56 protein-coding genes (1 of these 56 running past the window's edge) are annotated in these 57,671 nt (G+C 37.3%); 47 read left to right on the top strand and 9 right to left on the bottom strand.

The annotated features are described in order from the left end of the window. The 4 genes from BM398_RS17265 to BM398_RS15265 all read left to right on the top strand — a co-directional run. Window positions 1-968: part of a hypothetical protein coding region (locus BM398_RS17265; RefSeq protein ID WP_175531981.1), annotated on the top strand (this coding region is incomplete at its 5' end). The annotated region extends 40 nt beyond the left edge of the window; the window shows 968 of its 1,008 annotated nt. A gap of 475 nt (window positions 969-1,443) precedes the next feature. Then, the gene (locus BM398_RS15270) at window positions 1,444-2,085 is read left to right on the top strand and encodes a hypothetical protein (protein WP_092338917.1); all 642 of its coding nucleotides are present in this window, start codon (window positions 1,444-1,446) and stop codon (window positions 2,083-2,085) included. Between the two features lie 73 nt (window positions 2,086-2,158). Beyond that, the gene (locus BM398_RS17260; protein WP_175531980.1) at window positions 2,159-2,452 is read left to right on the top strand and encodes a hypothetical protein; all 294 of its coding nucleotides are present in this window, start codon (window positions 2,159-2,161) and stop codon (window positions 2,450-2,452) included. Further along, a complete protein-coding gene (locus BM398_RS15265) occupies window positions 2,445-3,461 on the top strand; it encodes a tyrosine-type recombinase/integrase (RefSeq protein ID WP_175531979.1) in 1,017 nt (338 codons plus the stop codon). The genes BM398_RS17260 and BM398_RS15265 overlap by 8 nt, the downstream gene beginning before the upstream one ends. Here the strand turns inward: BM398_RS15265 and BM398_RS15260 are convergent. Continuing rightward, on the bottom strand, window positions 3,445-4,149 hold the full coding sequence (locus tag BM398_RS15260; RefSeq protein ID WP_092338913.1) for a DUF6100 family protein: 705 nt from the start codon (window positions 4,147-4,149) through the stop codon (window positions 3,445-3,447). The two genes, BM398_RS15265 and BM398_RS15260, sit on opposite strands and share 17 nt — an antisense overlap. Before the next feature lie 231 nt (window positions 4,150-4,380). Here BM398_RS15260 and BM398_RS15255 point away from each other — a divergent pair, with 231 nt between their 5' ends. From BM398_RS15255 to BM398_RS15195, 12 genes are all read left to right on the top strand, one after another. After that, on the top strand, window positions 4,381-4,725 hold the full coding sequence (locus tag BM398_RS15255; protein WP_092338911.1) for a hypothetical protein: 345 nt from the start codon (window positions 4,381-4,383) through the stop codon (window positions 4,723-4,725). Window positions 4,726-5,160: 435 nt separating this feature from the next. After that, window positions 5,161-5,505, top strand: coding sequence for a hypothetical protein (locus BM398_RS15250; protein WP_092338909.1), 345 nt, complete (start codon window positions 5,161-5,163; stop codon window positions 5,503-5,505). 12 nt (window positions 5,506-5,517) lie between these two features. After that, window positions 5,518-6,117 carry a hypothetical protein gene (locus tag BM398_RS15245; protein WP_092338907.1) on the top strand — a complete coding sequence of 200 codons (600 nt, stop codon included), beginning with the start codon at window positions 5,518-5,520 and terminating at the stop codon, window positions 6,115-6,117. A 387-nt stretch (window positions 6,118-6,504) separates the two neighbouring features. After that, entirely contained in the window at window positions 6,505-7,359 is an 855-nt protein-coding gene (locus BM398_RS15235) for a phosphoadenosine phosphosulfate reductase domain-containing protein (protein WP_175531978.1), read from the top strand. 43 nt (window positions 7,360-7,402) lie between these two features. Then, the gene (locus BM398_RS15230) at window positions 7,403-7,645 is read left to right on the top strand and encodes a DUF3850 domain-containing protein (protein WP_092338900.1); all 243 of its coding nucleotides are present in this window, start codon (window positions 7,403-7,405) and stop codon (window positions 7,643-7,645) included. Between the two features lie 141 nt (window positions 7,646-7,786). Next, entirely contained in the window at window positions 7,787-8,158 is a 372-nt protein-coding gene (locus BM398_RS15225; RefSeq protein WP_139233837.1) for a hypothetical protein, read from the top strand. A 20-nt stretch (window positions 8,159-8,178) separates the two neighbouring features. Beyond that, window positions 8,179-8,616, top strand: a complete 438-nt coding sequence (locus tag BM398_RS15220; RefSeq protein ID WP_092338896.1) for a hypothetical protein — start codon at window positions 8,179-8,181, stop codon at window positions 8,614-8,616. Window positions 8,617-8,676: 60 nt separating this feature from the next. Next, a complete protein-coding gene (locus BM398_RS15215) occupies window positions 8,677-9,132 on the top strand; it encodes a single-stranded DNA-binding protein (RefSeq protein WP_092338894.1) in 456 nt (151 codons plus the stop codon). A 91-nt stretch (window positions 9,133-9,223) separates the two neighbouring features. Continuing rightward, on the top strand, window positions 9,224-10,126 hold the full coding sequence (locus BM398_RS15210) for a hypothetical protein (protein ID WP_092338892.1): 903 nt from the start codon (window positions 9,224-9,226) through the stop codon (window positions 10,124-10,126). Between the two features lie 255 nt (window positions 10,127-10,381). After that, a complete protein-coding gene (locus BM398_RS15205) occupies window positions 10,382-11,644 on the top strand; it encodes a YqaJ viral recombinase family protein (protein ID WP_092338890.1) in 1,263 nt (420 codons plus the stop codon). A 17-nt stretch (window positions 11,645-11,661) separates the two neighbouring features. Then, the gene (locus tag BM398_RS15200; RefSeq protein ID WP_092338888.1) at window positions 11,662-13,185 is read left to right on the top strand and encodes an ATP-dependent DNA helicase; all 1,524 of its coding nucleotides are present in this window, start codon (window positions 11,662-11,664) and stop codon (window positions 13,183-13,185) included. A 1-nt stretch (window position 13,186) separates the two neighbouring features. Continuing rightward, complete coding sequence (locus BM398_RS15195) at window positions 13,187-14,077, top strand: hypothetical protein (protein ID WP_092338886.1); 891 nt, start codon at window positions 13,187-13,189, stop codon at window positions 14,075-14,077. Between the two features lie 44 nt (window positions 14,078-14,121). Here BM398_RS15195 and lepB read toward each other — a convergent pair whose 3' ends face one another. Beyond that, window positions 14,122-15,993 (bottom strand): signal peptidase I, encoded by a 1,872-nt coding sequence (lepB, locus tag BM398_RS15190; RefSeq protein ID WP_092338884.1) that lies wholly within the window; start codon window positions 15,991-15,993, stop codon window positions 14,122-14,124. Window positions 15,994-16,203: 210 nt separating this feature from the next. Here lepB and BM398_RS15185 point away from each other — a divergent pair, with 210 nt between their 5' ends. The 3 genes from BM398_RS15185 (at window position 16,204) to BM398_RS15175 (ending at window position 18,303) form a co-directional block, all read left to right on the top strand. After that, window positions 16,204-16,713 (top strand): helix-turn-helix domain-containing protein, encoded by a 510-nt coding sequence (locus tag BM398_RS15185; RefSeq protein ID WP_092338882.1) that lies wholly within the window; start codon window positions 16,204-16,206, stop codon window positions 16,711-16,713. Between the two features lie 317 nt (window positions 16,714-17,030). Continuing rightward, window positions 17,031-17,810 carry a zinc ribbon domain-containing protein gene (locus tag BM398_RS15180; RefSeq protein ID WP_092338880.1) on the top strand — a complete coding sequence of 260 codons (780 nt, stop codon included), beginning with the start codon at window positions 17,031-17,033 and terminating at the stop codon, window positions 17,808-17,810. 10 nt (window positions 17,811-17,820) lie between these two features. Then, on the top strand, window positions 17,821-18,303 hold the full coding sequence (locus tag BM398_RS15175) for a hypothetical protein (protein ID WP_092338878.1): 483 nt from the start codon (window positions 17,821-17,823) through the stop codon (window positions 18,301-18,303). A gap of 54 nt (window positions 18,304-18,357) precedes the next feature. Here the strand turns inward: BM398_RS15175 and BM398_RS15170 are convergent, their stop codons facing one another. Beyond that, window positions 18,358-19,485 carry a ParB/RepB/Spo0J family partition protein gene (locus BM398_RS15170; protein ID WP_092338876.1) on the bottom strand — a complete coding sequence of 376 codons (1,128 nt, stop codon included), beginning with the start codon at window positions 19,483-19,485 and terminating at the stop codon, window positions 18,358-18,360. After that, complete coding sequence (locus BM398_RS15165) at window positions 19,485-20,306, bottom strand: ParA family protein (RefSeq protein ID WP_092338874.1); 822 nt, start codon at window positions 20,304-20,306, stop codon at window positions 19,485-19,487. Before BM398_RS15165 ends, BM398_RS15170 begins: the two co-directional genes overlap by 1 nt. 236 nt (window positions 20,307-20,542) lie before the next feature. On the opposite strand from BM398_RS15165, the gene BM398_RS15160 reads away from it, so the two are divergent. The 28 genes from BM398_RS15160 to BM398_RS15030 all read left to right on the top strand — a co-directional run bounded on the left by BM398_RS15160 (window position 20,543) and on the right by BM398_RS15030 (window position 52,078). Then, on the top strand, window positions 20,543-21,529 hold the full coding sequence (locus BM398_RS15160; protein ID WP_092338872.1) for a ParM/StbA family protein: 987 nt from the start codon (window positions 20,543-20,545) through the stop codon (window positions 21,527-21,529). 6 nt (window positions 21,530-21,535) lie between these two features. Beyond that, window positions 21,536-22,042, top strand: a complete 507-nt coding sequence (locus BM398_RS15155; protein ID WP_092338870.1) for a hypothetical protein — start codon at window positions 21,536-21,538, stop codon at window positions 22,040-22,042. A gap of 85 nt (window positions 22,043-22,127) precedes the next feature. Then, window positions 22,128-22,505 (top strand): hypothetical protein, encoded by a 378-nt coding sequence (locus tag BM398_RS15150; RefSeq protein ID WP_092338868.1) that lies wholly within the window; start codon window positions 22,128-22,130, stop codon window positions 22,503-22,505. 57 nt (window positions 22,506-22,562) lie between these two features. Continuing rightward, window positions 22,563-23,075: a hypothetical protein gene (locus BM398_RS15145; protein ID WP_092338866.1), complete on the top strand. Its 513-nt coding sequence runs from the start codon at window positions 22,563-22,565 to the stop codon at window positions 23,073-23,075. Between the two features lie 9 nt (window positions 23,076-23,084). Further along, window positions 23,085-25,460, top strand: coding sequence for a hypothetical protein (locus BM398_RS15140; protein WP_092338864.1), 2,376 nt, complete (start codon window positions 23,085-23,087; stop codon window positions 25,458-25,460). A gap of 9 nt (window positions 25,461-25,469) precedes the next feature. Continuing rightward, window positions 25,470-27,407 (top strand): NlpC/P60 family protein, encoded by a 1,938-nt coding sequence (locus BM398_RS15135; RefSeq protein ID WP_242949829.1) that lies wholly within the window; start codon window positions 25,470-25,472, stop codon window positions 27,405-27,407. Between the two features lie 11 nt (window positions 27,408-27,418). After that, the gene (locus BM398_RS15130) at window positions 27,419-28,042 is read left to right on the top strand and encodes a hypothetical protein (protein WP_092338862.1); all 624 of its coding nucleotides are present in this window, start codon (window positions 27,419-27,421) and stop codon (window positions 28,040-28,042) included. Window positions 28,043-28,143: 101 nt separating this feature from the next. After that, a complete protein-coding gene (locus BM398_RS15125; protein WP_092338860.1) occupies window positions 28,144-28,932 on the top strand; it encodes a hypothetical protein in 789 nt (262 codons plus the stop codon). Window positions 28,933-28,947: 15 nt separating this feature from the next. After that, window positions 28,948-29,424 (top strand): hypothetical protein, encoded by a 477-nt coding sequence (locus BM398_RS17255; protein WP_092338858.1) that lies wholly within the window; start codon window positions 28,948-28,950, stop codon window positions 29,422-29,424. Between the two features lie 43 nt (window positions 29,425-29,467). Next, a complete protein-coding gene (locus tag BM398_RS15115) occupies window positions 29,468-32,161 on the top strand; it encodes a VirB4 family type IV secretion system protein (RefSeq protein ID WP_175531977.1) in 2,694 nt (897 codons plus the stop codon). 173 nt (window positions 32,162-32,334) lie between these two features. Further along, window positions 32,335-32,898 (top strand): DUF5697 family protein, encoded by a 564-nt coding sequence (locus BM398_RS15110; protein ID WP_092338853.1) that lies wholly within the window; start codon window positions 32,335-32,337, stop codon window positions 32,896-32,898. Between the two features lie 482 nt (window positions 32,899-33,380). Next, window positions 33,381-34,541 (top strand): hypothetical protein, encoded by a 1,161-nt coding sequence (locus BM398_RS15105; RefSeq protein ID WP_092338851.1) that lies wholly within the window; start codon window positions 33,381-33,383, stop codon window positions 34,539-34,541. Then, the gene (locus tag BM398_RS15100) at window positions 34,538-36,622 is read left to right on the top strand and encodes a VirD4-like conjugal transfer protein, CD1115 family (protein WP_092338849.1); all 2,085 of its coding nucleotides are present in this window, start codon (window positions 34,538-34,540) and stop codon (window positions 36,620-36,622) included. Before BM398_RS15105 ends, BM398_RS15100 begins: the two co-directional genes overlap by 4 nt. After that, window positions 36,582-38,375 (top strand): NlpC/P60 family protein, encoded by a 1,794-nt coding sequence (locus BM398_RS15095; RefSeq protein WP_092338847.1) that lies wholly within the window; start codon window positions 36,582-36,584, stop codon window positions 38,373-38,375. Before BM398_RS15100 ends, BM398_RS15095 begins: the two co-directional genes overlap by 41 nt. A gap of 37 nt (window positions 38,376-38,412) precedes the next feature. After that, window positions 38,413-39,621 carry a S1 RNA-binding domain-containing protein gene (locus BM398_RS15090; protein WP_092338845.1) on the top strand — a complete coding sequence of 403 codons (1,209 nt, stop codon included), beginning with the start codon at window positions 38,413-38,415 and terminating at the stop codon, window positions 39,619-39,621. 67 nt (window positions 39,622-39,688) lie between these two features. Continuing rightward, complete coding sequence (locus BM398_RS15085; protein WP_092338843.1) at window positions 39,689-40,780, top strand: hypothetical protein; 1,092 nt, start codon at window positions 39,689-39,691, stop codon at window positions 40,778-40,780. Window positions 40,781-40,795: 15 nt separating this feature from the next. Then, the gene (locus tag BM398_RS15080; protein ID WP_092338840.1) at window positions 40,796-41,482 is read left to right on the top strand and encodes a hypothetical protein; all 687 of its coding nucleotides are present in this window, start codon (window positions 40,796-40,798) and stop codon (window positions 41,480-41,482) included. Window positions 41,483-41,496: 14 nt separating this feature from the next. Then, complete coding sequence (locus BM398_RS15075) at window positions 41,497-43,071, top strand: zinc ribbon domain-containing protein (protein ID WP_092338838.1); 1,575 nt, start codon at window positions 41,497-41,499, stop codon at window positions 43,069-43,071. Beyond that, window positions 43,064-44,158 carry a hypothetical protein gene (locus BM398_RS15070; protein ID WP_092338836.1) on the top strand — a complete coding sequence of 365 codons (1,095 nt, stop codon included), beginning with the start codon at window positions 43,064-43,066 and terminating at the stop codon, window positions 44,156-44,158. The genes BM398_RS15075 and BM398_RS15070 overlap by 8 nt, the downstream gene beginning before the upstream one ends. A gap of 6 nt (window positions 44,159-44,164) precedes the next feature. Next, window positions 44,165-45,136 (top strand): P-loop NTPase family protein, encoded by a 972-nt coding sequence (locus BM398_RS15065; protein WP_092338834.1) that lies wholly within the window; start codon window positions 44,165-44,167, stop codon window positions 45,134-45,136. Further along, on the top strand, window positions 45,133-47,157 hold the full coding sequence (locus BM398_RS15060) for a hypothetical protein (protein WP_092338833.1): 2,025 nt from the start codon (window positions 45,133-45,135) through the stop codon (window positions 47,155-47,157). Before BM398_RS15065 ends, BM398_RS15060 begins: the two co-directional genes overlap by 4 nt. Before the next feature lie 37 nt (window positions 47,158-47,194). Continuing rightward, the gene (locus tag BM398_RS15055) at window positions 47,195-47,683 is read left to right on the top strand and encodes a hypothetical protein (RefSeq protein ID WP_092338831.1); all 489 of its coding nucleotides are present in this window, start codon (window positions 47,195-47,197) and stop codon (window positions 47,681-47,683) included. Between the two features lie 57 nt (window positions 47,684-47,740). Then, window positions 47,741-48,172, top strand: a complete 432-nt coding sequence (locus BM398_RS15050; RefSeq protein ID WP_092338829.1) for a hypothetical protein — start codon at window positions 47,741-47,743, stop codon at window positions 48,170-48,172. A 12-nt stretch (window positions 48,173-48,184) separates the two neighbouring features. Next, complete coding sequence (locus BM398_RS15045; protein ID WP_092338827.1) at window positions 48,185-48,733, top strand: hypothetical protein; 549 nt, start codon at window positions 48,185-48,187, stop codon at window positions 48,731-48,733. A gap of 4 nt (window positions 48,734-48,737) precedes the next feature. Next, window positions 48,738-49,772, top strand: coding sequence for a hypothetical protein (locus BM398_RS15040; protein WP_092338825.1), 1,035 nt, complete (start codon window positions 48,738-48,740; stop codon window positions 49,770-49,772). Window positions 49,773-50,105: 333 nt separating this feature from the next. After that, window positions 50,106-51,122 (top strand): hypothetical protein, encoded by a 1,017-nt coding sequence (locus BM398_RS15035; RefSeq protein ID WP_092338823.1) that lies wholly within the window; start codon window positions 50,106-50,108, stop codon window positions 51,120-51,122. 365 nt (window positions 51,123-51,487) lie between these two features. Beyond that, window positions 51,488-51,631, top strand: a complete 144-nt coding sequence (locus tag BM398_RS17250) for a hypothetical protein (RefSeq protein ID WP_175531976.1) — start codon at window positions 51,488-51,490, stop codon at window positions 51,629-51,631. 129 nt (window positions 51,632-51,760) lie between these two features. After that, a complete protein-coding gene (locus BM398_RS15030) occupies window positions 51,761-52,078 on the top strand; it encodes an HAD family hydrolase (protein WP_092338821.1) in 318 nt (105 codons plus the stop codon). 38 nt (window positions 52,079-52,116) lie between these two features. On the opposite strand, the gene BM398_RS15025 is transcribed toward BM398_RS15030, so the two are convergent. The 5 genes from BM398_RS15025 to BM398_RS15005 form a co-directional block, all read right to left on the bottom strand. Further along, window positions 52,117-52,917: an ATP-binding protein gene (locus tag BM398_RS15025; RefSeq protein WP_207648083.1), complete on the bottom strand. Its 801-nt coding sequence runs from the start codon at window positions 52,915-52,917 to the stop codon at window positions 52,117-52,119. Next, the gene (gene istA, locus BM398_RS15020; protein WP_092338819.1) at window positions 52,910-54,235 is read right to left on the bottom strand and encodes an IS21 family transposase; all 1,326 of its coding nucleotides are present in this window, start codon (window positions 54,233-54,235) and stop codon (window positions 52,910-52,912) included. Before istA ends, BM398_RS15025 begins: the two co-directional genes overlap by 8 nt. A 118-nt stretch (window positions 54,236-54,353) precedes the next feature. Next, a complete protein-coding gene (locus BM398_RS15015; RefSeq protein WP_092338817.1) occupies window positions 54,354-55,079 on the bottom strand; it encodes a hypothetical protein in 726 nt (241 codons plus the stop codon). An 83-nt stretch (window positions 55,080-55,162) separates the two neighbouring features. After that, on the bottom strand, window positions 55,163-55,906 hold the full coding sequence (locus BM398_RS15010; protein WP_092338815.1) for a hypothetical protein: 744 nt from the start codon (window positions 55,904-55,906) through the stop codon (window positions 55,163-55,165). 11 nt (window positions 55,907-55,917) lie between these two features. Continuing rightward, on the bottom strand, window positions 55,918-57,504 hold the full coding sequence (locus BM398_RS15005) for an LXG domain-containing protein (protein ID WP_092338813.1): 1,587 nt from the start codon (window positions 57,502-57,504) through the stop codon (window positions 55,918-55,920). Window positions 57,505-57,671 lie beyond the last annotated feature (167 nt).

Below are 57,671 nucleotides of genomic sequence, written 5' to 3'. Positions count from 1 at the left end.
CAGGTAATGCACTTGGTGCAAGTACGACTATGTTAAACTATGCGCTTCCAAAACTTGGTGATGCGGTGGCAGCAAACGTTCTTGTTGGAAAATTCTTTACTTCTTCAGCGGGAATCCGCACAGAAGGCAGCATGGCAAATCACTCTGAAGATGTAACAAACAAAAATTCCAAAACTGGCTATCTACCTAAGAATGGTGCTAATTACCTATCGGTTACAGTTCCATATACAGGCTATTATACTGATGCAACTAAACTGATTACCGGGGTTAAATATAATCCAACGGGAAGAGTTTCACAGATGCCTAATAAGCAGACAATCGATCAGAATATTGGTAATGCAAATCCCAATCTGGCTTCATCCGTCTTAAAGCTGGGTATGAATCAGTCTCTTACGATACCGGCAGGATATTACAGCAATGATATTGTTATAGATAATGGTGTCAAGGATAAAGGAGTGCTTGTAAATGAAGTGGCGCATGCATTTTATTGCAACAATATGTTCTCCCAAGGTGGGAGGTCAAATATAAATATTAATGCATCGAAAGGAAATAACGAGGGAATATGGGCAAGAGATGAAAAAAACAGCTCAATAAGTGATGTGATTCCACTTACCCTGAAAGATGGAAATGGCGTTCCTTATGCAATTTTGAATAATATCATTGTAACAGTAGGAATTTCATCAGCTGCATATTATGGTGGATATAATAAACCTAAATCAGAAGCATCGCTTAACTATTCAGTTACTACAAATCGCGGTAATACAGTTATTTCGAGGTCTTTCTCAGGTTCTTCTACAGATACATACAATCTGTTTGGAATTACAGGATTAGATGGAGCTGATTCGATTACTTTTAATTCAAATGCACATGTTTCTGTTAATATGGATGGTTGCAGTTATGGAGATCGCTATGTTACTGCAACTACGACTCTTTCGTATGTCTTACAGTATATAAATTTAAAATTTTGAACCAGCAGCAGATCGTGAAGGATAAAGATCGCATTATTCTATTGATGTCAATGTTCCGTCAGGTATGAGAGTGCTTAGAAACAGCAATGGTTATACTGTAGTCGCAACAAATGGGATAGCATCCACAATTAATTTTTATTGTCGTGGACAAGGGTATCGTAAAGGCCATTTTTGTGTAGAAGTATTTGAAATTGGATAATCTTGAGAAAATGCTATAGGCAGTAGTAATAGCATATTGTTAAAACAGTTTAACTCCAGAGATGATCACTGCGAGGAAGTGTGTTATATAGATAGTTAATCTTAAAAAAGTGATACAAAGGTATTGCTTTTTTTCTTAAAAAAATATCTGTCATTAAAGTGATGTGTTGATATTGCAATGATAAGCTTTGTAAAACGGCAGAGAAGGCCAATAACGGCATAAATGGATTTCAAAATACACAATAAGCGTATAATGGTTATACAGGAGGAAGTATTTATGGATTTTATCTATTTTTTTCAGATATTTATCAGTGTTATCCTATTTATAGCTGTATTTGAATACCTTGCAGCTAGATTTGCAACCTTTGTTCATGAAATAAACCACTATAAAGAGGCTTATAAACGAGACAAGTGTGATGCAATCATTTTATTAAGTACACTATTTATTAGTGGAAAACGCGAGTTTTACTGGAAAGATAATAAAGTGATTATAAGGTTGATTCCTATAAAATTATGGAAAAAATTTGAAATGAAAGGTGCACTTGGTCGAGTATATTTCTCCAATGAATACGCTCCATATACCAACGCGGATCTTGTTTCTATATCAAAGGCAGGGATTTATGGAAGTCTTAAAGGATATGTTTTATCATCAGCATTACTTGGAGCCGTATACGTGTTTTTTTGCATTGTATTTATGAAGTATTCTACGATATATGCGATCGTATGTTCATTAATGGCAGCTATTACCGGATATCTTGCTTTTTCAGTGGTAAAAATCTCATCATATTTTGCAGCGGGAAAGAAACCTGGATGGTCAGATCGTGCAATTGAACTAAATCCTGATGGTTACAGAGAATATCTTAATAATTTAGAGCCAAACAATATACACACATATCAGGGGATTTCAAAAATTATATAACAATTATGCGAAAAACATATATTTTCCGCATAATTGTTTGGACAGTCAAACGGTGCCCTGCTATAATAGTTTCATGGATGATAAATATTTAAACAAAAATAATTCAACAATTAAATATATAGGTCTTAATAATTCTGAGTGTATTAACCCGGTTTATTATTGCCAATCAAAGAAAGTGTTTTTATCAGCAGATGATGTTGAAAAAAAGAAATGTTTATGCAAACCAACATCTGACATGATATCTACAAAGATATGCCAGTGGCTTATGACGGTAGACGAATTTATCAAGTACGAGGAAAACCGCAGAAAAACAACATCTGCATATGATAGGGAATACAGAGCAAGGAAACGAGGTAAAAATGGATAAGAATACCTATGCAGAAAAGACAAATAAGATTCTGGAGACTCTACCTGAGTATTGCCAGGATTTTATTTATGGAAAAGGCACTGAAACAGCATATTCTACCATGTATGAGTATTCCAAGGATATTAGCTACTTTCTCGATTGGATTATTTTAAACCACAAGGATTTTGATGAGCTTAAGAAGGAAAATATTTCCATCAGTGATTTAGATAACATAACATCCGATGATATAAACAACTTTCTTGTTACTCTTGGAAAAAATTTAGAGAAAAAGACACTGGCCCGTAAAAAAGCAACTCTCTCAGTACTCTTCTCCTATCTATGTGAAAAAAAAGGTCTTAAAAAGAATCCAATCGCAGGATCTTCAAAGGTAAAATTAGAAGAAAAGGAACTTGTATATCTTACAGATGATGAACAGAAAGCATTTCTTGATTGCGTATATCACGGAACAGGCATGACAAATAGACAGCTTAAGCATCACGAACATTATAAGCTCAGAGATTATGTCTTATACTCTCTTCTGTTAGATACAGGACTTAGAGTTTCAGAGCTTACCGGAATAAGTATCAAGGATGTAGATATAGAAGAATTTAGTGTATGCGTGCTTAGAAAAGGTGGAAAGGTAGAAACGGTCTATTACAGCGATCTTGTTGCGGAGCTACTTGATATGCTGGTATCTAAAAGGAAAGCTGAAGGGGCTTTAGAAAAAGATCCTTTATTTGTATCAAGTAGCGGCGAACGTATATCGGTAAGGATGGTAGAAGTCATGACAAAAAAATATGCTATGCTCTCCGTACCCAAAAAGGCAGATAAGATATCGCCACATAAGATGCGTTCAAGTTTTGCCATGACTTTATATAGAAAATCAGATAATAATCTTTTATTAGTGCAAAAAAGGTTGTCGCATAAAAATATCACGACAACCAATATCTACGCTAAAGCAGCCAAAGATGAGATTAAAAATAGCAGAAATCTCAATGCAGAAGGAAAAGATATCAATCCTTTTGCCTAAAGATATCTTTGGAGTAGAAATCAAACTTTGATAAGGGGATTATATGTACTTCAGAGTGTTCCTCCTCTCCTATATCATAGTCTGATACTGCTATCATGCGGCTTGGATTATCGTCTATCAGGCAATAAGTTGAGATAAAGTCTGTTATCTGCTTAAGATCAAAATTATCATAATCAAGAACATCATTTATAGATTTATAAATGCTCTTATAAAGTACCACTACCCTATCTTTATATCTTTTAAAGGAGTTTTTTGTAAAGAATTCATCAAACGCGGCTACATATCTGCTTCTGACATTATCATACTGCTCCGTCATTACTCCGCCCCTGAAGCGCACCGGGAACAGCTCAGGGAGGGTTATGCGGAGAACATCATCATCCAATATATCGAATGATATATTGGCAGCTTTTGCTAATTCGTTTTTTATCTCATTTAAAGCTTCGGGAAACCCAAAAAACTTTGGAAATGATCTAAGATGTTGTTCAAGTTTTTGACAGCTAAAAATTGCCTTGCTGGATTCGTTTCGGGCTGTTTTCATGTCGTTATCTTCTATAGCAAGAACTACTCTGCTGACTTTTTTATCAATCTTATTTTTTTCTTTGATCATCTCATTGACAAATATCACGTCAGGAGCTTCGTACTTTAACTGTTCATTTATAGCTGGAACTATAGTCTTTATTTTTATCATAGCCACCTCTTGTATTATAAATACACTTATAGTATACTATTTTTAAAGTAAAAAAAACAGAGTTAAAAGAAGCCCGTATTTTCAGTGTATTTTGCCGAAAATATGGGCTTTTTTCGATTGGATAAGTCTCATCTAAACGTATCTCAATGAGTTTGGCTCTTGTAAAAAAATAAATATGAGTCGATAGGTAACAGCTCTCTATATAGGAGCAGTTTTGAGAAAGGAGGATCAATGAAGAGAAACATCATTGTTTCTACTTCTTACGGCAATTCATGTATGTATGAAGCAAGAATGAAGCGCAAAAGAGAGTTTAGGACATCAACTCCCGGTCTATACAGAAAATTTTATGTCGAGGAAATTGAGACCGGAAGAAGAACTACAGCAATCACACTATCAAGGGGAAGAATTGCAGTTGGTGATGATGTATGGCGAATGTCAAATAGAAACGATATGTGTGAATACCCTTATAAGATTGTAGAAGGTGAGATTTTTAAGCTCTTTTACAAAGAAGTTGCAGGGAAAATAGAGATTCCTATAATTGTCGAAGAAGTTGATGATAAAAGGGATATTGTCTAAAAAAGAGAAATAATAAATTATGAATATTATTAAGAGGCTGAATTTGCAAAGGAAGTGCAACACCCCCGTCGCAAGCCTATTACCTTTAGGTGATGGGTAGTTGACATCTCTGTTCCAAGATTACAAAAGCAGTATGAAACATCAATACTACTACTCTCCTACCCTTTCACGGAACAATAGGCGGGTTTTTGCTGTAAAATGAAGTTGAAACGATATTACGCTTATGGTAGAATATCTATAACGTCAAATACTATACGTAAAAAATCTATAAGAGTCATGGCTTTATAGCCGTGGCTCTTTTTTTTGACGTTTCGAATAGATTTTTCTAAAGTTTCGCCTGTTTCAAGGCGTTTAAATATATCACTATCAAAAATTTCATACTAGGAGGTAAGAAAAAATGAAGAAGATAAGGCAATGTAAAGGAGGATGAAGACCATGACCGGACTAAAATTTATAAATCTCAACGATTCTTTAAACCGTTGGAGCCTTGAAAAGGTATGTGAGATTACTGGTCTTATAAAGGAATATGCAGATAAACACGATTATCACGATGTCAGGCTTCTTTCCGTAGAAGACAACACATGGAGCGATGAAGCTAATCAAAGATATGACATCGAGATTGTTTATGTAAGCGATGGAGGCCGTTGTTGGCAAAAGCTTCTTATAATGAAGGGCGAAGTTATAGACGGCTTACAGTTTCACAAAAGATACGTGGAGTTCTATCCCAATCTTGCAGATCGTGTAGGAAGAAGTAAACAGATTAACCGCAAAGCGGTATAAGGAGACATAAATATGAAATATTACTATACAGATTTCTTTTGCTGGGAGCAGGTACTTATCGATGCGCTCAGAAAAAAAGGCTATTTTGTTTACGGAGTAAGGGACTGTGAAGATTTATTCAGTATCGAGGATAGAGTCATTGTCAATAATGTTGGCTTTCTTGTTACTGATACAAAACTTAACACTCCTATCTTAGACATAGAGCTTGGGACTATTGGCGAAGAGGATATAACAATATATGACAGGATCAAGGCCGTTGCTTCTTCAATCAAAGAGGATCTTGATCTTGCAAAAGCAAAATACGACCTTGAAGAAAAAGAAAGAGAAAAAAAGTGGGAAGAAGTCTTTAAGATTCAGAAAAACCGCATGGAAAGAGACAGGCACTACAATCTTTCATGCAGAGAGGATAATCCCGTTAAGTTACCAAATGGTTATGGGATAACATTTCAGTCTATCTACAACAACGGTGATGGAACTCAGAATGTATTGTTTTTTATCACAGACGCCCGTGGAAAGATTGTTGTTCGTTCCAAGGAGGAGACATTCAATCTTAATGCAAGGTACAGCAGAATGGTTAAAGTGATAGCTACTAAACACTGCATTGCAGTATAAAGGAGCTGTATATGAAGAAACTATCAATAAATTCAACAAGAAAGGAATAAACGAAGCCTCGGTAGACCGAGGTTCCCTTGAGACTAGCATGGTGAAGAGAGGGAATTGTCAGGAGGTATCAAGTCCTCAGGAAAAAAACTTTAGGCTGGCAATTTTAAATAAAAAGCTACGGAGTGTCGGTTGTAACGGACAAGTTAAATCGGCACTCATGCCGTAAGAACTTGTTGCGAGCGTTACTAACTAATAACAAGAATATGACCACGGCGGTTGTAGCTTTATCCACGAAACGAGAAATCGTTAGTGGTGTTTATGAACTTTATAAGATGTGATGCAGATAATGAATTTCTTACATTTGACCGCATCATAAAAATAAAGAGTATTATAGAAATGTATGGAGAAGATAAGTGCTATATATCTTTTTCTGGAGGAAAAGATTCTTCTGTCCTCTCCTATCTTGTAGATCTTGCTATTCCTGGAAATAAAATCCCAAGGATATATGCTAATACCGGAATAGAACTTAACGCAGTAAGAGACTTTGTTCTTGAGCTGCAAAAGAATGATCCAAGGATAGAGATAATAAAGCCTTCTGTAAATGTTAAAGCAGCTTTAGAAAGAGATGGTTATCCCTTTAAGTCAAAGGAACATTCTATGTACGTTGATATCTATCAGCGAAATGGTATGTGTAAGACCGTTGATAGATATCTAAATCCCGAAGAAAACCGCAAGACTTTTGGATGTCCTGATATTTTAAAGTATCAGTTTACTCCTGAATTTAAGCTCAAATGTAGCAAGAAATGCTGTTATAACATGAAAGAAAAACCCATGGAAGACTATGCAAGAAGAAGTGACAGACCAATATGTTTTATTGGGATTCTTGGGGATGAAAAAGGTGGAAGAAATAATGCCAAGTGTTTTGTAGATGCTGCTTTTGGAAAACATTTTCAGCCTCTTACAGCATGTGATTCTCAATGGGAAGAATACTTCATAAAGCATGAAAACATTAAGCTTTGTAAGCTATATTATCCGCCTTATAACTTTAAAAGGACTGGATGTAAGGGATGTCCTTACAATATAGACTTACAGCAGACGCTTGATACTTTAGGACAATTTTTTCCTAATGAGAGAAAGCAATGCGAACTAATTTGGGAGCCTGTATATAAAGAGTATAGAAGGCTTGGCTATCGTCTTAAAAGAAAAGGACAGATAAAAGGGCAAATAAACTTATTTGATTGTGCCATTTGAAAGGAAGGAAAGTATGTGGAACAAGAATGAGTGAGGTGAAAAAATGACAAAGCATGTGCTCAAAATAAGTCCAAAATATTTTGATGATGTCAAAAATAATCTAAAAAGATTTGAGATACGCAAAGATGATCGTGAATTTCAGGTGGGTGACTTGGTAACGCTAAAAGAATTTGATAAAGGCAGATATACCGGAAAAATCATAGAGAATATACCCATTACATACATCTTAAGAAATGCTTCGGAATATGGTCTTAAAGATGGTTATTGTATTTTAGGTCTTTGGTAAGGTGAAGGCAAAGATTATATTTCACTTTACATTAAGTGTATTAAGTGCTAAACTATTTATAACGTTAAAGAATATAGTCAAAATAATTAAGAGTCATAGCGGATAGCTGTGGCTCTTTTTTTGCGTAAGGAAGGAGGTAGCGTGAATACCATAATGATTGCTCCTGCAAAGGTCGAACCGGCATCTAAAGGTAGTCTGGCGGCGTTTGCAGAAGGCAAAAACAAAAAGGGTGAATTCATACGTCTCAGAGTCCAAGAATACTGCGAGGGAGCAAAACCTATATATCGACTTGTAATAGCCGAGGGAAGAATCGCAAATGAGATCAAGGATAGTATCAAGATAAATGACTATCTGATGATAATTGGTGAAGAGCACGGATATACCAACAAGGAAGGTCATGATGAAATCTTTATCAAAATGACAAGCTTTCAGGTAATGAAAAGCCCCGAAAAAAAAGAAATATCTACTACTACTGCCCTTCCTGAAAGCGCGGTTTTGGACAGTATTACATAGTAGATGAAAGGAGTGCAAGGATGATTCTATCATTAGCTGTATTTATTGCATTTATGCCAATCATCCTGGTGATTGCAATGTTATCAAAGGCAAAGGCCGCAGCAAGAAAAAGAAAATGGCATGCGGAACATATTAATGTTTCATATCGCAAACCATCGCCCAGTGAAAACCGAAACACTGAATTTATCAGGGCGGTAAACAAATATGTTATTAACAACATTGAGGATGTCACTGACATTAAAGTGTTAGGCAATTATCTCAGGAATGTTGTTATAGTGTATGTCGAAACAAAAAAAGGCCGGCAAAGGCTTACATTATTTAAAAGACATACAGATAAAGGATGGGAGTTTACTGAAAAAACTTCCACCGATGAAAAATCTTCCCCGAAGGATGACGGGCCTAAAGGGGAAGACTTTAACGAAGATGATGATGAAATGGTTAGGGTATTGTTATCATGATTCATCATCGTATAATTTTTGGCGGAAAACGGCACACGGGCACCGCAGAAAGGTAAAAATATGAATAAAGTAGAAATTACAGGAAGACTTACAAGAGATGTCGATGTTAAAACAACTAATCAGAGTTCAGTTGCTAGAGTCACTGTTGCTGTAGATAGAAAACTTTCTAGAGAACAGAGACAGAACGACGGAGTGCAGACAGCAGACTTTATTCCGGTAGTAGCTTTTGGCAAGAGTGCAGAATTTCTTGGAAAGTACTTCAAGAAAGGATCTGCTATTGAGTTAACAGGTCGTATCCAGACAGGTTCTTACACAAATAAGGATGGCGTTAAGATCTACACAACCGACGTTGTAGCTGAAGATATCGGTTTTGGAGTTGGCTCTAAGGGAAATTCCAATAGTGAAAATAATGAAAACAGTGGAAATAGTGCTGCTACACAGGCATCAGCCACTGGTGATGAGGATGGATTCTTTAATATTCCTGACGGACTTGATGAGGAACTTCCTTTTAACTAATTGGAGCTCTGTCCTGTAACTGAATATTAAACGTAAAGAGCCTTGAGGGAATCACGCCTTGAGGTTCTTTGATTTTAGGAGGAAAAAGCATATGAATGTGTTGCAAAGTTATTATGCGGGAGTTCTCGCAGATTTAATCAATGGAAAAAAAGTAGGCACTGCAAAGGCAGATGATATTGCCACTGTACTTAAGGGTATGTCATTTCTTGCAGAATCTTCAGAGATAGTTGATGGAAGTGGTGCTGTTGAAACAATCGCATGGATTCCTCTTAAGTATAAAAGGATGCTCTTTTATGCTCTGTATGGATCGGCAAGAAATACAAGGACGGTCGTTGAATTTAGAAAAGGTGAGTGGGCCAAAGCAGTATGTACTCTTTCGGGTACGCTTGACGGTGTAAATTATGAATACAAGGCAGAAGCTACTCAGGCTTTTACTTCAACAGAACCTTTTGGTGGACTTTCTGATGATGTTAGGAACAGCCGCATGATCGACTATGCACTTGCAAAGGCAGAGAAGATTGCTCTGTACAACGCAGGAATATGTATGGATTTCACAGGAGACATCGAAGAGCCCTCTCCTACTCCCGGAAACGACAAGCTTCCTGAAGAGACTGTTTCCGAGGATGTTGCAAAAGCTTTAAATGCTGCACTTGAGGCTGAAAAAGCTGGTAAAACAAATCTCAAGGATGATGGTGGCGTAACAGACCTATCAGATGTGCCAACTGAATTAAAGAATGCCATTCTTGAGAATGATAGGAAACTCAATGAAAATGTAGATGAGGATGAAGAGGATCTTACAATTGTAAATTTTGGGCCTCAGAAAGAAAAGCCTCTTGCAAAGATGACACCAAAGTATCTTGCATGGATGCTTAATCAGCTTGATTGCGGGAAACAGTCAGCTTCAGAAGCTTATTACGAGACTGTAAAACAGCTTGTAATGGCAAATGAGTTAGCCAGAACAATCTATGAGAAAAATTCTAAGAAAGCATCCTGATAGTCTTATCTTCTTTCGGATTAGATCTTAGGAATATTATTTCAAACATGGCTTTCTCTTCGGAGAAAGCTATGTTTGAACTTTACTTTTATTTACACTCATAGTATAATATTTGTAACGTTAAATAATATATCGTTAAATCCATGAAAGTCGCTTATTCTAAGCGGCTTTTTTTGACGTTTTCAAATATATTTTCCCAAAATAACGTCCTAACGGGCGATCAAATAAATATTATTAACGAAAGGAGGCATACATATGCCGAGAGAAAACTCGCAGCCTGTCGCTCTTTGTGATACATCCAACATGACAAATGAACAGTGGCTACTAATGAGAACCGGCAAGCTTCACAACATACCATGTACTATCGGAGGGAGTGAAGTTGCTGCAAGCAAGGATGAATCTCCCTGGGTATGCTCTAAAGAACTTGCAGATAGGAAAAGAGGTATCAAACCTATTATTCAAAAAGAATTCAATGAGGAAAACAAGCTGATGGGGCATATCTTTGAGCCTTATGTACAGGAGATGTTTATCTTATGGTTCAAAAAAAACTACGGCATAGAGCTCGCTGTATGTAAAACAATTGCAGAGTTCAATGCCTGTCAAAATGGTATTTATAATGACAGACGCTGGTATCAATGCGGAATCAAGAATGAAGATGGCACGCTTAAGTATCCCCAAGCTGTAGCAGATGTTGACGGGCTTGTCAAAGTCAATGGAAGGATTGGCATTTTGGAATACAAGACGACTAATCCTGATGGTGAAACTGGCAGAAAGACAGTGGCTAAATGGTTAAACGGGATTATACCAGAATATTATTTTTATCAGCCTAATCACTATATGGCGGTTTTAAATCTGGATTATGCGTTTATCTGCTGTGCATGGGGGTTTGGTCTTCAGAAATTTGCATGTATTCCTCTTGAAAGAAATCTTGAGTTTGAGGACAAGATGCTTGAAGCAGAGAAGAAATTTGCGAAGGATGTTGTAGATGGAAAGGAATGGGATACATCAAATTGCGATCCTGCTCTTCTTGCCAATTACTACACAAGACTTTACGGGACTTCTGCTACTGGGAATAAGGATGCAATTTTACCTTCTGCTTATTTTTCGCTCCTAAAAGGACTTTACGACAGGAAAGAAAAAAGAGCACAGCTTCAGAAACAGATCGAAGAAATGGATGAAAAGGATGAAGAACTTATTTCTATCCTTTCACCTGTTGTTGGAGATGCGGACTATATTGTTTGTCGCAGAGATAAGGAAACAATCAAAATTAAGGTTAAGACGCCACGAGAAAAGGTCGAGTGCATAAATATAGCCTCGCTTGTAGAAAAAGCTCATATCGACCTTAATTTACTTGAAAAAGACTATCCTGGTCTCAAAGACAAGTATATGGCAAAGGTATTCGATGTAAGACAGTTTAAGATAGAAAATCCTACGGTCTATGCAAGAGTTCGCACTGAGGCAAAGCCCACAGGGAACACAAAAACATATGAGGCGACGTACAGAAACCTTAATGAATAAGGGGAAAGGTGGTATTAATGCCTAAAATTAAAAGCAATACTGCCTTTATCAATGAACTTTTATCTCAGTCAGGTAACACGTGGCTAAGTGAAGACTATTTGCATCAAGTAGCAGAAAAGCTTAAAGGCAATGCTTCTTTAAGCTTTTTAAATACGGACATTAATAGCGGAAATATCATGGCAAGAAAAGTTGGTGGAAAGGTATACATTACTCTTCCACTCTACGCGTCCGCGGAAGCAAAAATAGCTCTGGGCATTTTAAGGGTTATGGATGCTCCACACAGAATTTATCCTGATAAGTTACTTGATGAAAAAATTGATGAGGCGGAAAAGGCACTGGGACTTAAACTTCACATAGGACAAAGAAATGCTGTTAAAATGGCATGCAACAACCTTTTTCTTGTCATTACAGGAGGCCCTGGAACCGGAAAAACTTGCGTGCTCAACGTAATAAATTATGTTCTTCTCGCGCTTGGAGACAAGAATATTTCATACTGTGCTCCAACTGGTAATGCTGCAAGAAGAATAACAGATAGTACTGGATTTGATGCTAAAACGATTTGCAAACTTCTTGAAACTACTCCTGATAAGATGGAACCAAAACCATTTAGTAAGAGTATAGACACTATCATCTGTGATGAAGTATCAATGGTTGATGTTTTTCTTGCAGAAGCGCTTTTTAAGGCGGTACAGACAGGACAGCGTGTTATATGGGTTGGAGATGTTGATCAACTTCCTTCTGTTGGGCCGGGTGCAGTACTAAGAGACGTTATCTCTTCTGAGACTGTTCCTGTAGCAAGGCTTACTAAGACTTTTAGACAAAAGGGAGAATCAGTTCTTGCCGATAATATACAGCTTATCAAGAATGGTGACTGGCATCTTCATGCTGGGGAAGATTTTCATCTTTCAAAGCCGGTTGAGGGATGCAATGCATTGGATCAGATCCTGCTATTCTACAAACAGGAAATTGAAAAGTATGGAGTGCAAAATGTAATGATTTTAACTCCATACAGACAACACGGAGACACTTGTTCTATAGAAGTAAACAAAAAAATCCAGCAGATTGTAAATTCTCACCCAAAGGCTCAGATAAAAGTCGGGAGAGAATTTTATAGGACAGGTGATATGGTAATGTTTTTACAGAACGATGATATTGTTTCAAACGGTGAGATAGGTGTTATTAAAGACATTATAGATAACATGTTTGTTTCTATCTTGGTTAATGGGAAAAGTATTATGCTTGATAAGTACGCTCTTGCAGAAAAGATCACGCTGGCTTATGCGATGAGCATACACAAGAGCCAAGGATCTGAGGCAAAGATTGTTATAACACTGATGCTCAACGAACATGAGACCATGCTTCAAAGGAATCTTTTATATACAGCAATCACAAGAGCTAAAAAGGAATGTTTTCTTATATGTGAACCGGATGCTGTAAAAAAAGCAATAGAAACAGAGGCATCATGCCTTAGAACAACAATGCTCTCAGAATACTTAAAGATATATTCAGAAAAAAAGCATTCAAACGAGGAGGTGGCATAACATGGCAAAGGCCAATAAGGATATTAGTCGTATAGAGGAACAGATGAAGGATAATGCGATACTTGATGTTTGGACTAATATATGGGGGCTCAAAGTCTACACCGTTTATCCCATTGATAAGCTGAGATTCAGTTTTATCGAAAAAGGTGCGAATGGAAAAGGAAAGAGCTTTGATATATACATGGATTGTCTTAGGGATGGAACGCAGTGCTTTGATAACTGGGCTTATGATATTCTTCATGGAAGAATGCAGAGAATCCTTGCAGATGAGAAGCAGAACGGCGAGGAATATCCTAAAGCATTTAAGTATACAACCGGAGAAAATGCTGAAAAATCAATTGGCATAATGAATTCTAGAAATGGTGGTTACTGCATCAATGGTTCTGTTCCGGGTGATGGCAATAAAAAGCTCTTCTGCAACATTCCTATATCAGAACATGACCTTCGTCGTATCGCAGAAAGATATACTATATCATATCAGAAGCGTAAGGATGAGCTTGAGCAGATGAGAGAAAAGGCAGCAAAAGAGCAGTCAAACTGGAGAAATAACCATAACAATAATGAAGCTAATACTTCTATAGAGCAAAAGAATGCGCAATCCACTCAGGCTGAGACAAAGCAGCCCTCAAACGTAGTCGGGATCAATAAAGTCAAGGCAAAGTTCAAAGTAAAAGCTGAAGCTCCTCTCACAGATGATAAGGGCGGATGGAAGACCTTAAAGGTGTTGGATGCAAGCGGCAGAGAAAGGACCGTGGCATTCGGGCCCAAGGCTATAGAGAAGACAGGTAGCACTTGGAATCAGTTTCTTAATCACCTAAATTCTCATCCATTCGCAGAGTTCACCATCTCAGCGGAGGAAGAAAATCAATATTTGAAATTTATTGCATTTTAAGTAAAATTTACCCCTTTAGCAGTTATAAGCTAAAGGGGTGTTTTTTAGTTAAAGCTAAAGTGATAAAAGACTCTACCCATGATGTCATCCTCTAGTATGTAAGGTAATTCGAAAAACCTTGAGTCTGTACTATGCTCTCTGTTATCACCCATGACAAAGTATGAGTTGTTTGGAACAGTAAAGCATTTATCGCAGTTTGTCTCAATGTCTTTATCAAGATATGCTGACTCATCACAGATGATACCGTTTATATAAACATACCCATCATGAAACTCAATCTCATCACCAGGAATACCTACGATCCTCTTTAAAAGAAATCTATTGTATTCTTCTGACTTAAACGCAATTACATCACCTCTTTGAGGTGTTTTATTTAAGTAAGAGAGCTTGTTTACTATAGTAAACTCGCCGGTCATGATGGTAGGTTCCATTGATCCGCTTTTAACATAGGTAACCTGTACTACAAATAGGCTCAAAAACAGACAGCCAGTCAGAATTATTATTGAACAGAAAAGAATTCCTTTGTCGATTAATGGTTCAGGTTGCATGGCATCACTCTTCTCTTCTGTTTCTGTAGTTCCATTTTTTTCAAAACGTGGCATTTTATCATTTTTCTTTGAACTGACTTTGTGGTTTCTTTTTTTGATAATATAAGCAACTAAAAAAATTGATACGATAACAAAAATTATAATTCCTGTTATCTGTAAAGGATTGAATTTTTTGGGGGACTTTACGAGCATTTCAATGTATGCTGTGTATGTAGTCTCATTACCTGCTTTATCAGTAGCTACAAGAGTTATCTCGTTATTACCTGCTCTCAAGGTGGCTGTTGCATCAAAGAAACCTCTTTCATCTACTTCTACTTCCTGTGTCCCATTATACAAAGTCTCAAAATCTGATACATTGCCGCTAATAGAGATTGAATTATTATAGGTACTTGTGCCCGTCATATCATCTTCTATCTTAAGTACAGGAGGTACAGTATCAACGATAACAGAGTTTGTAAATGACTTCATGTTGCCATTTTTATCAACTACATAAACAATAAGATCGTTATCGCCTTCTGTAACAGGAACTTCAAAATCATTATCTCCTATTTCTAGCTTGCCGGAGGCACCAACGATATTACCATTATCAACATACTTTAATGCGTACTGCTCTCCTACTGATGCAACACCATGTCTTGTAACTGTATTTATATATTCTGATGAATCAAATACAATGCTTGCATTGGGGTTATAGTCATTCTTTATGACATATGTTACTTCTGCGCCGGATATACCTGATGATGTTGCAGGGACAACACTTAGAATGATCTCATCTACACTATCTGGTACATAACACTCATAGTACATCTGCTTTACTTTTTCATTGCCAAGAATCTTTAATGTCTTAGAATCCGTGACGGTAATATCCACGTTGCCAACACTCTCATCGGTCCATGTTACTACGATATTGTCATCCTTCCAGTAATATGTAAGTCCTGATATTTCTTTTGATAAAGAGATTTCTCCTGTCACATCCTTAGCAGCTGAGTTCGATGATTTGACATTTACTGTGATTTTGCAGATTTCTTTAGTTTCCGCACTTTCAGAAAACATTTTTGTGGCTTTTACCATCCACTCTCCTGCTACTACATTCTGAACTGTACAGCTTATATCTCCTGATACAGGATCAGTCGTGAAAGTATATGAGGTTCTATTTGGAGAAAGCAGCTCTACATTATCTGGAGCATATTTATCATTCTCGTACTGTAATGTAAATGTGCATTCAGTGTAATTGTCGGGGATTTTAACAGAAACATCCTTGATTATCTGCTCTCCATTCTTCTCGGTTATTTTTTCTTCAGCCTTTGATGCAACAGGGAAAGATAAAAACATAGCAAATAATATTAGTGATAATAATTTTTTACTCATGGTAGTTTCCTTTCTATGCACTAAGTGTGATAATGTCTTTTTAGTGTATCACATTTAATACGCTATTAGTATACGTCAGAAGGTGTAATATTACAATAGCGAGTTTTGCAAAGATTTTTTCGTTATGGTATATTAAAAACATAAAACACCTGTTGAGGTGTTTTAGGTAAATTGTGATGTATTTGATCACAAAATGAAAGGGGAATAATAATGGCAACTAAACCAAGGAGTAATTTGTTCGCAAACAGGTTAAAGTCCATTAGAATAAGCAGGAAATTAAAGCAGTCAGAGTTCTGCGAAAGTTTCTCTATTTTTTGTGGAATGGATAAAATACTTCCAGTTTCCACACTCTCATCGTGGGAAATAGGGGCAAAGAGACCAAACTATGAGACATTGATACAATTGGCTGATTATTTTGGAATAACCGTAGATTTTCTTATAGGAAGAAGCTCGGCTGAAAATGAGAATGTCGGATCTAATGGATTCCTATTCCTTGATGATTTCCTTGTAGAGATTGAAGAAAAAGATTTGATACTCTATGATAACAAGCCGGTATTTATCACTTATAATGATGGCCAGAAAAATTATGGAGAATGGGGAATATATAATAAACGTAAAGATGTTTTTAGATGCTCTGAACAGTCCGTAAGACACGCACCGTTCTTTAAGTATTACGCTTGTACTCCAGATTCATTTCCACAACCCAAACGTATTAAATAAAAAAGATTTGTAATATGTCAGTTTCGGCTGACATATTTTTTTGTGAGTTTTAAAAATCTCTTGTAAATGATACGCTAATAGTGTAAACTACAATTAATCCAATTCCTTATTTTTCCTGTTGTTGGTTGTAGTAAAACAAGGTTTTGCTATGCCAGTTAACCCGAATTAAGGGCCTCCCCACAAGTGAATGTGGGTAAAATTATCATTCTCTCTTTTTAGAGTGGGTGATTTTTTTATTGAATTTTTATGTTGTAAAAAGTACACTAATGGTGTAATATCACTGTATAAAGATTATTGTAACCCAAAGGAGGATGTCCATGGCGCAGCTTATCAGATGCCCACATTGCAACAAATTTATTGATAAAAATTCAAAAATATGCCCCAAATGTTCACAGCCTCTTATAGATAATAAAACCATGCAGGAGCAGCCTATAGTTCAAAATGCCGCGCTAAAGCATGAGTCTGTGCAGAAAATAAAAGAGTCTGAGTTTGTAGGTAAAGATATTGAAAGCAAAGGGGCTGTATATAAGCCCTATGACTTGGAACCTCAGTCTGAAATAGATCAGCTTGATGATATAGAAGTTGATAAGCCTAAAGAGGCTACCTGCTTAGAACCTAAAATAGAACACGAGCTAGAAGAAAATGAGACTCCTGAAGAACAGATTTCCACGGATAAAGAAATGGAAGCTTTTTATGCTTCAATGAGACAGGATAAAACAGACAAAAAGAAAAATGAAAAGGTTTCTGATGATGTGTCTAGTGGTAAGAGAATCTCTGAATTTGTAGGAAATTTCGCGTCTAACATTGTGAATAATTCAAAATCCATCATTGGCAAAGGCAAGGATGTTGATGAGGAAGCATTTGAAGAACCTGAGAATAATCCGCTAATAACTTCCTTTACAAGAGAGCGCACTAAGAACATAAATAATGATCCTCAGAAAAAAACATATAATGCAAATGCAGATGGTTATTATGATTATGTAACAGCTGAGATAGATGCCAGGACAGAGCATGTGACTACAGAAATGGTCATCAAGACTGTTTCATTTACCGCCATTGTTACCGTAATTGTTGTAGGCATGATTAACTTTATCTAAAGAGGTTTGTATGAAAAAAAAAGATTTTTTGACGTATAAAGAACTTCCTGTATGTATCAGAGGTCAGCTGGTTTCTTTTGTAATATTAGGGATAGGATTGATGATTTTTGGACTGTCCGTTGCAATAGGAATGCAGTCGTTAGACATGCTGCTCATATTGCTCATGATCCTTATAGCTTTTGCAATATTTTGTATATCATGGAGCCTGCCTTTTTTCTCCAATAAAATTCGGATAATAGAAGGAAGAATTAAAGAAATTGAGAGCAATGAAAAGACTGAAAAAGGTTTGTCAGGTATATTTGCAAGAGAGCTTGTAAGATATACTTTTACACTTGATGTTGAAGGTCAAGAAGTGAGTGTTATAAAGACCGGCACTAAGATTAAGAAAAAAGATGTAAATGTGGTATTGTATGTACCGGAAGATGCAATTATTCAAAAATCTGACGGTTCAATCTTTATAAGCCGAATTTTGTATGTAGAAAATGTAAAGTGAAATATACGCCGATTATCAAAAGCCCCGCTATCGAAAAATAGCGAGGCTTTAATTTTACATACTTTCAAGTATCTTGATGAGTTTGTTCAATTTCTTTATAAGAGCTTCTTTCGTAGCCTTATTTATTTTGATTCTTTTAATCTCCTCTTCCATCCTATCAGTATACGCATAAAGCTGAGATTCAGATTCTTTTGGATTACTCATAGCAATAGGTATATCTTGAACCTCTCCATAACTATCTTCTTCTACTGCAACATCTGATGGAAGTCGATCATGTCCTTCAAACTTAGGAAGGCTATCTACTATGCTGGGCGAATCTAAGAGATCCACATTTTCAAGCTCAAGTTCCTTTTTGTCCTCTTCTGCCTGCTTTAATTTCTCAGCAAGCTTTTCTTCTATCATTTCCTGGTGTTCCTGAACAGCTTGTTCGAGTTTTTCTCTTTCTTTGCGATCTTTTTCAATTTGAAGTTCATTCTTAATTTCGCCAACATACATATTTACTACAGGAGTATCAATCTCTGCGGTAGGATTTTTTTCAAGATGTTTTCTAAGTCTATCCGCTAACTGTTTCTGCTTTTCAGCAGGGAAATTCACAGCATCTTCAAAAGCCTCATATGGGAAATTTTTAGCTTTTGCAAGTTCCTGAATATCATCAGCAAGCTTTAACAGCGATTTAAGTTTTGATACTTTTGTTCTTGATATGCTGAATATTTCACCAAGGCGGGTATTGATATCGCCCTTAAAGTTCTCTTCTCTCAGTATTGTTTCATAATATTGGATTGATCTTGCAAGTTCTATTGGAGAAAGAACACGGGTATTGATATTACTTTCAACGAGCTTTTTTCTTACAAGGATATCATCTTCAGGTTCCATGATTATACATGGGATAGTTCTCCAGCCAAGTCTTTTTACAGCAGCATATCTTCTGTGACCAGATGATATCTGATACTTGCCACCAGGAAGACGATATACGTCTATTGCACCGTTAAAGCCGATGCTCTTAATACTTTCCACCAAGCCTTCAACATTTTCCATAGTAAAGAGCTTTATGTTATCAGGGTTTGGCACTATCTCGTCAAGAGGAATATCCTTAACAAGTTTTGAATTAGATTCCTCTACGCTTTTTTTTGTAATTCTTCCAAGTTTTTGTAAAGATTCCGTTCTTGATATATTTATAGCCATTATTTCTTTCCTTTCTTTGCGGCTTTGATTTTGTCTAAAAATTCATTTGTAAGGTCTATGTAGTCAAGAGATAATGTGTCTTTTGGTTTATAATAGGAAATTGGCTTTCCTACTATCCTGGCATCCAAAGCTATAGTTTTTCTTCTGATTGTTGATTTAAAGATAGTCTCAACACCCATCTGGTCTTTACAATAGGCAATAATCTGTCTGTTGACTGAGCCTTGTACAGAAGTAAATACAACGCCTAATAGCTCAAGACCAGTATTATCTGTCTCTGTTCTTATCCTGTTTTTTGTATCAATAAGATCACTATATCCTACAAGAGAGTCCATATCAGCAAATGCCGGTACTATAATATAGTCGCAAACTCTCAAGGCACTTTCTGTGAGACTACTGATATATCCAGGACAATCAAAGATACAATAATCAAATTGTTCTTCAAGATCAGGAGTAAAGAACCTCTTAAAGAAGTCATAATCATTCCATTCTTTTCTGAATACTTCTGCATTGAATCTTTTATCCGACGGAACAAGACTGATATTTGTTTCCTGAGGAATATAACCGTGAGCTCTGTGAGACCACTTTTTAAAAGAAATATTATAGATTACGTCTTCTTTGGCGGCTTCTTCGATTATGTAATCAAATAAAGTATTTTCGCAATCTCCTTCAATAGTTCTTAAATAAGAAGTGGCTGTACACTGTGCATCAATATCGATGACAAGTACTTTTTTCTTTTTCTGGGAAAGACAGCCAGCAATATTGACAACGGAAGTTGATTTGCCGACTCCGCCCTTTTGGTTAAAAATTAATAATTTTTCCATACAACGACCTCCAAAATCAAGTATACAAAACCTCAAGTATGATAGTCAATATAAACATACACAAATGTGTTTTAAAGTTCAAAATTGTACGGCAAAGGAAATGTCCCCGACTAGAATTCAAATGTCCGCTACCAAAATCAAATTTATAGGGGACAAAATATTGACATTCAACACTAATGATATTACACTAACGATAAATACACTAATAGTAAAATGAAAAGGAGGATTGAATTTATATGTTGTTATATACCGGAATTGACGAAGGCAACTATGATATCAAGAGCCCTCATGAAACCATGCCTGCTGGATATACAAGTTCAGAGATTCTGCCACCAATGGTAGATGAATATCTTTTTTATAATGGCGTATATTATGTGCCTAGTCAAAAAAGGTTTAAATATCTTGAAGACAAAACCGTCAATGAGCGTTCACTTATCTTAGTGCTTTTTGGAATTGCAAAGGAACTTAAAAACCTTGCAGAAAAAAAAGTAGGAAAGGACGGAAATATACAGGCAGAGATTTCAAAGTATACAGAAATAGCATTGGGCGTTGGACTTCCCCCATCACATATGATGGCTAAAGGAGCTGCACAGAAAAAAATCAGATACCTTGAAGATTACATGAAAAATGGAATCGAATTTGAGTGTTACGGACTTAAATATTCATTTAAGATGATATTTTGCAAGGTATTTCCACAGGATTATGCTGCAATCGTAGCAAATACAGATGACGATATCATAAAGAATTATCCCAAATTTGTTGCGGTAGATATTGGTGGCGGAACAATGGATGTAATTTCTTGTGTTGATCATATGCCCGATACGGCATCATGTAGTTCGGTAAAATCTGGGATTTTATACATGTATCAGAATATTATTCTTGATTGTAAGCGTGCTCTTGGAATATCTATCGAAAACAAAGATATTGAATGCGTTATCAAAAAAGATAGAACTGTTCTTCCTGAAGAAGCAAAAAACTTAATTCTGTCCGGAGTGCAGAAGTGGGTAGATGAAAATATTATAAATGAACTTTCGCAATGTAATGTCAGCTTTGAATCTACGCCTGTGGTATTCCTTGGGGGTGGCTCAAAATTACTTAGGCCATTCATAAATAAAAACAAGGTAATAACGAATCAACATTACCTAAAAGATCCGGCAAGAGCAAATGCAAAAGGTTATGCGGTTTTAATTAAGCAAATGTATCAAGCTTCTTTAAAGAGGTGATAAAGCATGGCAAAGGGAAATAGCTATAACAGAAAAAAAGAGAACTACTACGAAATGACACTTTATTTTTCATCATCAAAAAAGGAAGAAGTATCACTATATTTTTTTTTAAAGCAATTGACTCAAAGAAGAAAAGCAACGGCATTTATAACAAAGCTATTTTCTGAGTACTTAAGACTTTGTGGTTATAAAGATCCAACATCTATCAAATACGAGGATATTAAAAGGCTTCCATGTATTTCGGAGCTTATTGAGAAAAAAAAGCAAAATAATGAGGATGCGGCAGGACTTTTAAACATGCTAAAAAGTCTGATGACTCAGGAATCAAAATCAGCGTATGAACCAACACAAGAAAGAATAAGGACTGTAGGAGAACCTAAAGCTATTTCTTTCGAAAAAGAAAAAATCAGCTTAGAGCCAGAAGGTGAGATTGAAGAAGATACCCCGCAAGATAACGAAAATATTGATAACTCATGGCTCACAGGACTGGCCTCTTTCATGGGGGGCCAATAATAAGTGACTCTTGCAAATACACCGAGGGTGTATTATACTTAATACAACATAGGTGTAATAAGATTTTCACAAGGAGGATTCGGAAATGAAGATCAATATATTAACAAAGAGAGCTTTTAAAGCAGCATCTCAGAAAGCAATACTTCTTGCAGGAATGATTGCAACGACATTGGGGACTACAGTATCAGTACTTGCGGCTGATGATACATTATTCTCTACAATAAATGCAAATAACCAAACAGTACTTGACGAGGTAGTAGGATTTGCTGATAAGACAATCCTCCCGTGGGTTGTACTTGGATATTTCCTTTCGCTTGGATTTGCAGGTACAAACGAGAAGGTAGTTGGTGCACTCAGATCGGCAGCAAAGGTAATATTAATTGCTTTCGTTGGTGTCAATCTGACGAATGGTTTCGCCAACTTTATAATCTGGGTGGCAAATACACTTGGCGGAGCTGCCTAACCAAGCAACGTCAGAATCGAAGGGAGCTTTTAGCTCCCTTTTTTTGGAGTAAAACATATGAAAAAAACACATTCACTTATTTTATTACTCTTTTTGCTTATTGGAATCGCTTTATTTAAAATTCCATCATATGCTTCAGAAAAAAAGGGGCATTCAAAAATACCGGGGCAATCGATAAACTATCCAGACGATAATACAAAAATATCTGGCAGCGAAAAGAGCACTACTATAATAGAAAACAAGGTGCCCAATGAAGTAATCTCAGATGCACCTAGTGCTCCGCCCTTAAGTAACAGCGTCTTTTCTCAAAGTTATTGGCTTAGCAAGATTCCTAATGAAATAATTCCTATAAAGATAAAAGGATATATTATACAGGCTGTTAACAGCTATACAATCTTTGCAACTATAATCCTTGCAGTGCTATTTACGTTTTTAGGAATTGCAGCTATGGATGAACAAAAAACCAAAATAGCGAAAAGGGCACTGGAAATTCTTATTTCATCAATTATCGTGATGAATCTGCTTTCACCAATAATACATTTAGGATTATGGATGGCAGGAGCGTTATAAGGAGAATATATGGAAATATTTAGAAAGAGTAAAGAATTAAGGCGTTCGGCAATTGCAGCATTACTAATTGCGGCTTCGTTAATGATTGGAATGATAAATACCCAAAATCAAAAGGTTGAATCGAGTGCGTTTATTTTCCCAGGGCTTTTGACAAAGATCACTATAGGAGCAATTTGTGATGGCCTGGAAAATGCAGTGACAACAAAATCAATGAATGGAATGGTAGCATGGGTGGACAAGCAATATCAGTACTTGACATCTGCAACCTCTCAGACGTTCTTTGAGAAGTTTGCACCTGATATTACCACATTCTTTGAAATGACAGCTACTGATTGGAATGCGTATGCTGTATTTAGGGTATTAGGAACTATTATTGCAATCCTTATCACTATATTTATGTTTTGGATGATTGCGCTGGGAGCCTTAAAAATAGCAGATGTAAAAGAAACACCACTTCAGCTTGTTGGTGGACTTTTTTTAGCGCTCTCTATAATTTTCATATCAGAACAATTTGCTAATTTTTTCTTTGACATAACAATGCTTTTATGGGAACAGATGAAAGCACCAGAGCACTTAAATGGTCTCGATGCATGGACAGTGCTGTACTTTGTGCTTTATCCAGTTACTCTTTCATCCGTATTTTGGGGCACGAGTCTTAGTGATGTAAAATCAAGTGAAAATATAGGGCAAGCTTTAGTAAGATTTGGTTCCATGATGGTTGAGCAAAAGTATAAGCCCATCATTGCGATTTTTAATCTTATTATAGGCTTAATATTCGCCAAAGAGGTACTTAATTTCATGGTGGAAATAGCAGAAAGATACATTGTGTCTTGCCTTCTTGCTGTGTTTATGCCAGTAGCAGCGGGGACAATTCCATCTAAAGTATCAAGAAGTATCTTTGGCAAATACCTTCAGATGTTTGTATCACAGCTATTTTTACTTCTTATGAATGCAGTGTTCATGATAGGGGTATTAAAAATGATAACGGAAGGTGGACTTTTAGAAGATAACTCTCTGACGGGTTGGATATTCATGTATGCATACTTGCGCGCGGCACAGAGAGTTGACAGGTATATGTTTACTATGGGACTTTCCGTTGCAGTTACCGGTGGCAATGTATTTGATTCAATCGGTTCATCTCTTCGCCAGTTTGGAGGACTTCTTAGATACGGGCAGGCAGGAACGGATGCCGCAGGCGGTGCGCTTGTCAGAGCAGGAGTTAACGGATTGAATCCTGGGATGGTACAAATTGGAAAAAAGCTAAAAGATGCATCACATCCTTTAAAGACTCTTTCTTCTGGCGAAATATCTATCGGTGGTACAGGAGGACTTTTGCAGAGTGCTAAGAAACTTGGTACGATGCAAGATACAATATCTAAACTTACGCCTGAAATGATGGACGCTTCAATGGCTAAGATGGCATTTGCTGGTGGTACAGACGCAAGAGCTCTTAGCTCGATGGCACCTGCAACAAAGCAGACACTTCTCGATAACATGTACGGTCCGAAAACTCCTAAACTTAAGAATATCAGTTTCAATCAGGATGGTACGCAGAGTGGCATTTATGTTGATGAGAATGGTAATAAAGCTGCGGTCACAATCGGTGGTTCAAAGGGTAATGTTGTTGGAAGTCTGACAGGGCAGACACCGGATCTTAAGGGTGAAGTATTTGATATTCATTCTAATGGTGTTGAGATGGCTGGAACAGTCATCGGCGTTGATGGTGAAAAAGACTTTGAAAGAGCAAGCATCCTGAGTGGCGTAGATATTAATGGAATTGAAGACCAGGATATTAGAGACAATCTTGATCACATAACAATAAATTCAGATGGAAGTGCATCTTTGTATGATGGAGATGGTGATCTTATGGCGAGGTCATACAAAGACGGTATGGTTTATGATAACGGAAATGCTTTTGATAATACTGATGGTCAGTTCGAGCAGTTGCCAGAATTTAGAGATCTTGAAGGCGTAAGATTTATCATAGAACCAGGCAAATTTGATAATATGTCAGATGCAGTTGTTCATATTATCGGAAAAGATTCAGAAGGAACATATCATGACAGGGCATGCTATAACATGGCATATACTGGAAACGATTTTAAGCCTCCTGTAGGTAGATATATTGGTGATATCGGTGGATATAATGACGAAGCGGCAGGATTCTATAAAGTATATGACATTACGCCTGAGAAAGTACTAACAAGGAACACTAATACGGGAAATGAAGCTCAGGATAAAGCAAACAAAGAATGGAATGAAAGAAATAAAAATAGTATTGAAAAATATGTAAATGTAATAACTAACTATGACAGAAGCGAAAAGAAATTAAATACTCGTAAGTTCTCTACCGTATACGATAAATTTAAGAAGCAAAAAGGGTAAAGAAAACGAATGGCAAATTATTACGATTACGATGAAGAAAATCAACAAGAGCAAGGCTCTGAAATAGACACTGGGCAACTAATAGATGATGCGAAGGACTTGTATGAAAAATTTAAAGATCATACAGGTCCTAAGAGTGACGCAAGCTCTCAAGATGTACAGTCTCCAAAAATAGAAGATATTTCTCCAGGACAATCAGAACTTTTATCAGGTAGTGAAAATACGCCTGAAGTAGATTATTCTGCTATAAGGAATAGCGAAAGGAACGTAGATCGTTTAACCGAGAATGCGGCGCAAGCACAAGAAACATCTGCTGAGGCATCTGAAATAGGTGGTATTGCAACAGAAACAGCAGAAGGCATGGCTGAAGGGGCTGCAAAAGATGTTGCAGTGCAGGTAGCCGAAAGAGGGGCTGAAAAAGGAGCGGAAGCCGCCGCAAGCGCAGGGGCTGAAGCCGCAGCCGCAGGAGCAGCAGAAGGAGTAACTACCGCTGGAGTTGAAGCAGGAGCATCTTCAACCGGTGTAGGAGCTGTTGCAGTAGCGATATATGAGGCGGCAAAAGCAACGTGTAAAGTTGCTACTTCATGGGGAAAGATAATCACAGGCGAAACACGGAAAAGCGGTTTTGGCTGGATAATGTGGATCATACTTTTATTAGTGATGTTTAATGGAAATATGAATTACACTTATAAAACAACGTTTGGCTCAATGGATGAAAACTATGCTGAGGGGCAATACTCTGATAAGTTCGATATCAAGGATACTGACTGGGGGTTTAACTGGTTCTTCAATATGTTTGATAATGAAGAGGATGAGATCGGTGAATATGATAGTGAGAAAGAATTTACTGAAGGGTGTGACAGAGCAAAGAAATATATTAATAAAGGTTTTGAAAGAGCCCTTGATATCGCAAAAAAATCTGAGCTTCCCTGGATAATCAGTAAAGAAGGGTATGATTACGAACTGACGATGTCATCATTTGAAAATGAGGAAGAACACTTTTACGATGATGTGAACTACGCAGAGATAATTGAAGTAATTCAGCAAAAAAAAGAACTTAATTCAGAGAATCTTACCTATAAGGAATTTAAGAAACTCTTTAATCCTGTCTTAAAGCCGTGGAAATTACAGCTTCTATATAGGATGAAGGTTGAACCGGACTGGGCAGAAAAGACAATAGAACACTATGATCTTGAAGGACATGTCATAGATACCACAACGGTAATGGTTTTATATGGCAAAGTAACCTTAAGGCATTACGATCTTAAATCGTTATATAGATTTATTGAAGTTGATGCTTTTGACTTTAATTTACAAGTAGACAATATGATAAATATAAATCTACTAGATGAATCGGAAGAAAATTTAAGATGTTATGCTGATTATTATGAATTTGGGCCGTATAAAAGAACTGAATGGGATTATGGCTTTGACGAATCGGAATATGTTTACAGCGGAGCACTTTTGCGGGAATTTGAGAGAATAATTATAGGAGACATAAATCCCGATGAAGAGCTCAAAGTTGGTGATATCATGTTCTATTCAACTGGTTATAACGGCAGACACAAGAATATAACGCACGTAGCTATATATGCGGGCAATGATATGATGGTAGACGCTTCAAGCGGAAAGGGAGTTGTTGTGTATAGAAGCGTATATTCAGGTCTTAATCCTAAGCGTATTGTTTCTATATGCCGTCCACTATCAGATGATGATGATGGAGCAAGACAGCAGCTACTTGATTTTGCATTATCCCAGTGTGGAAAGGAATATTCACAAGAAAATAGAACTTCAGAGGGATATTATGACTGTTCTTCATTTGTGTCAGCCGTATATCGTAGTATAGGTATAGAATTTGGTGGATATGCGCCAGTTGCAGCCGACATATGCAAATACAATGAAAATGCCGGAAATCTTATAGCGATATCATATCCAAGAAGTAAATAAGGAGTACTTTGATGAAGAAAGAAGTCAGAACAGCCATTATAGTGACCATTGCAGGAGTGGTAGTAGTGTTAGGCTTTTCCATATATACGGTTCTTTCAGGCAAAGATGAAGAAGTTGCAGGAGAGGAATCCGATATCAATATTTCCGTACAAGGTTCAATGGAAGCATCTGTACCTGATGAATTTTATGAAGGCGACAGGCTACTTGAAAATGAAAGAGGGCAGATAACAGGATATATCGATGACCAGGATGTATTAATGTCAAAAGATATGATGAGCACAAGAAATCACATACTTTTTACGGAAGCGCTGACAAATTTTCTAAATAATTCGGGTTATCCTTCAGAGCGGATAATAATAATACCTGAGAGTGCAGGTTCTGAAGGAAGTGTGTCTCATTTTACTGCAAGTGTAGATGGATATGACGATATAACATTGTACATAGAATCGTATAATACTATCGACGCATTTTCCTTTGTTCTCTTAAAAGGAGATGTTGTAGTCGCAAGTAGCAGGGATGATTATCAAAAAGAAACTGAGTCTTATATAAAGGGATTAGAAGAAAATTATAGAGAGGCAGCTACTTCACTAAGCACAGAGATAACACTAGATGTGGACGACGATACGTGCAGATGATTTTGGATATCGATATTTGGGCCCATAACGTTTTTATGGGCTTTTTATTTGCATAAAATACACAAAAGGTGTAATATTAGAAGGGTAAACAGGAGGGATTTATGAGTAAAATATACACATTTAAAAGCAACATAAAGAAGAAAAGTCCATTCAATAAAACAGTAGTAGCAATCGCACTTGCTGTCAGTTTTATCGCTGGTGGTTCAGGTGGTTACTATCTTTACAACCATAAATTTGCAAACGAAACAAAAGAACAGTCTTCAGGTAGTACCGAGCCTGAATCCGAGACCAATAAGCCAAACTATATTGGAGAGACAGCTTTTGATGGTTCAGAAGAAGTAGACAATAGGCTTTTTGAATATGCTTATCCGTCTGAATCTGAAGGTTACACAAATAATAAAAAGCTTTATGAAGAACTTGGCGATTATAAGATGCGGGCTATCAGCGATAGGGCAGATGCGATTGGGACAGAATTATTCTCATTTGATTATAGGAAAGTTAGGACAGATTATGACACCTATTACAACACTCTTTCATCTATGTTCAGAGATGTCGTATATGACGACGATACAGATCAGGATGTTGTTCTTTCAGAAATGATCGCAGATTTTTCTGATGTAGAACTTCAGATGACAGCCGACTATAAGACGAGCAAGTTCATGATTTATCAGAACGGAATGCCAATGTACGTTAGAGGAATCCTTACAGTTTATATATGGTCTTGCAAGGATATCGAAAAGGTTAGCAAATATTTCCCAACGACACTTAAAGTTGGAGAAGATAATACCTTTGTCTATGAGATGGAGATCCTCAATTCTATGGATTCACATAAAGCAGAGAAAATGCAGATATTTGATTATTATGACTGCAAATTCCTAGATATCTTATAAAGGAGACCAGCTATTATGGCAAATCAAGTTAATCAGATTCAGGATTTTGTACCAAACAATAGGTCCATGCAAAAAAAAATCGGGCCATTTTTCATAAGAAACATTATCGAAGCAAGCGCTACCGCAGGAGTCATCGGAGCAATTATTTGGGCGCTTCCATTCATTATTAAAGCAAAGATAATCTTTACTTTGGTCTTTTGCGGATTGGCGATTATATTCAACCTTATAGGCATACGAAATAAATCTATATGTCAGGTCATCATGCTATGGATACGGCATCTTGTAATAAGAAGAGGATTACGATTAGGGAGCGTGAACGATGAAATTAAAAACAGTAAGTTTAAGCAAACAAGTGAAGCATATAGAAAGATCAGAGATTTCTGGGACGACAAGAACCTTGCAGCATCCGATGAAACTGAAGACACTATCAGTAAACAGCTTGCAAGATTCACAAAACAATTTATCAGAAACATCGCAGATAATCTCGGTTAATGAAAAAAAAGCAAAAAAGCAGGAAGAATATAAGATTAGAGTTTTGACCAAAACAGAGCAAATAGCTGAACCTGAGCCAATAAACGCAAAAGTAGAAAGTCCGGAAACGCTTAAAGAGGATCTTAAAAGCACCGAGAAAATCAATACGATACCGCCTAAGAGAAAAGGGAAAGTAAAGTTTTTTTCACAGATTGACGCAAGTGGATTTACTCAGACAAAGACCGGTATTAAAGATGTTATAGGCAATATGATAATCACAAATGATAATAAATATCACATGATAATGGAGATATTTCCTATCAATTATTATCAGCGAGATGAAGCCAACAAACTTGCTATAATAGAAAACTTTAAGTCTTTATTCATAGAATGTCCTATAGATGGACACTTCAAGATGACTATGGAGAAGACCAACGTAAAGACTTTTATAAATCATCTTAGAGAAGTTTGCCCAGATGATTGTATGGATGAAGCTAGATTAGATATCAGAGATCAGCTTATAGAAAAAGTGCAGGAGCTCGGTACTACAGATACAATCAATTATAGATACTATTTCATTTTTAAATATGAGGGCAATACTAATGGGCAATTCTCAAGTGATATCAATGAAATATATCAGGCAATGATGGTGCAGAGGTATTCAATTAAAAGCATTCTTGAGACTTACGGAAACCTAGTAGCAGAATCTGAAAATCCAACGCTTCATACGATAGAGACGCTGTATAAGCTATTTTGTAAGAAATCTAGTGAAACTGAGTCGATTGTAAACAGAGTTATAAGGATACAAAGTGACTATAGAAAGTTTTGTGCTTCACGTGGCATAGAATATTCTGAGCAGTTAATAGACAAGGCGGATTACTTCTCTCCAAAAGGAATGGCTTTTAGCTACCATCCTGAGACAGCTCTTATAGATGGTCTTTATACCACATACCTTGTTATTAAAGATAATGGATATCCTGGCGCGGTTATTCCCGACTGGCTCAATTTGGTAAGATCAAGAAAGATCATGGTCGGTTTTAATGTTGATATAGACTTTTTCTATCACAAGCTTAACTACGATATAACCCTCAACGCAATCGAAAGAAAGAAAACATGGCAGTCCGTATCATATAAACAAACAAATAGGGAAGGACAAAAGAATTCACTTGCCAATAAGCTTACAAATTCCAATTACATAATTGACCGTATGAGAAAATATAAAGAGGATCTTTTTGATTGTTGCACAGTATTCACACTTTATGGTCCTGACCTTAAAAAGCTGCTTGCTGGAAAAGGACTTTTCATTAAGCACTTATCAGGAAACGGAATTAAGTGCGAAGAGAGTTTTTACGACACAGAAGATTTCTACGACATGACAAGACCTCTTTGCCATTTCCAAAATAAGATATTCAGAAGGAACAGCAGGAATATGCTCACATCGACATTGAGGGATCTTTACTGTTTTACTACTTACACTTTATCAGATCCCAAAGGGCTTATTATGGGGCCAAACCTTGAAAATAATACGATATTTGCCTTCGATAACTTTAATACAGGTCTGTTTAAAAATGGAAATATACTCATCATCGGTCCCCCGGGTTCTGGAAAGACATATTTGACACTTGCCCTAGCTGCTAGGTGGCTTGTAAATGGAGTAAAGGTATACTTTATATTACCTACTAAAGGTTATGAATATCAGGGAGCTGTTGAAAAATGGGGTGGAATATATTTAAAAGTTGCTCCGGGGGCAAAGTTTACATTTAATCCTATGGAGATATATCCTCAAAAGAGTAGCATTTTAGAAGTAGATAAAGATAATGAAGAGGAAAAAGAAAAAGATAATAAAACACCACTTCTTGTAAAAAAGATTACATATCTTTGTTCATTCTTCAAACTTCTAGCTGATTCAGAAGGCAATTCAAGCATTACTCTTTCAGTTGCAGATCTTAACAGAATGAACTCACTTCTAAAAGAGCTTTATGCTGACTTTAATATCACAGAAGATGATAATTCAATTTGGAGGGATAAAGAAACCGGAAGAAAAAGACGATCACCGCAGTTTGAGGATTGGCAGAAAAGGATTAAAGGAGATCCAAGACTTTCGATATACGCTGAGCTTCTTGATCCATTTGTTTCGGGAACATTCTCAAATTTCAATGGTCAGACAGATATAGATATCGATAAAAAAGTGATTGCCTTTGATGTTGAGGCCGAAGATATTGGAGAAGATCTTTTACCATCAATTATGTATCTTTGCCAAGGATTTGTGAATGAAGTTATAAGAGCAGACATGAACACATTTGGAGTAAGTGTAACAGATGAGGCTTGGAGACTTATGCAGAGTCCTTCAGCAGCACAACAGATGCAGAAAGAAGCAAGGCTTATAAGAGGTTATGGTGGGGCGTGTTGCTTTGCTACTCAGAATATACAGGAGTTTAAAAACCCTGCCGGTGAAGCAATCATAGCATGCTCAGAATCTGTGATAGTCCTTTCCTTGAAACCCAGCCAGTTCAAAGTTGTTTCTGAAGTACTTGAACTTACAGACAGAGATAAAATTATCCTTACAGAGACATTTGCTAAGACAAGAGGTTGTGGATTATTTATAAGCAACGGTTCGAAAATTATGTTTCAGCTCGACACATCAGTTGAGGAAGAAGCTCTTTACACTACAGACCTAAATGTAAAACGGACAATAAACGAAAAACTAAAAGCTAAAGAGCTCGAAAGAAAGATAAAGATGTCTCGGACAAATAGATAAATGTCCAAGACAAAGCAAATATTGTCTTGGACAAATTTAAAAACAATTATGGATATTTTTAAAATTGTCGGGGACAAATATGTAAATATCTCGGACAAACAGTAAAATGCACGGGACAAAAGAAGATTTGGCCAGGACAAACACATTCAAAATACACTAAAAGGAGAGTTAATATGATATTATGCAATGAATCAAAAATGATACTACAGTTTATCAAAGAGATAGGTGGTATTACAAATGAACAGATTGATGCTCTTTTCCCAAAAGCTGACTCTAGAGCAAAAAAGTATTATATCAATGCACTCAATGGAACATATATTAAGGAGACTTCAAGAGGAAGCGGAAGATATGTCGCGCTATCAGGTAAAGTGCCATTCCTTGAGAAGAATGAAATGGCAGGTTGGGTACTTCTTAAGAACGACGTTAATATGGAGCCGGACACAAAGGAATACTTCAAGGCAGCGCACCCTGCGCAGATATATTTCATGTCGGGTGGCAAGGTATATACAGTGGTATACATTGATGAAAATGGTGCACCCATCATCAATGCTATGAACGAACAGTACTTTAACCATAATACGCAACCGGACGAAAATAGTGCATTTATCTTTGTAACCACATCGAAAGCAGCAAGAGATATCGTACTTAATACAAGTATCAAAGCACCGTTTCTTGGAGCTTTCATTTCTAGAGACAACAATCAGATCAGTATAGAATATGACATTTTTGAGGATTAAAGAGCACTTATAAAAGGTGTAATACAAGTGATAGTTAACAGTGTAATAGAAAATAGTTAGTGGTGTAAAAACTAATAACGATAACTATTGAAAATCACACCATATACAACCTTTATCAGTATAGATTTTATCTATGGTCTACACAAAAAATAATCCTGCCTTGGGAAGTGCTAGGGAATAAAAACCCCGCTTAAGCCAAACCATTCCTGCGCCGCCGCAACAGTAAGAGCAGACACGCCTTGGATAATCATCTGCTCGCAGGCAGACAGTATACCATGACAAACTAAAGAAAGAGAGTAAAGTAACCATTGGGATGCAAAGAGAGAAGAAACAGGACAGAAATTGATAAAGATAGTGGGATAACGAATACAGGTTTTAAGTTTTTGGAATGAGCGGTACAAAATAATCCTACAAAACACAAATGTGTTTGAAATGGGCGGGTAAGAGTTTAGAAAACAGTTGCGAAAAAGGGAATCGATACTATGAAAAAGAAATCAACACGAATCATCAAAAGCGGAAAGAGGATTGAGATTTTAAAGACACTTTATGCTAATGGAGTTCTACCTTATAAATCACTAAAGCTATATAACGGAGAGACGGGACTTACACAGCGAAAAGTAAAGGAAATGGAGAAAGATGGTGAGATAGTAAGATACGGGACGGGAAAAGATAGCGTGATCACATTAAAGAATGGTTGGAAAGAAGGCACACTTCATTGGAAGGATAATGCATTTATAGTTCGAAGGGAAATGTTACAGGAAGAGATGTGTAAGTGCTTAAGTGAAGGCGGTACGAGACTTAATAGGTTTTCAAAAAGAGCAGAGTTAAATCTCATGATGCACCTTGCCGGGGTAGGAGCATATCCCGATGAGAAGCCCGAAATGAATGATATCTCACATAAAACCCTTGATGCTTTTTACTATAACGCAGATGAAGTAAAGGATGCTATATGTTACCTTGATGACGTTAAAGAAGAAGATGGAAAGAAACAGACTACCATATCGAGATTAGCGGGGCTTGAAATATCTAAAGGTGGGATATATGCAACCTATTCTCTTGGAAATAAGCTTATTGAATGGAACCGCTATGGGGAAGTGCGAATGAAAGAGCTTGTTAAGAGAACCCTTGGGGAATGGAACCCAAAAATCATAGAACAAAATCCAATCGACTGTATCATCTTTGCGGACGACTATAAGTTATTTGAGAGAGTGATTCTAAACGAGCTTTCAACATATCCGGCATATAACACAAAGATCTTGCTTAACATCGATTTTGCATATAACCATATGTATGCTTTGCCGACAGACAAGAATGGAATAGCATTGCTTGAAGAAATGAAAAAGAAAGACTGGCTTAAAGATATGAGACATATACTACTTGGAAATCATACTCCCCCACCTATAGGCACGCAGGTAGTATGCGATGCATTAGAGGATGATAAGTACATTCTGATGTTTACATCCTGCGATATCTCTCGATTGAAGTCTTTTATAAAAAGGGCACGTATGGCAGAAGCGCCGGAGAAGTTTATAGTCTATTGTTTCTCATTCCAGACACCACTCATCAAGCGACTTGTAGGAGATTACGTGACTATTGGAGAGATAGAGTTAGATGACTATAAGGAAGAGGTACGAAAGTTATGAAATTAAGAATAGTTGGCGCTAAAGATGCATCAGATAATGAACAGGGTTTTGTTAAAGCTTTTAAGATTAGCTTTGCAAAATTTAAGGAGTCTTTAAAAGACCATAAAAAAAGAACCATCTTTATAACCCTGGTAGTAATCTTTTTAGCCTGGTGGGTAACAGGGGCGTTTGTCCAATTTGTCATGGAAGATGAAATAAGCTTTGCTCCAGGGGATTGTATCATCGAAACATTTTTTTATCCTTTATCACTAATATTGTGGCTAGTAATATGCGGTTCATCTGCCATGTGTATAATGCGCTGGTCAAGGATGCTGCACAAAGATTACATAATCGATGAACGTACCGGAACTAAGATATCAGTAAATGATAACACGTATGGTTCAGCTCACTTCATGGATGAAAAAGAAAAACAAAAATACCTTGAGATGGACAAAGATGTGAACAAGATAGCAAAACCCATCCTCGGGATAGACGAGAAAAAAAGAGTATGCGCTAGAGATGATACAGTACGATTTACCAACTCCAACGTTATTATCTTCGGACCTCCCGGATCGGGTAAATCAGTCTGCATTATCAATAACGATGTACTTCAAGCTGTAAAGGCTGGACAATCGATCATCGTAGTAGATACAAAGGGAGCGGTATATAAAGATACAGCGTATGTAGGAGAAAAAGCAGGTTATAACGTAAAGATTTTCAATACCAAACCTGATGAAGTACAGTATTCGGATGCATGTGATATACTCGCCAACATCAAATATGACAATACGCGCCAGGGAATAAATAAGGCCAAAGGCATTGCAGCCTCTATAGTAAACATAATCATGGAACAGACACATAACGAGAGAGATAAAGGTTCCATCTGGTATACAGGAGCACAGAACCTTTTAACAGCGCTTATCCTTATCGTTAAATGGGATCAGACAATCCCGGAAAATAAAAGGACACTTGGAAAAGTTTACGAGATACTTGTAGAACAGAAAAACTATACAAGTATCGAGGCTACATATGGTGATATCGCTTCACAGAAAGGACATCCAGCATACGAGGCTTGGCAGACATTCTCAGGTTCAACTCCGATCGTAAAAGAATCTGTTTATGGAGGACTTATGACATCGCTTTATTTTATGTCATCCGAAGATGTAAGAGAGATTCTTTCAAATGAGGAAATCTCGTTCTCGGCACCGGGATTTGAAAAGTGTATCTACTACATAGTTATTCCAGACAATGATAACACCAACAAAGTTTTATCAACGCTGTTTATCGAACAGCTCTTTAGGGCACTTACATCAGCAGCTGATTCAATGGAAGAAGCAGGAGAGATGAGACTTCCTGTAACTGTAAACTTTGAGATTGATGAGGCAAAGCAGGTTGGTAAGCTCTCCATGTTTGTAGAAAAACTTTCCTCAGTAAGATCAAGAGGTATAAATATCAAAACAGTATTTCAGGATCTTTCTCAAGTCAAACAGCTATATCCAAATGACGAATGGCGAACAGTCATATCAGATTGTACGACGATGATAGTACTCAGGATAGGTAACGATAATGACTTTGCAGAATACATCTCAAGAAGACTTGGCGGCTTTACCTATTACGAAGAGAACGAGTCATATAATGAAAATGTGGCAGATCCTATACATCTTCATGAAAGCTATGGCGTAAGAGGTGGAAGAGGACAACGTGCATTAATGACTCCACAAGAGCTTCAAGGGAATGGAACAAAAGGATTAAAAGATGAAGAACTCCTTGTGATCATAAACGGAGCAGGAGTAACAAGGCTTGATATGTTTATGTGGTGGCTACATCCATACTATAAGCTTCTCCACCTTGATAATATCAAGACTAAGAGATTTACGAAACATAGAACTCCTGAATGGAGTAAGAGGATGTATGGAGGAATTTCCGGAGATACTGCCAACACATCTCTATCTGATCTTACTCAGCCACAAGAACACAAAAACGGGATAAAAAAAATATCACTATCCCAAGAAAACTCAGGAAGTGTAAGACCTGAAAGAAGACCATATGAGGAGAATGTAAATGGACGTAAGGTTGTTAAAGCAAAGAGTCTTAGGCGGTAGCCTTTCTCTTATCATGGCAGTATCATCATTTTTTAATACTAAGATGATAGTAAACGCCTATACAGATGCGCAGGAAGAAATGTGGAAGAATCTCTATAATGCCACAAAGGAGATTGAGAAGGTTTTTATCGGAGAGTATGAAGCGGTAAGACAGCGGCTTGTAGATAAAGTAAGGGATGAAAAGCTTGATGAAACACTGTCTCTTATGAGCTTCGATAACCAAAAAAATCCTCTTGTAGGAACTAATTACATCGAGATCATAGCTCTTTATTCAGCTATAAAAAAACACTGCCAGCTTAACGGCAAGGAAATAAAGACAGGATTTGCAGGAATACCGTTTATCAGTATGGAAGTAACAAAAGAATCCATCACGGAAGATATCCCGGCGCTTATCCCAAAGTATGAGGTTAAGAACGATGGATACTTCCACAAGGTAGGAAATGAGATCATCAAGGAGGAAACAACTGTTCCTGTGTACACGGAAATAGAAGGTTTAAAAGGCAGCTATGAGATAACAGGGACTACAAAAGTAGCCCCCGAAGAAAAGACGACACCGTATCTTAAGGCCACGCTTGAAAGGTCATCCTTTGATACCATAGCAGAATATTTCGGACTGACTTTTTCGGCGATAGAAGACAAATATAAAGAGTATTATGATGCCATAAATTCAATCCTCAATCCCAAAACACTTACTCAAAATACCTTTATCGAGCTTCGACGTAACTTTGACTTTATATCAGAGATGAGCGTTGATGAACTCAACAGCTATATAAAGAATATGACAGAGGAACAGAGAAAGATAATCCTTCTTGCCAAGACGTTTATAGGGCAGATACCTTATCAGTGGGGTGGAAAAGCTGAGATGGGGGGATATAACAATTCGTGGTGGACATATGATGAAAACGGAGAACAAAGAGGGCTCGACTGTTCAGGCTTTGTCCAGTGGATATATATGACCGCAGGATATTCACCTGATATAACTTCAAAGCTTATATCCACATCAAGCATGGCAGATAATCTTTACGATATACCAGAGAGTCAGCTTCAGCCTGGTGACATAGGGCTGCTTTATAACGGGCAAGGGGAAGGCATAAATCACTGCGGCATTTACGTAGGTGCAGGCTATTTCATCCACTGTTCATCAAAAAAAGGAACAGTTACGCTTTCTAGGTTTCCTTTTAAATATTACAAATCCATTACACCAAGAGTGTATTTTACTATTGACAATAATTCAGAGGAGGCTTATTATGATAATGACTATTACACCATTAGCGAAGATAATGCAATTAAACCAATATCAGAAGAAGAATTTTTAGCCGAGGAAGAGAGTATTTCATCTGAATACATTTCAGATATAGACCTTTCTTCTGAAGATAATAAAAGTATTTATCTTCTTGCACAGCTTATGACACACGAAGCTCTTAATCAAGGTTACAACGGATGGGTAGCTGTAGGTGAAGTAGTAAGGAACAGAGTTTTATCAAAAATGTTCCCATCATCGTATGAAGAAGTTATCTATCAAGAGGGGCAATTCACCGGAACATCAGAGCTTAAGACGATAACCCCGTCAGAAGAAATATTATCAGTAGCAAAAGATGTATTTCTTGGGAGGATCTCATTACTTAACAATCTGAACGTTCTATATTTCAGAAATCCCAAGATCACAAATAACATCCCTGCAACCGCACAGGTAGATTGGGGGGAACACACATGGTTCACAGCCGTTAATGAACACGCATTTTATTTACAGTAACGGCAAAAAATAAAATCTCTTACGAAAGGAGAGAAAAATGTCAAGAAAGAAACAGACAACAGAGGAAGTAAACGTAACAAGCGAAGAGCAGCTCGAAGAAGTCCCTGATACGATAATCGCGCAGGAGTTGGATGACAGTGAAGAGTTTGTTGTGCCTGATACAGGCGAAGAGGAAGAGGTTGCCGAACAGGAGAGCGAAGAAGAAAAGATAAGAAACATAAGAAATAGCGCTTCCAACAAAGAACTTCGAGGAATCGTATCTGCCGGCAAGAAGGCAAAAAGAAAGCTTTATAACAACGGTATGGTCTATACCAAGGAAGAAGGTCTTGTACGCCAGAACATCTCAAATTCAGAAAGAAGAAAAGAATACCTTGAAATCGCTGCATCAGCAAAATCAGGGAAAATCCTTACCGGTGTATGCAAGAACTATAGAGAAACAGAAAACGGACAGATACTTGCATGTATCAACTTTGGTAAATATTTTATCGTTGATATTCCGGTCGAGAGATTTTGTGATCTTTCACAGCAGCCACCTGAAGTTGTATACGACATTGAGCGTGGAACATCAGAGACAAAGGCGTATCGCCTTAAGATGATCATTCAGAACAGATTCGATTCAGAGGTTTCATTTATCGTAAGATATGCAGATGAAAGAACAGGACTTGTATTAGGAGATCATTTAATGGCAATGAGCCGTGAGTGTAGAGAGTATTACACATCCCGTCACGGAAACTCACCTACACTACGTCCGGGTATGAATGTTGAAGCACAGATCGTGCAGACAAACCGTATAGGTGTATGGGTAGAATGCTTTGGAGCAGAGGCGTTTATCAAAACAGATGAGATTGACTGGCTAAGAAGGGCAGATATCTCAACGCAGTATCAGAAAGGCCAAAAAGTATTCATCCACATCATGGAAGTACATCCTCATCAGATTACACAGGATGGTAAGATCACAAACGTGATCAAGCTTAAAGCTTCTATCAAACAGATGCAGGATAACCCTAACGAGCTTTATTTTAATAAATACCAGGAAGGACAGCACGGGATCGCAGAGGTGACACAGATAACAGATAAAGGCGTATTTGTGATCTTTGCCAATAAGATCTCAGTCCTCTGCTCACTGCCAGGAAGAGAAGAAAACCCCGACATTGGAGACAGATGCGATGTCTCTATCACTTTAAAGGAAAAAGACGGATTCTTATTCTGGGGAAGAATAGCAAGGGTTTATAAAACGCCCATCTGATACGTAGCCAAGAAAAGCGCCAGTACTGAAAGGTGTTGGCGCTTATAAAAAGGAGAATGAAAAGATCATGACCAGAAAAAGAGTAAAGATGCTCATAAGATTTCTAATCGCGGCAGGACTTCTTATTGTCGTAGCAATCTGTGCCATTTTTCTTATGAAGAATAAGATTGATGAATACAAAAAGCAAGCTAATAAACTCCAATCAGAGATAGCAGCTAATACACAGACTGTTTACGTTGTAAGAAATGACAGATTCGATGCAGACGGTAATATGATCGGTATAAAAGCAGGAGATATCATAACCGATATTGGAGACAATGCAAATGTAATGCTTCAGACGATCTACACCGGTCTTGATGCCGGGGCATATATCACAGCGGAAAACATCGGAGATACAGCACTTATCGATATAGAACCCGAAGAGCCTGTAATGACGAACATGGTAACAAAGCTTGAGATCACACAGGATATGAGAGAGTATGAGATATCAGTCGCAGATCTTATGGTGGATCAGAAGCCAAACGATTATATCGATATACGTATCATGTTCCCTACAGGAGATGATTACCTGGTCCTTTCAAAAAAGCAGGTAAAGAATCTTGTGCTTAATTCATCCCTCTTTTATACACATATGTCAGAAGAAGAGATATTAAGACTTGCATCAGCAACAATCGATGCATATACCATAACCGGAACAAAGATCTATGTAACCAGATACGTCGAAGGAAATATTCAACAGGCAGGGACACCTGATTATCTTGTAAAACAGGAAACGCTAGATAGGCTTGCAAAAGATCCTAACGTACTTACACTTGCTCAGAATACAATGAATCTTCAGGCAAGGATGAGTCTTGAAAGCAGGCTTGCTTCACTTACAGAAGAACAGCTTAAAGCAGTAAATGACGGTCATGGCCTTACAGATACCGCAAAACAGTCAGTTCTTACAAAAGGTAACGTTAAGCTCATGGATGCTCCTGTTGATACAGAATTTACTGCTGATACAGAAAACCTTGATACATATTCAAATGATGAGGAGCAGGAATCTGTACAGACAGAAAAAGAAGAAGCATTATCTGATCTGACATCACAGGCATTAAAAGAACGCACGACAAATACAGCTTCAAACAGTGCATCTACATCAGCAAGTACAGGAAACTAAAAGGAGGGTAAAGCAATGCTTAGTTATGATGACAAGAACGTAAAGCTTATTACTTTCCTTGGAATGGAAAGATGTGACATCGTTTATTACGCGGCAGCGGTATTTGCATCAGCAAAGAAAAACGTACTTGTAATAGATAATTCATGTTTACATGATTTCTTCAGGTCTATCCCAAAGCCTGAGAAAGAGCCGTATGCAAAAGTAGGAAAAATCACATGTGTAGCAGATAGAAAAATGAGCTACGACTTCTTCTATGAATTCGATATCGTCATCTGCTATAACGGCTGTTCAAAGGGTAAGGATGCAACAGAGATAATGAACAAGTCAGATATTATCTATGTGCAGACATCATACAACCCATATCAGGTAGAAGATATATCAAAACTATTGTCAGATGACATTGAAGGTGATTATGAGATCATATTCCGCGACAAGCCATCAGGAAAAGTATCTGAAAGTATCATCATTGATGAGCTTGGATTCATACCCGAGGCAGTAAAGGAGTCGTTCATCTTCTCATATGATATGCAGGATTACGCATGTTACATCAACTTTATAAGAAATGGTCATCAGAAGCTTTCACCGCTCTCTGGTGACATAAGATCATTTCTCATGACTCTCTACGAAGAGTTCATGCCGGAGATAGATAAAAAAGAATCTAAAAAACTCTTTAGACGTGCCTTATCAGGCAAGATCGAATAAAGGGAGGACAGCAAATGGTATTAATGGTACAGGGCTCATATGTAAGTGAAAATGAAGCAACTGCAATAGCAGCTTCCATAGCAGTAACAGCAGCTATCAACAACAGTCATAAGACACTTGTAATGCAGCTTACAGACAATAAATCAGTATCTGCCCTTACTATATTGAAGGGCAAGGAGATAACAGAAAATACTATCACAGAGCTTGGCACATATCAGATCGAAGATAAGGGTATTGATGCCCTTCTTAGAAGAGCTAATTCAATAAAGCTCGTAAAGGAGACATTCGATTCCTCAACAGAGCCAATGCTCTCATACGAGAACTATCTTGATGTTGCAGATATCACAAAGAAAAACGACTTCATTAAGACACTTTCAGTTAATGGAATGAAGAACATCTTAAAGTATGCAAATGATGTGTACGGTCTGATAATCGTCATACTTGATGGAAAGAATGAACAGATAATGGCAGAGATGCTTGAGTTGTGTGATGCATATGTGACCTGCATTCGGCAGGCACCTGCCCCACACGCACTTAACACAATTGACGGAAAAAAGAGTTATTTTGCAATAGCAGACTTTGATTCAAATTCAAGATACAACCTCCAGTATCTTAAGAAAATCTATAACTCAAATAACCTTTATGCGATCCCATACAATTCAGAATATCACGATGCTGTGATATCGGGTACACTTCTTAGGTTCATGCTTAAGAACAACACACCGGAAAAAGGGGATGATAACTCAAAACTCCGCGAAGCAATCATTGATCTTACAGAAGCAGTCATAAATGATAAGGAGAAAGAAGATCAGAAGGCTCTTGAAAAGTTTGAGGATGAGAATTTTGTAAGAGATGACGAGGCAGAAGATAACGAGCTTACAGAAATATCAAACTTTGGTGCAGAGACAGTAGTAACAACAAGAGGTCATTTTCTCAAAAAATCGGTTGAGGAGGAAATCCTCCATATTGATGATGCTGCTCCAAAGAAAATAAGTAAGAAAAGACCTTTGTTTAAAAGGAAAGATGAACTTGATGAACAGATAAGACAGGAGAATGAAGATAATCTCGAAGATGAGGTAAAATTTGATGAAGATTTTTCAGCTTTGGATCATCAGATAAAACTTAAAGAAAAGGTCGAGGAAGAGTACAAAGCTAAAAAAGAACCTGAAAAGCCGGGGAAGAAGAAAAAAGAAAAGAAAGGTCTTTTTGGGAGAAAGAAAAAAAGAATAGATGCAGCAGAGTATGATTCCCTTATACTTGATGAAACAGAAAAAATGGATACAGATGAAAATGACAGCTTCAAGGAAATAGATAACTTAAAGGAAAAAACGGAAGATTTTTCTTATGAAAACTACGAACATGTAGATGCAGAAGTCATAAAGGATGAACCTATAAAGTTCAAGGCAATAAGAACAATAGGTGCAACAGATACATGGATATGTCCCGAATGCGGAGCAAAGAACACAGGAAAATTTTGTAGTGAATGCGGCATAAGGAAAACGCTTAAATGGACTTGTCCTGACTGCGGAACAATAAACACCGGAAAGTTTTGTCAAGAATGCGGAGCAAAAAGAGGTAAAGATGCTTAACAATACAATTATGATAATCCTTATACTTATCGTGGCTCTTGGAGGGCTTATCTACTTTGTTAAGAAGACCACAGAAAACAGTGATGATATCGAGGAAAAAGAGCTTATAACAGTAGAATCCTTGATGCAGAAAGTAAATGAGACTTTTGCTGCGACCATCAAACGTTCAGTCAATGATATGAATCTTAATTCTGAGCAGTATAAGAAAAAGATGGCCAATAAGGAAGAACTTAAGAGTGCAATACACAAATGTGCAGACGGCGACTCTGCGGCTAGGGCATTCGTTAAGCAGTATACACAGGATGTTATAACAGATGAGAGAATAGGTAAGGTTTCACCTACAAACATTGACTCTATCATTCCTTTTAACGATCCTGATAAGTTAAAGCCTAGATATAAGTTCGAGATCCTTGTAATGCTCTGGATGGAAGAAGGCGAAAGAGGTTTTTCCAATAACTTCACAAGATTCGGTCTTGATAAGCCTAAGAAAACAAGATATGGCGATGTATATGACGTAACCAAAGAAGACATAGCAAGGGTATATGAGGAGTATATCAAGGAGCGCGGCGGAATAGATTATGCTGAAAAGATTGATTTCCTTACACAGCTCGTGTACGAAAAGAGGTTTGGACTTGGACCAGTAGACCTTCTTCATGAGATAGAAGTAGATGAGTATCAGGGGGGCACATCAGGTATCCCGTCAGGAAGATACGATATCACACTGCACAATCAAACAGGTGATTATCCTGAAGGAGTATCGGATTATGAGAAATCACTTGATGAACCAAGATATTCATTTGAGGCTGTATGGATAGTATTTCATGGTCTCAATATACACCTATCGTGTACTACATTTGAAACTCAGAAAGAGCTTCAAAGAGTAACAAGAAATATCTACCGGTACAACGCACCTACAATCCTTACTCAGAAAGATCCCAAGATAATAGCAACAATGAAGGATGGAAGCCGAGTAGCAGTAATGTGCCCTGATTTTTCAGATTCATTCGCATTCCTTTGCCGTAAATTTGACTCAACACCTTCCATCTTGCCTGAAAAGCTTCTTACTTTAAGAAAAGAGGAGGGATAAGTCTAAATGGATGAAAGACATGAAAGAATTGCAGCGGAAAATAAGATGGCAGAAGAAAGACATTACTCAGGGATATATAAAAAACCTGTACCGCTTATTTCGCCGGAGGAGTGTTACATAAATACAAATAATAACATAATCCCTATTCTCTTTTCTAAGTGGACGGTATATGGATTTCTTTCATTCCTTGTAACTGGAGACCAAGGATGCGGAAAGAGCACATATCTGAAGTCTATAGCAAGGTTTTATCCTCCATCAGCGGCACTTAGGGTTTCAGAGCTTCAGCCTGAGCTTAACCTGCGATTTGCATATCCTAACCGTAATATCCTGGCTTTTGCAGAGACAGGTTCAGTATCAGTACAGGACGGACTTGATTTTCAGAAGAAAACATCAGGTACAGTCAACATCATAGGAGAGATTGCAACAGCTCCTGCAGCTTCGTGGTATTCACAGACTTGTAAGGTAGCATCACGCTCCGGAGCAGGAACGCACCACGCAAAGACAGTACCGGATCTTATAACGGCATTTGCAATGAACATGATGAGTGTTGCCGGTTATAACAATGAAAAATCCGTGGAAGTAATGGTAGCAGACGCGATAGATGTGGATATCCATATGGCAAGAGATAGGGGTGACAGATTCTGTGAAAGGATCACGGAGATAAGTGCGATCAAGCAGGAAGCTTATCCATTTCCTGATATTACAAGAGCAAAGTTCGAAAATGCAGTTGTAGAGCCTGAAAAGGCAGCACTTGTAAATGAACAGGAATACTACAAAAGAGTAACTGACAGGGCAACATTTTCATACCATAACCTTTGTGAATTCGACAGAAAGACAAAAACTTATGAGTTTGTATCGATGTTTTCAGATGAATTTATCAAGAGGATCCTCGCAAATATCCCTGCTGACGAAGAAAAACTCTTCGTACAGGACATGAACGCAATCCTTAAGGTTGCAGGAAAGGGAAAACTTTTATGAACCAGCAGCTTTTAATAATAACCATAGGCGGAATGGTACTCATCACGGCTCTCCTTATTTACAACTATGCAAGAAACAGACGTATGAAACTTGAGAGAGTTATCGTAAAGACCAAAAACAAAAAGAACTACCTTTATACGTTCTATCTGCTCTATCAGAAGATCCCGCCTCTTAGAAGGATATTTAAAAAGCAGTACGCAAGAATAGCACTTTTATATCCGGCTGACGTGACGGTGGTAAATAACAAGGTTACAAAAGATATGACCTTTGGTCTTGGAATAGCGCTTGCTGCTGCAATATTCGTGATCATATCAAGTGGCGGTTCAATATTTTATATATGCATGGGCCTTGTGGCAACGTATGTTACCTATTCGCATATCATCAATACAAGGTATGAAAACCTATACATAAAGCTTTTGCAGCAGTTCAAAGTATTTTTATCAGATGTAAAAAGTAACTACTACTCAGCAAACCGTCAGCTAGATACAGCCATATACATGACAGTGGATGAATCCCCTTATGAGATGAGTCTTCATGCACAGAAGTTTTATGACGTATTAAACAGCGATGACATGCAGCTAGAGGCTGCCAAGTACAATGATATCTCACCAAATTCATATTTCACTACGTTCCTTGCCATAGCTACAACCACATGGCAGTACGGTGATAAGGCGATTGCAGGAGTAGAAGGAACAACAACATCAAATTTTATCCACTCAATGAACGAGCTTAAAAACGAGGTTGACATCGAGCTTCAGAGGATAAAGCGGAACATGTACCTCTTTGCAAATCTTGTATGGGTTGCAATAGGTCCGATATTTTTCCTAAAACCGATCCAACTTTTCGGAACAAGAGGTATCACAGAGCTTTCAGATTACTATACGGGTTCATTTGGAACGATAATGATGGTCATTGTGTTTGCAGCATCCCTTATATGCTACAACCTGATCATGAGTTCCAAGGATATCATGAAAAAAGAACCGGAGGAGCAGCCACTTCTTACAAAGATATCAAACTGGGGGTTTATATCGGTATTCCTTACAAGCCTTGCTAACAAGAACTTTTCAAAGGCAGAAAAGACCACTGAAAAGCTTAAATTGAATGGCGAGAGGATAGGTTATAAACAGTTCCTTTTAAAAAGGATCATCTGGGCGGCAGTCCTTATGATAGCAGCACAGGTACTTATAATAGGAGCTCAGCTTGAGCAGACAAAGAGGCTGATGAATGACTTTTCAAATGCATTTAAAACATCTTATCAGTTCACAGATGCAGATGTTGAGACTATGGAATATATCACTAAAAGCTATCTTGCTGAGAGGAAAGAAGCTGGAATACAAAGCCTTAATATCGACGAGCTTACCGATAAAGTACAGGAAGAACAGAAAATAGCAAGACGAGACCAGGCACAGATGATAGCAGCAGAACTTCTAACAAGGTCACATGCGCTGTCAGTGAACTATTATAAATGGTTCTATCTTTTTATAATATTTGCCGCCGGAATCGCAGGGTATATGCTTCCATACGCATTCCTCTTGTATAGGGCATCTGAGATGCGAAAGGGAATGGAAGATGAAGTAAATCAGTTCCAGACAATAGTGATCATACTAATGAATGTAGATAACATGTCTGTTGCGACAATACTTGAATGGATGGAGAGATTTGCCTATTGCTTCAAAGAACCTATCTCAAAGTGCATCATGGAGCTTCCGCTCGATGAAGAGGGAGCGCTTAAAGAGTTAAGGCTTGAGCCTTTTGAACCATTCAGAAGATTTGTCAACAACATGCTGAATGTAAACTCTCAAGGTATTGTAGCTGCCTTTGAAGATATAGCATCAGAAAAGGCAAACTCCAACGAAGAGAGAAAGATAGATAACCAGATGCGTGCTGAGAAAAAGGCCGATCGTGCAAAACTTATAGCTCTGATACCGCTTGCAATAGAGATAGGAGGATATCTTGTATATCCGATGATGGCAATGTCCACAAACATGCTCCGTCAGCTCAATCAATCGTTTACAGGATAACAATAAAAAATGAATAGCATTAAGGAGGAAAAAACGCATGAAAGATAACAAAGACACAGTATCAACCGCGATAGTCATTGTAGTAGGAGTTGTAGTAGCAGCTATCCTTGCTCTTTGGATCTACAACTCAGTAAGAGAAGAGAAAGAAGCAGGAGATGCAGCTCTTGCGCAGGTAGCACAGATGAACAACGCGCTCCTTGAATCACAGTTTACCGTATATGATGGGGTGCAGATAAAAGGCAGTCAGGTGATCAATGCTATAAGAAACTTTGAATCACAGGATACACAGATCAACGTAGTAGTAAATAATGGCTCAGGCGAGACAAGTTACTGCTATGATTCAGATTTAAAGACAAAGATAGAATCAACAAACGCATCGACCAACATGAAGATCTATAACGATAAGTCAGACATGTCTGCATTTATCAATCCTTCAGCCAATTTTTCCGGAGTGGTCGTAAGGGAAGAAAAGACCAATACTATCATTGGTATCAAATTCACGCTTATCTCAAACGCAAAATCTTGATTCAAGAGATTAAAAGTCCCCGAGGGATGATTTCCTCGGGGCGTATGAGGTTCATATATGCATATAAGTGAAATGATCTACTGGCCGCTTACAGCCATAACTTTTATCATAGTAGTCTTTTTTATGCGGGCTCTTTTTATGGAGGGTAATGCCATTGCAGATACCGTGGGGGCAGAAACTAATGCAAAGACTCATGTTTACCAGGAGGTATCAGACCTTGGAACATATGGATATCAAAAAAGGGATATCCTTATTGACGGTTCAAGTATTATAAGTGATGTCCTAAATACTGCTGAAAACGTTAAAGTTGTCATTAATAACGCCGCAGGACTTCCCAATACTCTTACAGAAGATGAGAGAAAAGCTATGAGAAATAAAGGAGATACGGCTCCTGTTTTAGCCCGAATAAATGTATCAAGAAAATACACAAAGACATATGCTTATGACTCTGAGGGAAACCTCTCATCTGTCGAATATGTTATGAATTAAGAGGAGTATTTTATGTATGGAGCGATAGGAAAAATACTTGAATGGATGATCGGTATCATTCTTGCAATATTTGTGCCGATACTTCTCGTTGGAATAAAGTGTGACCAGATAATACAATCAAATGCACAGGAAGTAGTCGAAGAATTTGTCACAAAAGCAGCTGCAACAGGACAGATCGATCAGGCAAGTTATATGGAATTCATATCAAAACTGGACGCAACAGGCGTAGTTTATGATGTAGAGTTTACCCATGAGCACCTTGTTTATGAGCCTACAGTTAATTCATCAAAAACAGCAGTCTCAAATAGTTATGAAGATGGATTTGTATCATACTATTATGCCACAGGAACAGATGAGATTCTTTATAACATCTATAACAAGGGCTTAGAAGATAAGCCGTATTACATGAGTTATGGTGACTCATTTTATTGTACGGCTATAAATAAGACTCCTACGCTTGGTTCTAAAATGCTCACACTTCTTAGTTTCTCAGGCGAGGATAATAAGATCATTGCCAAGTATTCGGCATTTGTATCAAGAGTAAATGAAAAGGTGAACTGAATCTATGAACTTACGCAATATCTTAGGGATTTTCTTCCTTGTAATGCTCTCTGTGATGATTCTTTTCTTTGGTTACAGGGTTGATATTAAAACTCAATATAAGACGCAGACAACAAGGTATGTAGCAGACCTAAGAAGCGCTACAAACGCAGCACTTGAAGCTGCAAAAATGAATGCCACAGAAGGAAATAATGATGTTACTATGCGTCTTTTCGGTACAGAAAGAGCAAGGAAAGATGCAACAAATGCTTTTTTTACGACACTTTATCAGTCGCTCAATCTTCAGTATGATTCTATAGGACAGTCGGAGATGCAATACCGTATCCCTATGTTATGTCTTATGGATTATGACGGATATTACATCGGCTATAATTTAGCAGAAGCAGAAAGAAACGGCCACTTTGTTGCAACTAACATAAATACATGGACGGATCTATCAGAGGATGCTGATGAGAGATATATCATCCAGTATTATCTTGGCCCCGACTGCAATGTGACAGTCACGGACAGAACAACCGGAAAGTCCTATACCGGTACTTACGAACATGCCTACAAATATTTTGGATCTCCAAGTAGCCTTGATATGCTCTCATCAAAGACAAAGTATATGGATGCCCGTCTTGACCTTGTAATTAACGACACTACTAAAGTGATGGATATCTACATTGACCAGTATAATTATATCGCAAACGGGAAAAGCGCAGATTCAGAGAAATCATTTCATTATGACTTTACACTCCCGACTGTTGACAGAGCAAACTGGGCTAACCTTATGGATAAGCCATCTGTACTTGGATTTTTGCAGGGACCGCAAGTATCTGATTACTCAAACTTTGAAGACCTTAATATCTATTCATTTTCAGGATATGAACTTGAGGAAGGAATAGAATATGTGATCATGAGAGAAGACGATGGTACATACACTTATCACCAGAAGGAATGCGAAAAAGTTAATTCTCTTCAGATAGTCGGAAAGTATACATCAAAGAAAGAATGTGCAAAAAGAGGAGCGTGGCCTTGTCCATGTTGCAGACCATGACAAAAGACTGTAATTGAAATACACTATGGAAAATCCGATAAAGAACAGCTGTGTTATCAGGAAATCTTTGAAATTATGAAAACTGTTCGAAAACATTATCATAGTATTATGGTTCAGCCAGATCATACGATTTGGTTGAACTATTTTTATATCCATATTCTCCAGACTAAATGCAACACCTGATACCTGTCATAGTAAATGCATTTAAAATTGCATTTACTATGAAAAATAACGCGCTTACAAATAACTGAATTACTTATTGCAATTAATCCACATAAAGTGTATATTATACATAATAATACACCATTTGTATAATAACAGAAGGAGGAACAGATGCAGATTACAGAAGAACAGGCGAAAATCATCGCCATGGCGCTTATGAAGCCCATCAACGACGGTTACGCCGAATCGCAGTTTGGAGTCTATAATGGAGATCAGGGCGTTGTAGGAATCGTCAGAAAGTTCAGGAAATGTTATGTATTTGTAGAGTTTAATGGAAAGAAAGATACTTCAGTAAAACTTCCTAAGATGCCAATTCCACTACAGATTGATATTGTCATGGACAGAATCATAAAAGCTCTTGATAATGCATCAACTCTGCAAAACAAGGAGCTTGATACAGAAAAGCCCAACTTCCACCCTAACAAGGTTGGAAACTTTATCAAAAGAAGACCTGGTTATAATGATTCTGAAAATAAAAATAGTTTTGAGCACCTTGCCAACGAGAAAATAGAAATAAAAGAACCGGTAGCAGAACCGGCAAAAGAAGAAGCTGCTATGCCCGCACGTGAAGAGATGAAGGAAGAGGATTCTGAAAATAAGATTCCTATATATCAGACAGCGGAACAGGGGGCTGAGTCAGAACCTACCCACGACGAGAAGGAAGAGATTCACCTTAAAGAAGAAAAATTTGTCGAATTTGAAAAAGAAATTCAGCCAATGGCTGGAGTAAAAGATTTATACAAGATGGAAAAAACAGAAGCACCAAATGAAGTAGAACTTACAACACTTGAGAATGAAAAGGGAGAGCCAAATGCTTTTTATGCACTTAGTGAAGTGAATGGGAGCCCGGAACAGTCCCTTGCAGAGATTGATCTTAAGAAGGAATCGCCACTTTGCAGACAGATTGCAAAAGATCAGAAGACATCATCAGAAGAGATGATGAAAGTATTTGGTATACTTATTGAGGACGCTCCGAGAGCTGCCGAGATGCTTTATATGGCAACAATGGTCACTGCTCTTAAGGTAAACAAAGGAGATGCAGAAGAAATTGCTGATAAGCTTGGGATTGATGAAAAAGCCTTATTTATGGCTAATTATGAATATGAGTTAAGAAAGATGAGAGAGTAATATTGCTTTTAACTGTGTCCCCCTGACGCACAGTTTTCCCATAGCATTAAACCTCCTAATTCTAAAAAGGCCTGCTAAGGTACTGGCTTGCAGGTCTTTTTAGATGAAAAAGTGGATACAAAGTTGTTGTATAAACATACCGGTGGGCCATTATCATCGATAAAAAGTTGCACTTGCAATGATATTATACAGATAGTATAATTATTTTAAAGTTATTTATATAAACGTCAAATTGAAAGAGTTGCTATACAGCAGCTCTTTTTCTGTTTATTAATTCCCATTAAAATACCGCCTTATAGGCGATTAAATAAATATTTATATAAAGGAAAATAGCCCTAGAGACTTTTTGGTGAAGGAGGAATCAGATGAAGGAAATAGCTATTAGATTTGAAGTCAATGACGATACATTAACGTCAGATTTAGAACAAATTATCAGTGGAGCTCTTAATAATGAGGGAATTGACTGTATCTACGAAATTATTGAAAAGAAACAAAACCAATATATGTAATAGTAGCAAGACAAATCTATAAACTTATAACAGGCAGGCTCATCTTTTCAAAAACCAGAGAAAATTTGTTTAGAGGTAAGTAAGAAAAATGGAACATTATCTGTATTTGATAAAGAGGCTGGCCCAGATGTGTGGTCAGCTCCTGGCTATGCACGTACATTAGAAAAACTTAATAACGTGGTAGGGGCGTGTAAAAAGCTCCTTAAAGAAAAATATTTTAACGGGGAAAAGATCAATGTATACATATGCTCTGCAATTGTATCCATGGACTTCGCTGTTGAAGACAAAAAGTACTGGCTTAAGGAGATGGGAATCAATATTCCTAATGAGAATATGATTTTTGTACCTTATGGCCAGAGTAAAAAGAAGGCCATTGAAGAAGCAGGGGTAATAATGTTAGCATCGGGAGACTTTAACCATTCAGCATCGGGTTATTTTGACCAATAATCATCGGATGATTTTAGCCAACGCATCATACGAAAAAATTATTTCATTTTGATTGCCTGTCTGCTTCTGCCAGTTTCGATGGCTATAGTTTCGAGCTTTCTGCCTCGATAACTATCACCCTTAATCATAAAAACTGTAGCATCATCAAAGATGCGATCGAGAGCACACAGAAGAGAAGAATCCTCACTGAAAAATTCGCTCCATTTATCAGGGCTCTTGTTGCTTGTAAAGATCATGGTGTTCGGACCTTCCTTGTTATATCTGCGGTCAACCATATCAAAGAACATCCTTGTACTTTCTTTATTAAACACACATCTTCCTATCTCATCAATAATAAGGCAGGAAGGCTTAACAAGACCGTTGATCGTCGAGCCTTCATGTCCGAACTTTACTGCATCAACAAACTTTTGATTAAGCTCGGTAGCCTTTATGAAGTAAGCTTTTAAGCGATTTTTACAGCATTCTCTGCCATACGCCATAGCAAGATGAGTCTTCCCGACACCTTGCGGTCCAATAAAGGCGAGATTTTTTCTTGCATAAACTGCACTAAGTGATTTCAAGTTCTTAAGAGCCTCTGTGTTTTTGCCGTGAATAATCGTATAATCAAATCCCTCAAAAGTTTTTGGCTCTTTCAAAGGAAGGCGGCTCATTTTTAAGAGAGTCTCGATTATAGTTGCATTCTTTTGCTCACATAGATGCCCGAGTATCTTGTTCACTGCGTCAAGCTGTTCAGGACTCATGTTTTCTTCATCGATGAAACTTGGAAGCCCTGTAGCATAAGTGCCTATTTTGAGTTCATCCGTATAAGCGCGTATACTTTCAATAACTGATTCACTCATCCCAAAGTCCCTCCTCAAAATTAAATCTAGAAAATCTTGGATCCGGTTCAGGTTCCTTTGTTTCCAGCTCAAACATTTTTGCCTTTACCGGTATGGAAGGATATTCTTCAGGTTGCTCTATAGCGTATTGATCCCTGCAGAAGCGATCTTTTCGGCTCCACGTAACATCATGCTTTACAAGAACTTTCGTTAATTCATCGTCATAAATGGTTATCTCGAAATCTTTACGATTTATGCGGCATGTCTTTTTATGATACCAATAAGGAACACCAAAGCGTCTTCCCTCATAGTTTACAAAGCCGTCAAAGCTAATAAGTCTTATTGGACATAGATAAAACGAGAGCTCATGGCTCGTTTCCAATACTCTTGCAACTTTCCAACAACTTCTCTGATGCTTTTCATCAGGGACACAATCAACTGCCTTATGATATTTGGTGTTTTGATCATTGCACCATCTAAGAGCCTGAATATTCAGTTCTGTAACATTACTAAAAAGCCTGCCTACAACAAAATTTTCTTTCACAAAACGAACAAGGCGTTCTACCTTACCCTTGGTAAATGGATGCCTCGGCTTACAGAGCTTTGTCTTAAAACCGATAAGGTTCATAAAAGCCTCGTAATCATGTTGCCAGATAGGTTTGCCATCCGGATCTCTGCTTATAACAACACTCTTCATGTTATCTGTCAGAACATAATCAGGTACACCCATGTAGTAAAATGCGTGTATCATGCCTATAAAGAGATTTTCCTGTTTTGCATTTGGGAAGAACTCTATATATCGTTGTCCGCAATGATGGCATATCATAGCAAAACAAGCTACTTTGTATGTGACTCCATCATTGGATTCGATATTAACAAAGCCCCAGTCCATCTGATAAGCTTCCCCAGGACCTGTTTCGTATCTGCGTCCTCTATTGCCTTGCGAAGATACCAGCTTGCGTTTAGGTGGAATAAGATCATTATGATTTTCGATATATACACGTACTTGAGTCTGTCCGCCTTGATATCCAAGAGCTGTGATTCTGTCATAACAAACAACTGCGTTGGTAACGTTATTTCTGAGCAGATCATCAAGAACGCCTGTATATCCGCTCAGAACAGTACTATCAGATTTTCTGCCCGTGTTTCCATGCGGCTTGATGATAAATCCTTCCTTCTTATATCGTCTGAGTTTAGAACGGCTTATCCCGGTTATACGTTCTAATTCGGCAAGGTTAACTTTATCAAAAGAAAAAGATTCCCCCATTTCCTGTTTTATCTTATCTACTGCTTGTGATAAGATTTCTTGTAGGTCATTACTGATGTCTTTTTTATACATTGTCCTCCTTCTGATGCGTTGGCTAACATCAGTTTAAGGCAAAAAGAGAGGATCAGTAATGACTTTTGAACTGAAAAGATAAAACGACTTCGCGGATTTTTCCGCGAAGCCGTTTACTTTATTGGCATTTCTCTAAATAATCTTGCCCTGTAACATGTATTACATCATAAATTTCAACATCTGGTAAATACTCATGAATTTCTTTACTAAGGTCATCCTTATCATGCTCACTCCAAAAATCCATTATGACTTGTTTTGCATTTTTATAATCCTTTAAAAATGCAAATACACGCCCACTAGGAATATAGGATTCATCATGTGATTTCATTATTATAACTGGAACATCTATCGGTATCTGATTCTCTTCCAATTCTATATCTGCACGTTTCATGTCAATGCACATATATTGTATTTTTGCAGTCTTTTGGTAATTTAATTCATCTATATACTCCTCAATGTCCAATCTCTTGTAATCAGAATTAGAAAAAACAGATATATCCGGCTGATTAGGACCTGCCATATTACAAAACGTGATTTTTAAATCATTAGGAAAATAATTCAAATTGTCATCCACAAACTTATTATGTTTATTGATTAATTCACATAATTCCATATACCCGCTCAGACCATTTTCATATTCTAAGCCCAAACATATTTCATTATCACCCTCATAACAACCTACTTTGACATTCTCGGTGGAATATAAGCCAATCTGTTTTGCCCACTCTTTGTATGATGTATGAATATTGTGCTTAGGCTCTGGGATAATCTTAATCAGAAGTACCATCAAAAACAGCAACAAGAAAAAGCCAATAAATTTTATTATATTTTTCAAACTATCCATATATCTTAATACTTTTATATTCTTATGAGAAAAAGTACAATGCCCTAAATACTCATAAACCTTTAGAAATCATAATGAGATACTTAACCGTCTATACGTTTTAAATGATACTCATTCTCTTGAGCATCAAAAACTTCGCTGTAAATTTCAACATTCGGTAGGATTCTCTTTATATACTCACATGTTTGCGCTTCATCAAAATCAAGTAAGTTATCATCTTGATCGCGATATTCAAGTATAACCTGTTCAGCATTTTTAAATTCTGACAAAAACTCATACGTATCGGCAGTAGGCGCTTCTGGTCCTACACCTTCCAATGATATGACCGGAATATCTAAAGCAATATTGTCATCTTCAATATCCTTATAGTAAGTTACATAGTATGCTACATTCAAATCTATTGCTGTACATTGTATTTTAGTACTTCCTTCTCTCCCCAATTCAGGATCACCACTTGGTAAATTGTAAAAAGATGAAATGATCTGTTGACTCCCGGCAACATTTAAAATATTAAAACGCATATCTTCAGGAAAATAATCCGGATTTTCTTCGACAAATTTATTATGAGCATTGATTATGTCACATAATTCTTTATATCCATCTAAGCCATTGTCACACATTATATACAATCTTATCAAGTTCTCATCTTCTTCATATCCCCAAACATTTATGTTTTTGTTGGAAAAGACTCCTATTTCCTTAATCCATTTTTTGTATGACGTTCCTATATTAAACCTATTTTTATAAACTCTTGGACCGCATGCAGTTGAAAGCAAAACAATCATAATCATCAAAATATATGCAACATATTTTTTTCTCTTATTCATACATTATTCCTTCAATTAATCTCAGTATTCATAACACTTGAAAAGGGCTGGTCAAGAGGATTCTTTGATACTACACTAACAGCCTCATCGTAATCGACATAAAGCTTTTTCCCCCAAGAAGAAACTTCTACCATTCTTCTTCTTTTTCCATTATCATCATAATCTTCGTATATCCCGGTCACAGTAACATAGTGGCTAGATGCAGCACCACCTTTTTTTATTTTACCAGTTTTCTCATCAGTCTCGAACAAATATGCTCCTTTTGAAGAATCATATTCGTAGAAATGAACTTTATCTCCGTCAAAATTATGTACAGCCCATATAACCGGCACGCCTTTATTCAATTGCTCTTTCATATTTTCATAATCAGCTTCATATCCCCTTATATAGTCCCAACTTGAGGAAACTTTAACCCCTTTATCTTCGCACATTGAAGTAATATAAGCTGACATCTGACCAGGTAATGCTCCACCAATAGGTCCCTTCAACCCCTGTTTTCGCACTTCTATATGTGTATCACGTCTAGCTGCAGGTTGATCTTCTGCAATAATAAATTTGTATACCAAATTTCTGTATTCCTCATAAGATATTGTCGTCTGTCCTGTTAGATACAGATATTGATTCACTGAAGCAATTATTCCACATCCTAAATCACTATATAATTGCCCATCTTCAGGAAAATCTTTAAGCCAAGCTTGAGCTCCGCCGTATGTTGTTGCTTTTCCATTTGAATCAGGGACACCAGTAACTGTAATAAAATCGTCGCTTACTGTACCAATTCTAACCCTTTTTGAATCATCAACGTAAATATGATTTTCATCACTTTTTCCGTTAGGCAAAAACAATTTAAAACCATATATATTCAAATAATTTGGTAGATTTGGGTTTTTAAACACAGCAAAAGGATTGTTGGGATTTACAATACTTGCACTAACAAGACCTACCGACTTATTCAAAACATTCTCGACCTGCACATGTATCATATCTAATGCAGACGTCGTAGTAATTATTTTCTCTTGAAGCTCGTCCACATCTTCTTCAATACCACTATTGTCTACATTACTGCACATTTCTGCATCAAACTCTTCAACCTTATTAACGCAATAATCAAATAATCCACCAGAGCCGCAGAAATCTTCGTACATCTCGCCTACCATGCGATAACTTGATGGTGTCAGATTCCCATTAATATGTCCAAACTTATCTGCTATATACTTCGTCTTACATTCTATGTTATATCCTTCAACATCAATTACATTGTCGCATACCAAAAATCTCTTTTTGATATCCATGAGTAGGTCCGTATCTATCCTTGCAGTAGGAGAGGGATCCACCTTATCCTTAAACGCATCAAGCATCTCATAGTATTTAAGAACCAGACGCCTCTGAATATTGATCTGCTTCATGTGAAGTTTATTCTGACCTTCACCGATGAAATTTTTAGAAGCTTCAGCCGCTTGTCCTCTGTATGTATCATTAAAGTAATACTTTGACATTCCATCTTCGAGTGAATGAAGATCATCTGTATATCTATCATACGCCCCAGCGAAAGAATCAATGAATTTTTCTATTTTTTCTGTATCCCATGTTTTTCCCATTACATTATTACCTCTACTCTCTATTTTGGCTTAATTCTCTTGATCGAAGTTCTTCTTCAAGACGGTCGATCTCGCTTTCATATTCGCAGATCATTTCTCGGAGCCTTTCTATTGTTACATCAATCTGAGATACAAACTCCAATGTAGCGTTCTGGCAAATCTCAGTC

The sequence above is a fragment of the Butyrivibrio sp. M55 genome (assembly GCF_900116865.1).
Classification (GTDB): Bacteria; Bacillota; Clostridia; order Lachnospirales; family Lachnospiraceae; genus Butyrivibrio.
Note: the sequence above shows the minus strand (reverse complement) of the source record. Positions and strands in the feature narration are given on the sequence as shown.

What these genes read in the sequence shown, in the direction of transcription:
- BM398_RS15270 (WP_092338917.1), top strand. Translation starts at nt 1,444, where the DNA reads ATGGATTTTATCTATTTTTTTCAGATATTTATCAGTGTTATCCTATTT.
- BM398_RS17260 (WP_175531980.1), top strand. Translation starts at nt 2,159, where the DNA reads ATGGATGATAAATATTTAAACAAAAATAATTCAACAATTAAATATATA.
- BM398_RS15265 (WP_175531979.1), top strand. Translation starts at nt 2,445, where the DNA reads ATGGATAAGAATACCTATGCAGAAAAGACAAATAAGATTCTGGAGACT.
- BM398_RS15260 (WP_092338913.1), bottom strand. Translation starts at nt 4,149, where the DNA reads ATGATAAAAATAAAGACTATAGTTCCAGCTATAAATGAACAGTTAAAG.
- BM398_RS15255 (WP_092338911.1), top strand. Translation starts at nt 4,381, where the DNA reads ATGAAGAGAAACATCATTGTTTCTACTTCTTACGGCAATTCATGTATG.
- BM398_RS15250 (WP_092338909.1), top strand. Translation starts at nt 5,161, where the DNA reads ATGACCGGACTAAAATTTATAAATCTCAACGATTCTTTAAACCGTTGG.
- BM398_RS15245 (WP_092338907.1), top strand. Translation starts at nt 5,518, where the DNA reads ATGAAATATTACTATACAGATTTCTTTTGCTGGGAGCAGGTACTTATC.
- BM398_RS15235 (WP_175531978.1), top strand. Translation starts at nt 6,505, where the DNA reads ATGTATGGAGAAGATAAGTGCTATATATCTTTTTCTGGAGGAAAAGAT.
- BM398_RS15230 (WP_092338900.1), top strand. Translation starts at nt 7,403, where the DNA reads ATGACAAAGCATGTGCTCAAAATAAGTCCAAAATATTTTGATGATGTC.
- BM398_RS15220 (WP_092338896.1), top strand. Translation starts at nt 8,179, where the DNA reads ATGATTCTATCATTAGCTGTATTTATTGCATTTATGCCAATCATCCTG.
- BM398_RS15215 (WP_092338894.1), top strand. Translation starts at nt 8,677, where the DNA reads ATGAATAAAGTAGAAATTACAGGAAGACTTACAAGAGATGTCGATGTT.
- BM398_RS15210 (WP_092338892.1), top strand. Translation starts at nt 9,224, where the DNA reads ATGAATGTGTTGCAAAGTTATTATGCGGGAGTTCTCGCAGATTTAATC.
- BM398_RS15205 (WP_092338890.1), top strand. Translation starts at nt 10,382, where the DNA reads ATGCCGAGAGAAAACTCGCAGCCTGTCGCTCTTTGTGATACATCCAAC.
- BM398_RS15200 (WP_092338888.1), top strand. Translation starts at nt 11,662, where the DNA reads ATGCCTAAAATTAAAAGCAATACTGCCTTTATCAATGAACTTTTATCT.
- BM398_RS15195 (WP_092338886.1), top strand. Translation starts at nt 13,187, where the DNA reads ATGGCAAAGGCCAATAAGGATATTAGTCGTATAGAGGAACAGATGAAG.
- lepB (WP_092338884.1), bottom strand. Translation starts at nt 15,993, where the DNA reads ATGAGTAAAAAATTATTATCACTAATATTATTTGCTATGTTTTTATCT.
- BM398_RS15185 (WP_092338882.1), top strand. Translation starts at nt 16,204, where the DNA reads ATGGCAACTAAACCAAGGAGTAATTTGTTCGCAAACAGGTTAAAGTCC.
- BM398_RS15180 (WP_092338880.1), top strand. Translation starts at nt 17,031, where the DNA reads ATGGCGCAGCTTATCAGATGCCCACATTGCAACAAATTTATTGATAAA.
- BM398_RS15175 (WP_092338878.1), top strand. Translation starts at nt 17,821, where the DNA reads ATGAAAAAAAAAGATTTTTTGACGTATAAAGAACTTCCTGTATGTATC.
- BM398_RS15170 (WP_092338876.1), bottom strand. Translation starts at nt 19,485, where the DNA reads ATGGCTATAAATATATCAAGAACGGAATCTTTACAAAAACTTGGAAGA.
- BM398_RS15165 (WP_092338874.1), bottom strand. Translation starts at nt 20,306, where the DNA reads ATGGAAAAATTATTAATTTTTAACCAAAAGGGCGGAGTCGGCAAATCA.
- BM398_RS15160 (WP_092338872.1), top strand. Translation starts at nt 20,543, where the DNA reads ATGTTGTTATATACCGGAATTGACGAAGGCAACTATGATATCAAGAGC.
- BM398_RS15155 (WP_092338870.1), top strand. Translation starts at nt 21,536, where the DNA reads ATGGCAAAGGGAAATAGCTATAACAGAAAAAAAGAGAACTACTACGAA.
- BM398_RS15150 (WP_092338868.1), top strand. Translation starts at nt 22,128, where the DNA reads ATGAAGATCAATATATTAACAAAGAGAGCTTTTAAAGCAGCATCTCAG.
- BM398_RS15145 (WP_092338866.1), top strand. Translation starts at nt 22,563, where the DNA reads ATGAAAAAAACACATTCACTTATTTTATTACTCTTTTTGCTTATTGGA.
- BM398_RS15140 (WP_092338864.1), top strand. Translation starts at nt 23,085, where the DNA reads ATGGAAATATTTAGAAAGAGTAAAGAATTAAGGCGTTCGGCAATTGCA.
- BM398_RS15135 (WP_242949829.1), top strand. Translation starts at nt 25,470, where the DNA reads ATGGCAAATTATTACGATTACGATGAAGAAAATCAACAAGAGCAAGGC.
- BM398_RS15130 (WP_092338862.1), top strand. Translation starts at nt 27,419, where the DNA reads ATGAAGAAAGAAGTCAGAACAGCCATTATAGTGACCATTGCAGGAGTG.
- BM398_RS15125 (WP_092338860.1), top strand. Translation starts at nt 28,144, where the DNA reads ATGAGTAAAATATACACATTTAAAAGCAACATAAAGAAGAAAAGTCCA.
- BM398_RS17255 (WP_092338858.1), top strand. Translation starts at nt 28,948, where the DNA reads ATGGCAAATCAAGTTAATCAGATTCAGGATTTTGTACCAAACAATAGG.
- BM398_RS15110 (WP_092338853.1), top strand. Translation starts at nt 32,335, where the DNA reads ATGATATTATGCAATGAATCAAAAATGATACTACAGTTTATCAAAGAG.
- BM398_RS15105 (WP_092338851.1), top strand. Translation starts at nt 33,381, where the DNA reads ATGAAAAAGAAATCAACACGAATCATCAAAAGCGGAAAGAGGATTGAG.
- BM398_RS15100 (WP_092338849.1), top strand. Translation starts at nt 34,538, where the DNA reads ATGAAATTAAGAATAGTTGGCGCTAAAGATGCATCAGATAATGAACAG.
- BM398_RS15095 (WP_092338847.1), top strand. Translation starts at nt 36,582, where the DNA reads ATGGACGTAAGGTTGTTAAAGCAAAGAGTCTTAGGCGGTAGCCTTTCT.
- BM398_RS15090 (WP_092338845.1), top strand. Translation starts at nt 38,413, where the DNA reads ATGTCAAGAAAGAAACAGACAACAGAGGAAGTAAACGTAACAAGCGAA.
- BM398_RS15085 (WP_092338843.1), top strand. Translation starts at nt 39,689, where the DNA reads ATGACCAGAAAAAGAGTAAAGATGCTCATAAGATTTCTAATCGCGGCA.
- BM398_RS15080 (WP_092338840.1), top strand. Translation starts at nt 40,796, where the DNA reads ATGCTTAGTTATGATGACAAGAACGTAAAGCTTATTACTTTCCTTGGA.
- BM398_RS15075 (WP_092338838.1), top strand. Translation starts at nt 41,497, where the DNA reads ATGGTATTAATGGTACAGGGCTCATATGTAAGTGAAAATGAAGCAACT.
- BM398_RS15070 (WP_092338836.1), top strand. Translation starts at nt 43,064, where the DNA reads ATGCTTAACAATACAATTATGATAATCCTTATACTTATCGTGGCTCTT.
- BM398_RS15065 (WP_092338834.1), top strand. Translation starts at nt 44,165, where the DNA reads ATGGATGAAAGACATGAAAGAATTGCAGCGGAAAATAAGATGGCAGAA.
- BM398_RS15060 (WP_092338833.1), top strand. Translation starts at nt 45,133, where the DNA reads ATGAACCAGCAGCTTTTAATAATAACCATAGGCGGAATGGTACTCATC.
- BM398_RS15055 (WP_092338831.1), top strand. Translation starts at nt 47,195, where the DNA reads ATGAAAGATAACAAAGACACAGTATCAACCGCGATAGTCATTGTAGTA.
- BM398_RS15050 (WP_092338829.1), top strand. Translation starts at nt 47,741, where the DNA reads ATGCATATAAGTGAAATGATCTACTGGCCGCTTACAGCCATAACTTTT.
- BM398_RS15045 (WP_092338827.1), top strand. Translation starts at nt 48,185, where the DNA reads ATGTATGGAGCGATAGGAAAAATACTTGAATGGATGATCGGTATCATT.
- BM398_RS15040 (WP_092338825.1), top strand. Translation starts at nt 48,738, where the DNA reads ATGAACTTACGCAATATCTTAGGGATTTTCTTCCTTGTAATGCTCTCT.
- BM398_RS15035 (WP_092338823.1), top strand. Translation starts at nt 50,106, where the DNA reads ATGCAGATTACAGAAGAACAGGCGAAAATCATCGCCATGGCGCTTATG.
- BM398_RS17250 (WP_175531976.1), top strand. Translation starts at nt 51,488, where the DNA reads ATGAAGGAAATAGCTATTAGATTTGAAGTCAATGACGATACATTAACG.
- BM398_RS15025 (WP_207648083.1), bottom strand. Translation starts at nt 52,917, where the DNA reads ATGAGTGAATCAGTTATTGAAAGTATACGCGCTTATACGGATGAACTC.
- istA (WP_092338819.1), bottom strand. Translation starts at nt 54,235, where the DNA reads ATGTATAAAAAAGACATCAGTAATGACCTACAAGAAATCTTATCACAA.
- BM398_RS15015 (WP_092338817.1), bottom strand. Translation starts at nt 55,079, where the DNA reads ATGGATAGTTTGAAAAATATAATAAAATTTATTGGCTTTTTCTTGTTG.
- BM398_RS15010 (WP_092338815.1), bottom strand. Translation starts at nt 55,906, where the DNA reads ATGAATAAGAGAAAAAAATATGTTGCATATATTTTGATGATTATGATT.
- BM398_RS15005 (WP_092338813.1), bottom strand. Translation starts at nt 57,504, where the DNA reads ATGGGAAAAACATGGGATACAGAAAAAATAGAAAAATTCATTGATTCT.